The 40,620-nt window shown below is 55.5% G+C and carries 23 protein-coding genes and 9 tRNA genes (1 of these 32 running past the window's edge); 11 read left to right on the forward strand and 21 right to left on the reverse strand.

Features of this window, described 5'->3' with window-relative positions; genetic code table 11:
- On the reverse strand, positions 1–142 hold the 5' portion of the coding sequence (locus tag H5P30_RS05125; RefSeq protein ID WP_221774282.1) for a ThiF family adenylyltransferase. The gene continues 1,223 nt to the left of window position 1, outside the view; 142 of the gene's 1,365 nt are visible here — the first part of the coding sequence; it begins with the start codon at positions 140–142; the stop codon falls past the left edge of the window.
- A gap of 32 nt (positions 143–174) precedes the next feature.
- Positions 175–1,293 carry a multiubiquitin domain-containing protein gene (locus H5P30_RS05130; RefSeq protein WP_185691885.1) on the reverse strand — a complete coding sequence of 373 codons (1,119 nt, stop codon included), beginning with the start codon at positions 1,291–1,293 and terminating at the stop codon, positions 175–177.
- 136 nt (positions 1,294–1,429) lie between these two features.
- Here H5P30_RS05130 and H5P30_RS05135 point away from each other — a divergent pair, with 136 nt between their 5' ends.
- From H5P30_RS05135 to H5P30_RS05145, 3 genes are read left to right on the forward strand one after another with little or no spacing between them, the layout of a single operon-like run.
- Positions 1,430–2,053: a hypothetical protein gene (locus H5P30_RS05135; RefSeq protein ID WP_185691886.1), complete on the forward strand. Its 624-nt coding sequence runs from the start codon at positions 1,430–1,432 to the stop codon at positions 2,051–2,053.
- Positions 2,050–2,445, forward strand: a complete 396-nt coding sequence (locus tag H5P30_RS05140; protein WP_185691887.1) for a hypothetical protein — start codon at positions 2,050–2,052, stop codon at positions 2,443–2,445. The genes H5P30_RS05135 and H5P30_RS05140 overlap by 4 nt, the downstream gene beginning before the upstream one ends.
- A 15-nt stretch (positions 2,446–2,460) precedes the next feature.
- Positions 2,461–3,237: an ImmA/IrrE family metallo-endopeptidase gene (locus tag H5P30_RS05145; protein WP_185691888.1), complete on the forward strand. Its 777-nt coding sequence runs from the start codon at positions 2,461–2,463 to the stop codon at positions 3,235–3,237.
- Positions 3,238–3,329: 92 nt separating this feature from the next.
- Here the strand turns inward: H5P30_RS05145 and H5P30_RS05150 are convergent, their stop codons facing one another.
- Positions 3,330–4,031, reverse strand: coding sequence for a hypothetical protein (locus tag H5P30_RS05150; protein WP_185691889.1), 702 nt, complete (start codon positions 4,029–4,031; stop codon positions 3,330–3,332).
- A 304-nt stretch (positions 4,032–4,335) separates the two neighbouring features.
- Between H5P30_RS05150 and H5P30_RS05155 the strand changes: the two genes are divergently transcribed.
- A complete protein-coding gene (locus tag H5P30_RS05155) occupies positions 4,336–4,506 on the forward strand; it encodes a hypothetical protein (protein WP_185691890.1) in 171 nt (56 codons plus the stop codon).
- Positions 4,503–5,090, forward strand: a complete 588-nt coding sequence (locus tag H5P30_RS05160; RefSeq protein WP_185691891.1) for a hypothetical protein — start codon at positions 4,503–4,505, stop codon at positions 5,088–5,090. Before H5P30_RS05155 ends, H5P30_RS05160 begins: the two co-directional genes overlap by 4 nt.
- A gap of 641 nt (positions 5,091–5,731) precedes the next feature.
- On the opposite strand, the gene H5P30_RS05165 is transcribed toward H5P30_RS05160, so the two are convergent.
- A complete protein-coding gene (locus tag H5P30_RS05165; RefSeq protein ID WP_185691892.1) occupies positions 5,732–7,255 on the reverse strand; it encodes a hypothetical protein in 1,524 nt (507 codons plus the stop codon).
- A 357-nt stretch (positions 7,256–7,612) separates the two neighbouring features.
- Positions 7,613–8,509: a hypothetical protein gene (locus H5P30_RS05170; protein WP_185691893.1), complete on the reverse strand. Its 897-nt coding sequence runs from the start codon at positions 8,507–8,509 to the stop codon at positions 7,613–7,615.
- A gap of 348 nt (positions 8,510–8,857) precedes the next feature.
- Between H5P30_RS05170 and H5P30_RS05175 the strand changes: the two genes are divergently transcribed.
- The gene (locus H5P30_RS05175) at positions 8,858–14,896 is read left to right on the forward strand and encodes a DUF3857 domain-containing protein (protein ID WP_185691894.1); all 6,039 of its coding nucleotides are present in this window, start codon (positions 8,858–8,860) and stop codon (positions 14,894–14,896) included.
- Between the two features lie 590 nt (positions 14,897–15,486).
- Here the strand turns inward: H5P30_RS05175 and H5P30_RS05180 are convergent.
- The 15 genes from H5P30_RS05180 to H5P30_RS05245 form a co-directional block, all read right to left on the reverse strand.
- Positions 15,487–16,602 carry a slipin family protein gene (locus tag H5P30_RS05180; RefSeq protein WP_185691895.1) on the reverse strand — a complete coding sequence of 372 codons (1,116 nt, stop codon included), beginning with the start codon at positions 16,600–16,602 and terminating at the stop codon, positions 15,487–15,489.
- A gap of 399 nt (positions 16,603–17,001) precedes the next feature.
- Positions 17,002–17,084: transfer RNA gene (locus H5P30_RS05185), tRNA-Leu, on the reverse strand.
- A 1-nt stretch (position 17,085) separates the two neighbouring features.
- Positions 17,086–17,156 (reverse strand) — tRNA-Arg (locus tag H5P30_RS05190).
- A gap of 3 nt (positions 17,157–17,159) precedes the next feature.
- Positions 17,160–17,228 (reverse strand) — tRNA-Leu (locus H5P30_RS05195).
- Between the two features lie 88 nt (positions 17,229–17,316).
- Positions 17,317–17,387 (reverse strand) — tRNA-Arg (locus tag H5P30_RS05200).
- Between the two features lie 8 nt (positions 17,388–17,395).
- Positions 17,396–17,466: transfer RNA gene (locus tag H5P30_RS05205), tRNA-Gln, on the reverse strand.
- A 4-nt stretch (positions 17,467–17,470) separates the two neighbouring features.
- Positions 17,471–17,547 (reverse strand) — tRNA-Met (locus H5P30_RS05210).
- A gap of 6 nt (positions 17,548–17,553) precedes the next feature.
- A tRNA-Leu gene (locus tag H5P30_RS05215) sits at positions 17,554–17,630 on the reverse strand.
- Between the two features lie 12 nt (positions 17,631–17,642).
- A tRNA-Phe gene (locus H5P30_RS05220) sits at positions 17,643–17,715 on the reverse strand.
- Positions 17,716–17,721: 6 nt separating this feature from the next.
- Positions 17,722–17,797, reverse strand: a tRNA-Asn gene (locus H5P30_RS05225).
- Positions 17,798–19,028: 1,231 nt separating this feature from the next.
- Positions 19,029–19,151 carry a hypothetical protein gene (locus tag H5P30_RS22220; RefSeq protein WP_281388002.1) on the reverse strand — a complete coding sequence of 41 codons (123 nt, stop codon included), beginning with the start codon at positions 19,149–19,151 and terminating at the stop codon, positions 19,029–19,031.
- Between the two features lie 197 nt (positions 19,152–19,348).
- Complete coding sequence (locus tag H5P30_RS05230) at positions 19,349–26,095, reverse strand: MFS transporter (RefSeq protein WP_185691896.1); 6,747 nt, start codon at positions 26,093–26,095, stop codon at positions 19,349–19,351.
- Entirely contained in the window at positions 26,092–29,364 is a 3,273-nt protein-coding gene (locus tag H5P30_RS05235) for a vWA domain-containing protein (protein ID WP_185691897.1), read from the reverse strand. The genes H5P30_RS05230 and H5P30_RS05235 overlap by 4 nt, the downstream gene beginning before the upstream one ends.
- Positions 29,361–29,891, reverse strand: a complete 531-nt coding sequence (locus H5P30_RS05240) for an RNA polymerase sigma factor (protein WP_185691898.1) — start codon at positions 29,889–29,891, stop codon at positions 29,361–29,363. Before H5P30_RS05240 ends, H5P30_RS05235 begins: the two co-directional genes overlap by 4 nt.
- Before the next feature lie 462 nt (positions 29,892–30,353).
- A complete protein-coding gene (locus H5P30_RS05245) occupies positions 30,354–31,451 on the reverse strand; it encodes a hypothetical protein (protein WP_185691899.1) in 1,098 nt (365 codons plus the stop codon).
- Between the two features lie 185 nt (positions 31,452–31,636).
- Here H5P30_RS05245 and H5P30_RS05250 point away from each other — a divergent pair, with 185 nt between their 5' ends.
- The 5 genes from H5P30_RS05250 (at position 31,637) to H5P30_RS21990 (ending at position 39,334) form a co-directional block, all read left to right on the forward strand.
- Complete coding sequence (locus H5P30_RS05250) at positions 31,637–32,545, forward strand: LytTR family transcriptional regulator DNA-binding domain-containing protein (protein WP_185691900.1); 909 nt, start codon at positions 31,637–31,639, stop codon at positions 32,543–32,545.
- Positions 32,546–33,276: 731 nt separating this feature from the next.
- Positions 33,277–34,230 (forward strand): S1C family serine protease, encoded by a 954-nt coding sequence (locus H5P30_RS05255; RefSeq protein WP_185691901.1) that lies wholly within the window; start codon positions 33,277–33,279, stop codon positions 34,228–34,230.
- Between the two features lie 51 nt (positions 34,231–34,281).
- Complete coding sequence (locus tag H5P30_RS05260) at positions 34,282–36,126, forward strand: hypothetical protein (RefSeq protein WP_185691902.1); 1,845 nt, start codon at positions 34,282–34,284, stop codon at positions 36,124–36,126.
- Positions 36,123–38,474, forward strand: coding sequence for an FG-GAP repeat domain-containing protein (locus H5P30_RS05265; protein ID WP_185691903.1), 2,352 nt, complete (start codon positions 36,123–36,125; stop codon positions 38,472–38,474). Before H5P30_RS05260 ends, H5P30_RS05265 begins: the two co-directional genes overlap by 4 nt.
- Entirely contained in the window at positions 38,471–39,334 is an 864-nt protein-coding gene (locus tag H5P30_RS21990) for a lipase family protein (RefSeq protein ID WP_185691904.1), read from the forward strand. Before H5P30_RS05265 ends, H5P30_RS21990 begins: the two co-directional genes overlap by 4 nt.
- 458 nt (positions 39,335–39,792) lie before the next feature.
- On the opposite strand, the gene H5P30_RS05275 is transcribed toward H5P30_RS21990, so the two are convergent.
- On the reverse strand, positions 39,793–40,620 hold an 828-nt coding region (locus H5P30_RS05275), incomplete at its 5' end, for an ISL3 family transposase (protein WP_185691362.1).

Consider the following 40,620-nt stretch of genomic DNA (forward strand, 5'->3'; position numbering starts at 1 on the left):
ACTGATCCTGAGGGACTAATATCAGCTCGCGAGCGAGATACCGCTCGCCTTCCGGACAGCTCTCCACTCGCTTACACAATAACACTGCAGCGGATTCGTATCCATCACCAGGCAAAAGGTGCTGTTTTAAGCGAGCATGCATTTCACCCGCGATTAGTAGTCGAGATCCTAGATTCATGATCCTTCGACCTCCTTGAGAATCGCTCCCTCTACAAGAGCTAGGTGAGTCACGACTGAGTCTGTATTGGGATTCCACTTTGAGGCAGGTCCACGATGACGTGACCAACGACTAAATGTTGTCCCATCAATTTGTTCATGGACCTGAGTCGCTGCAATCGCACGCCCAGAAGTCAGGGCGAGAGGAGGATTAGTGTAGAACATGTCCATTTGAGCCTTCGGGTAAGTCGGAGGAACATCCATCGCTAGCACTATAGACGATACTGTATATCCCTCAGGCAACTGATAGTCTGGGATTAGTATCCATCGCCGCCGTCCATCTAGGACCGTCTCCCATAGGGCATGGTTCTCATCGAGATAAGCCTCATCCCCTGGGAGCAGATCAAACTCACGGCGGAGTTCCGTCGATACCGAACCATTATCCACCGCCTTAGGCGTCAGACGGATTTTCTCGATACCGCGCCGAGTCAGATCCACAATCGTGTCCATAGTAATAGGCATTTTCGGCTCACCTTTAATCTTAAGGAAGATCTGCCACTCAGCCGTAGTATCAAACCCTGCTTGCTCTAGAGCATCTTTAGTCAGGATGGTTGGTGTTATAGATTCAACCTTCACGCCTTGGACATTCAGCAGCCAAACTTGATGCTCAGTATAGAAGTCTTCAACGCCTGAGGCATCTAGATCGACAATCTCATGATCCTTAATCTCGCGATCTGCCTCTTTGCGCAGCTTGAGATACAGTATATGATCACTTGGAACGTCCGCTAGCTTACGAATTTGACCGCCAGTGATCACTGCGCATGGCCACTCGAAGCGCTGGCCGTTCAAAACGTAGCGGTATGTTCGATCACTCTCCACGATAATGAACTTTCTCACACTCTCATCTAGGTTTACCACCTCCTGAGGCGATATATCCTCAAGCGATCCGTCATCTAGAACAGACAGCACGATTGCGGCATTTGTATTGGTAATTCCGGCAGTAGAAGCGAGTTGCGCCCCCGTAGGTGTGCCGTCTTCGATTGAAATTGGCCGAAAGGCCAATGATTTGTCAGCTACCTCAATATTGTAGCCAGAGGATGGGCGCTCTCGCGCCTCGGATGTGTTTTTATTTGGCATCACCTTCACTTAGGACTGGCTCATCACGCTTCGCCGAAAAATCCTCGAAAGATTTGGCAAACATACGATTTGTAGTCCTAAGTGAGGCTATAATCATTTTTGACACTCGCTAACCTCTTATCTACACCTCGAATAAATGAATGTAGGAAAACCGCCCGACTTCGATAAGCTCTTCGCACATAGAGGAGGTTTCGCGATGGCATATGCAAAGCTCACTGCGTACGCGATCACAGTAATTAATAAGCGAAAAGGGCCGTCTAAGAACGGTCGTATTATTGAAAAGCTGGATGCGCAGGAATTGGTCAAGCATGCCTTATCTCGACTGGTTGAATGCGAAGACATAAACGATGGAGAAGCGGTCTACTGTTTGTTGCGTCGTCATATTGATAACTACGTCAGAACAATTCAGAAACAGAAGACTAATCCTACCCTGGTTCAGATTGCGACATCTGGATACGAAGAAGGGTCTGCGCGAATTTCAGAGCCAAAGGTTGAAAATACGAAGAATCCAGCAGAGACAAGTGAACAGAAAGACGAAAACGAATTCTACAAGGAGCTCCTCGCCCAAACTAAACTTAAATTCAAATCTGAGGGCGTAGAATTCGCGCTACTCGAATTAGTGATCGAAGGCTGGAGTGATAGAAGTGAGTTGGCAGCTCTGCTTGAAATCACTCCTCAACAGTATGACGTAATTCTCAAGAGAGTCAGTCGGGCAGCTATTTCTCTAAAAGATCAATTGTTAAGAAATGTAAAAAAATGAAATCAAACCACAAACATATGAAGGCCGGGCACTTTCTCATTGATCATGCACAGCCAACAGAAGACGAAATTGATGCAATGAACCCAGCTGAACTCGCTGACTTTCTCAGTGAAAATGGAGTAGACTTGGCAAAGATGGATTCTGAGATTCCTCAAATACAACAAGACCTAACGAGCCAAATAATTTTCTCGCAGGCAGACCACGTGCTCAGAAATAAAACACAAAGCACTATCGTCGATTTGTCCGAATTCAGCGAGGAACAGATTATCGCAGAGCTTACCCAGAAATACGGGGGAACTGAAAACATACCACTAGCTGCACGTAATTTCAAATCGCTGAGTCGAGAGGAATGGGAGAGCTTATATAAAGACCTAATTCTTCGGGGGAAGTGAAACGTTCATCATTATATGCGTGATCCAAATTACATAGGTGCTGAAGCTTGTTCTTTCGGACTTTTGCAACGATTTACAATCGATGATCCTACATTCCCCATCGAGAATCTAGCCTATGCACTCGGAGTCGACATCGAATATGGCGGCATTACCAATGCTGATGCGTGGCTGCTCAAGTGTGATAATGGCAGAGGTGTGATACGATTAAATAAAACAATCACGTCGCCGTCTCGCCAGAGGTTTTCAATAGCGCACGAGTTAGGCCATTGGGTTATGCATACAAATGTGACTCAAGGCTATCTTTGCACCGCAAAAGACCTGCAAGACTATGGACGATCTCCAGAAGAGGCTGAAGCAAATTGGTTTGCAGCAACGTTACTGATGCCAAAGTCACTGATACCTTCTAATTTCCACAAACGTGACCCGAGTTTTGAATACATAATGGAGCTAGCTTCACACTTCCAGACGAGTTTCACTTCCACTGCGAGACGCTTTGTCGAATTAAGTAGGCAGCCAGTAGTTCTGATCTCCTCATCGAGCGGAGTCATCAATTGGAGTGCTCGGAGTCAAAATGCTAAATACTATTTTCTACCAAATGGTAGTTCTGTCCCAAGACACTCACTGACCGAAGAGGTTACAACAAAAGGGCGAACGAAAGGTGCACCAGAAAGCGTAGAGCCGGAAATATGGTTCCCCGAACGCACTTTCTCTGAAGATGAAGAACTATTCGAAGAGGTGAAATGTTTAGTAAATTACGACATTTCACTAACTCTTCTCTGGTTTCCTCAATAAGGTTGGGTATGACAGAGGGTGCAAACGCAAAATATAAAGATAGTCCGAAATGAATCCGGACACAGCTGGAAATCTAAGATCTTTCACTTTTCTCACAACTCCCCTCCAACTTCCCCAACAATCACCTCCTGCAACTCGTCCTCGGATGGATACACCATAGGCCCTTCGGAAGGGTCCATCTCTTCCGGCAAGAAGTCGACGACGAGGAGGGCGAGAAAATCCATATCCCGCAAAAGATTTTCAACCGGACCGCTGGCGACGTTTTCCTTTGACCCGTAGATGGCCGCGAGGGCCTGAAAGTCGCCAAACTTCTCGAACTGCATTTGATTGTTCCAACCGCGGGTGCGGAGGTCGGCGCTTTCGAACTTTTGCCAGAAGTCTGCGTTCGCCTTGTGGTTTGCGGTGATGAAGCTGGGGGTGACGTGGAGGCGTTCCTTCCACTCGCCGTTGACTTTTCCGGCCATGAATTCGGCGAGGAGGGTATTGGCGTATTCGCGTTTCCCGTCGGCGTGGATGGTGTGGAGTCCGTTGTCGGAAAGCCATTCGCTGGCCGTGACCTGGCCGTCTTCGATGTAGATTAGGCCGACCCGGAAGGTTTTCATATTCCCAGGCATTTCAAACTCCGCGCGGAGGGTCTGGATACCGAGAAGCTGGCGAAGGGCGTAGTCCGGGCGGGGTGGTTTCTCGTAATCGTCGTTGCGGACCTCCTGCGGGCCGCTCGGTCCGCAGCCAGCGAGAAAAAGGAAAGCCAGAAGCGCGAAACTGCGGGTGAAAATGGGGAGCGGGTAATGCACGAGCGCAGTTCTAATTGCGGTGCAGGGCGGGGTCGAGGGGAATTTGCGGTTTTTTTACCATCCCTGGCGGGCTGGGGTAGGGAGGCCCTGTTGGGGTGGCTGGAGGTTTTGACGTTTGGAGGTTTTGAAGTTGGTGGATGAGAACGTTGAACTTTTAGGCATTGAGCGAGCCCATGGGCCCTGTCGGAATTCTGGATGAGAACGGCAATCCTAACGGTCGCGCAGCTAAAGCTGAGTGACTACTGGGAGCCGCTGACAAAAGGAATGTCCTTGAACGCCTGAGGAGATCGAGTAGGTTTTTGGTATGACCGTCGTAGTTCCGAGGACATCCGACAAAGAGGTTCGCCAAGAGGCAAAATCTCTCGAATCGGTGGGTAAGAAGCTGGTTGCGAGTAAAAAAGTAGCGCGCTCGTACCTCCATAAGAATGGATTCATCCGCAAGGATGGGAAGCTGACGAAAAAGTATGGTGGATGAAGCTGGGTGCTTTTGTTATCGGATTTCATGGATGTGACCGTGAGGTCGGAGAATCTCTGATTGCAGGGAAATCGGATTTTAGGGCTAGTCGGAATGCTCACGATTGGCTGGGCGAGGGGATTTATTTTTGGGAGAACAATCCCGAACGAGCCCTCGAGTGGGCCCGATTTATGGCCAGACATCCGAAGTTTAAGAAACACGTTAAAGATCCTTTTGTCGTGGGTGCGGTGATTGATCTTGGAAATTGCCTTGATCTGACCGAGGCAACTTCACTCCGTCTCGTGAGGGTGGCCTACAACAGTCTTGTGGAGATCTTTGGAAAGGCGGATGCGGAAATGCCCGAGAACCGTAAAGGTCACGATTCCGATTCCGATCTTGTGCAGCGATATCTGGACTGCGCGGTGATTAATCATCTACACGAACTGCGCAAAAAGGATAGAGTTGAGACATTCACCACCGTTCGCGGGGCGTTTACTGAAGGAACCGAACTTTATCCCGGTGCGCAGATCCAAGCGAAAACCCACATTCAACTCTGCGTCCGAGATGCATCTGCAATACGGGGTGTCTTTCTTCCGAGGGAGTGAGCCTGTCCCTTAGGCTACGGCGTTGCTGAGATTTGCTCTCCGCAGTTGATCGGATTCCGCGAAAAGGACTTCTTCTCTGTGATTCAATGGGTTCAGTCTCCTTTTGGCCTCCGCCTCAGTAGGCGAGAGTGAGGGCCCCGTCCTGGATTCCCACGTTCAAACCGTATCCCATCGGATAGGAGGTGCTGGATTGTTGGCTGTTAGTTCGGAACCAAAGAGACCGGCGAAGCCGGAGACCGCTTATTTTCGCTTATCTCCGCTGATCAGATAGCGAACAACCCCAATTTCAGACAAGCCATCCAATCATTCTCCCATAAGCGTTCATGAGCGAATATAAGCGGTTGCCAGCTTTGCTGGCTCTTCTCCTTTTCCTCTGGATAAGGATGAACGATTGAAGTCGGAAAACCGAGAAGCTCAGCAACGGCTCCCCAACAAGGACCGGCGACTTCAGTCGCCGCGCTTAGGTTCTGTAGATCTCGCTGAGGCCAGGAGCGATTTCGTGGTTGTGGGGTTTGGGGCTGCTGAAGGCGGAGGATTTTCTACGGGCCGCTCGAACTTTCATCTAGAACGAACTGCTGGTTGGCGTCCTTGATTAGGCGCCAACGGTGGATTCCCGCAGATCGATGATAGGCGTATTCGAGCTATCGGGCGTAGTATGGATTCTTGAATATTGATTTAGCTGGATATGGGTTATCGGAGGATGCTTCGGGTGGATTGTCTCTGAACTCCACAACAATCGGTTCGAAATGGGGATCGGCGATTAAGCCTATCCCGGCGAGCGCAGCGGATTGGCGATGATGGTCGTCGCTCTGCATTAACTCATCCACCAGAAACTCACGGGTGCGTGCCGGGTCCAATTGCATCAAGGCCTTCGCCATTACGGCACCATAACTCTGGTTCACTCCATCCATAACCCTACTGAGGTAGATCGATTGAAGAAATTCCCAGTCCTCTTCGCTTCCTTTGATTGCAAGTGTTTTGACGGCATTTAAAAATTTCCACTTTCGAGGATCTTTCTGCCTGGAGCTTGTGCCGAGATCGATAATCTCCATGATCTCGTCCATTGGCAGTTCCAAGACCTCGATACGCGCCCATGCGTCAACGCCTCCGTTGAGAGGGGTAGGGCCCTGGAGTAGGGTTTCGATTGCGGCTCTTCCTTGAGGCGAATCCTGTTCGTTCAATCGTCGGAGGGTTTGGGGTAGCATCTCCATTTGGAGGTTTTCGGAGACGACCTGGTAGGCAAAAGCATCCACCACGGGGTCTTTTTGCGAAAACAGCGGTTCCAAATCTTCTTGGTCGAAGTCGGTATACCGACGATCCGGCAATGGCCTGGATTGAGCGCGTAGCATTTCGCCGAACAGATCAAAGCGTTTGTTTGCCAAGATATGAGTAGTTGCCTGCTCGACTACCTCGGGATCGTTATTTCCGAGCATGAGGGCTAGCACATCTTCGGTCGGTTTCTGGGGTAGAGTCGATAGCAAGTATGAACCTGTCTGACGGATAATCGGATCTGAAGATTCAAGAGTCTGGAGAAGAAATTCCGTATCGTGGACAAAGGGAAAAATCTCCTGATCGGAGCCGGATTCGAAAAACCTCAGGGTTTCTTCCCATTGTTCGGGGCTGTCGATTATATTGAGTGCTGCAGAGAATTGGTTTCTTTGAAGAAAGCTCTCTTCGTAATAAGCATCCTTGATAGGGGTATCGGCCGGATAGAGATCATTGATAATGGTGTAGGTTTCTCGCGCCAACCGGAGGTCGGGGACTCTCTGATAGAGATGGTCCAATGCTGACATCGCATACAGTCGTGGCTCGGCCCATTGTCCCTCACCATAGACCCCGCACGCGACCCCACCGGATAGAATGCCGCTACGGCCGAACCCTCTTCGTTTAAAGAGGTGCTGGCACGGTTGTTCGAGAATGAGGTTAAAGGTTTCTGTTCTGCCCATGGGGATTGGCGGCAAACTCAACGTGTTAATCTGACTGGAATTCCCTTCCACCTTCTTTTGCTTATCCGAAATACGTATACCAAAGATACGAATCTCCTTCCCTCGTCGTTCCTCTAAACAGCGCACGCAGATCGAAGAATAGCCAATCAGGGTGCCCGTAAAGAGGCCAATGGCAGCGACTACAAGAGCTAGGATTAGGAGACGTTTTGCGAGCTTCATCGAATGAGTTCAAAAGGATTTAAAACTCTTACCGATCTGGCTAGCTATCGTTGTTCGCGAAATTCAAAGGAGTGCGATTTAAGAGGGGATAGCGGGATTGAGGTGGGGAAGGGAGCGAAAGAATGGCGAGGGTGCCGAGAAGTGGTTGGGGGCTTGGTATGAAGCAAGTTCTAATTGCGGTGCAGGCGGGAGGCGAGAGAAATTTAGCCTCACGGAGAGACTCGGCGTTCCCAAGTTTGTGCAGTGACTTGGGAACCTTGACGGTCGCGCAGCTAAAGCTGAGCGACTACTTGGTGAAAAGCACCTTCGATGTTGTCGTGATTTGGGCCGAATCTGGCGCCCTAGCGCGCCTCCGCCTCAGTAGGCGAGAGTGAGTGCCCCGTCCTGAATTCCGACGTTCAAACCGTATCTCATCGGATAGGAGGTGCCGGATTGTTGGATGACGAGGTCGAGGGTGTAGACCGGTTCGATGGTGAAGTCGTAGGCTTGGCCGTCGTAGGAGGTGAAGATTTCCTGATTGTCGGGGTGCTCTCGATCAATCCGGGCGAATTCGTAGTGGGAATAGTCAAAGGGGGCGAAGTTCTTCAGTCCGTCGATCATGTATTGGGCGATTTCGGGTTCGTCTGTCGGTCCGATTGCGGCCAAGTCTTCGTAGTTCCCCGATTCCATGGCGGCGGCGACTTGATTGAGAAAATCGGCTTCGCCTTCCGAGAGTTCGGGAGGACGGAGGTTTCCATTCTCGTCCTCGATCCATTCGCTTTTGTAGCGATCTTCTCGGACGATGGTCGTGCTTTCCTGATTGACGGGATTTTCGATGGAGCGAGCCTCGGCGATGACAGCGGCGAAGCGCTCGTCAAAATCCATTGGGCTGCTCAGCGAATTACCGGAGAGTCCGGTGACGACGCCGTCTTCGATATCCGCAGAGACGTAGCCGATCATTTGTTCCTGCTGGCTGGAGCTTACGAGCATTTGGGCTAAACCGAATCCCTCCATGACGTTGCTGCCGCTGGCAATGATTAAGATCGGGTCGCCGTTCTCCGGGGCCGCAAATTCGATACGCTCGATTCGGTCTCCGGGGACAACGCGGACAAAATCGACCAGATTGTCTTCCTGATCGAGGGCGATGACGAGTGCGTCGTCAGTTGGATCCGTCGTCGGGACCTCCGAATCAGCAGTCGGTCCGGACCCGGAATCCGGGGAGCAGGCGGTGAAGAAAAGGGCAAGAATCGCGAGGGCAGGGGAGAGACGCTTCATGAATTTCCAATGATTGGAGAGGACGGTTCCGGGGCAAGAGCAAAGGTCGGGGTTGGGAGGGGAGTTTCCTTGCTGTTGCTGGTCTTTGTTGGAGTCCCGGAGGCATTTACTGGAGCGCGGATTTCAATCCGCCCCGTTGGAACGGCAGCGACGGTTTCGTAGGGTGGTGGTGCTGGGTTCGCTGGGGTGGGATTGATCTTCTGGGTTTAGCCGTAGGCGTAGTAAACCAACGAGGTGGAGCGGATTCTTCGTTTTCCGGCTTTTGAAAGATCCGTTTTTAGAGTAGGTTTTTTTATTGTGATTACCCGTTTTCGATCTGTCTTTTTTCTTATTCTAGTTCTTTGCGGAGTGTATTCCGCCCATGCCTCTGCCGACGACATCATACTTGGGTGGCCGCCTGAGGTGCGCGAGCGGATCGAGCCTCTGCTACTTCCATTCGATCTGTCCACCGTGGATCTGACGAAGTATGACCCCGCCATCTCGGATAATGTGATCTTGCTCAATGATTCCGTCGTCTACGTAGCTGAGGACGGGACGATTTATGAAGTTTTTCAACGGGTCTACTCTGCATTAACGGACGGAAACCTGCGCTATCTAGGGGAGGATACGTATCGGTTTCGTCCCGATACACAGAAGATCTACGTCGTTACTGCCGAAACCATTCAGAAAGACGGGCGGCAACTGCCTGTGCAGGAGGAGGGGATGATCCATCAGACGCCGCAGCGTGACGCCGACCGGGGGATTTACAGTGGTAGGGAAGAACTGCTGCTCATCTTTCCCGGTTTGGAACAAGGGGCGATCGTGCGTTCGATCATCATTCGGGAAAGCCGGGAGGGGCGTATCCCCGGTGAGTTTTCGGATTATTGGATCTGGACGAGTTCTTGGCAGACGGATCGGAAGAGGGTTCTGCTGGACGTTCCCCAGTCTTTGGCTCAGCGGTTGGAGTTCTATACGTTGGGAGCCCCGGTTCCGCCCCGAGAGGACCTGGACGGGGAGGATGGGCGCAAGCGTTTTGTCTGGGAGGCTTCTCCGCTGACAAACCGGAATTGGGAGGCCCGCGATGCGCCTCTGATTCAGACGGGCCCTTTGAACTATGTCACCACTCTGGAGAGTTGGGATGCGTTCGCGGCTTGGTATGGTGAACTGCTTGAGGAACGTTCTGAGCTGCCGGAAAGCTTGTTGGCGGAGTCCCGCGAATGGGTCTCTGATGCGGAGAGCCCTCAGGAGGTGCTGGAGGTGCTTTTCGAGAAAGTGGCGAGAGACGTTCGGTATACGAGTATCGATTTTGGCTATGCAGGGTTTCAGCCGCAATCGGCGGAAAGCGTTTGGAACAACAAGTTTGGAGATTGTAAGGATAAATCGAATCTTCTCCGCCTCCTTTTGAAGGCCAATGGAATCGACGCCTACCTGACTCTGATCAATACCGATCATGCGGGGCGAGTCGATCGACGGGCGCCGGATTATCGCTACTTTGACCACGCGATTGTTACGGCGATCCTTCCCGATGGCACCCGGATCTTTTGCGATCCGACCTTGTCCTATGGTTGGCCGGGCTTGATTACTCTGGGCAACTCAGACCGTCCGGCTTTGATGATCGAGCCGGAGACCTCTTCCGGAATATGGGTCCAGACTCCGCAGGTGGATCCGGAGATCCTGAACTATGAATTTGACCTGGATTTAGACGACGCGGGTATGCTCTCCGGATGGTTTTCGTTGTCCGCGGAAAACAGTTACTCCGCGTATTTTCGCAAGAGATTCGAGGGCGAGGATCATGAGTATGTCCGTCGGGAGGTTCGCAAGTATGTCCGCTATTTCTTCCCTCAGGCGGACGTGATCGATTTTGAGATCGAATCTTCGGATGACGTTCACGAGCCGTTTAAAATGCGAGCCTATCTCGTAACTTCGCTGGTGCAAGCCGGGGAACAGGGAGAGGTCAATCTGGGCTGGCCGGATATCGACTGGTTGTTGCCGGATATGGGATCGGATAACTCGGTGACGCGGTCGGCGTTTTTGGATGCGGATCATGTTGACGTTACCTTCCGAGTCGACCTGCCGGATCGTTACTGGCCGGTTTCGATTCCAGGTAGTTTCTCCGTGAGCGCGCCCCCTTTCTCGTCGAGGGGTGAATGGTCATTCGATGCGGAAGCCGCCTCCGTTTCGGGTGAAGTCTCATTTGCGACCAGCGATCCCCTCGTGAATCCGGGGCAGTTTACCTCATTCTTTAACGCGGTAGATGCGACGGATGCATGGATTGACCAGCAGATTCGACTTGGCGAAGGGGCGGATCGCCCGATGGTCATGCGCCAAAGTCCGGATGACGGTCGGACTTTGGAAATGGAGATGATGCCGACGGGGCGGGGGCAAATCGATTTGGTGGATCAGCTGTATCCGGAGGGTCCTGACAATGAGATACGGAAGCGAGCGTTGGAGCTTGCGGGGCAATGGTTCCCTAAGGATCCCCAGGTTCAGTTTGAGGTCGGGATCCGGCTTGCATGGATCCTCGTGAACGAGGACAAGCCAGCGGAAGCCTTGGAGAGCGCACGGAAATTGATTCGGGATGGAGAGGGGTGGCTCGACTCGTTAAGTCTCGGATGGGTCTACTATTTGGAAGGGGTAGCCCTGCTGGACTTGGGCGAGAATGCGGAGGCGCTCGGAGTCTTTCAGAGTTTGGCGGACGATTCGCGGTTTAGTGATTATCGACGCGCGTGGGCGAACTATCAAGTAGGCCAGTTGCTGGAGGATCAGAATCCGACAGAGGCGCTGGAACGATACTGGGCTGCATTCGAACTCCTTGAGCGGGAGAGAGAATACTACCTGAGAGCCATGTCCGAGTTGGCGATGGAGGGGGATCTTGGGAATGAATTTTCCGGATACTTGCAGCGGGTCGTCGACGAGAATCCGGATTTTGTAGAAAATATGATCGGCGCTCTCCAAGCTCAGTCCGTCGAGTGGATGGAAAGGGGGCAGGGTTCACTGCGATCCGTGCGCTTGCTGGGTGCCTTGGAGCAGGTCCAGTACGGAGACGATGTTCTGGCGAGTCGGTCGGAATTCGATTCGATTCGGGAATTTCAGGACCTTACGGCCACCTATCAAGGAATACAAAGCGACCTTCATGATTATCTTCGCGAGAATCGTCCGGAGTTTTGGGATGAGGAGAGCTTTGAGGAAGACGCTAGAACGCAAGAGGAGTTGACCGAGGACATGGATGAGGCTGAGGAGGAATGGAGAAAGAATGATGCCGCTCGGTTGGCGTTGACGAAGGTTCTGAAGAACCCCGGTGATGCTTCGTTTCCGCAGGCGTATTGGAAAGCGTTGCTTTATTTGGATTGGAGGGAGATGGGTGATGAGCTGCCGGAAGACGATACCCTGGATTACGTCTTGAACCTCGGAGAGAGATTTCCCGAAGAGTCGGACGAATTTGTCGAGCTGCGTTTCCTTAGGGCGAAATTTCATAACCGTCGAAATGAAGTGGATGAGGAGTATGCGGTTTTTCTTGGTTTGATGGGGGCAGATCTCGGGGCCAATTGGCAGGACAGTTTGACGGGCCGAGCGGGTCTGAATCGAGAACAGGCCGGCGAATTTGATGAGGCCTTGGAGATTTATTTATCCGTGGAAGATCTTTTGGCGGAAGATCTTGATATGGCCGTCCAGTTGGTCCGGGCCGTCTACATCTATTTGGAGAATGGCGACCTCAATGAGGCGGAGGCACTGATAGCACGGATCTATCCGATCATCGCCGACGTGGAGGAAACGAACCCCGCGATCGATCAACTCCGTCGGTGGAATGATCATCGGGAAGCGGGGACTCTCCGCGATCTCTGGAGCCGCCAGAAGGTTTGGTGGCCGGAGTGGGAAGCTCTGGCCTTGGCATGGGAGGGAGAAGCGATTCCCGAGTCCGGTCATGTCGTCCCTATAATCGAAGATCTCAGTGTGCTCGGTGGGGAATTGGGCACCGCTCTTCAGGCTCATGACCGCGAGGAGATTTTCCGAATTTATCAGACGCTAATCAACTCCGCCCGATGGGATAGCTACTTTGTCCCCGAGGTGCAGGCAACGATACGATTGGGCGATGACGAGTTCCCCGATGCGGTGGAGGAAGCGAACGATCTCGTTGTGGCCATGTTCGAGTCACTTCCCATCGCAAACGACTCTGTGTGGAGAAACAGTTTGTATTTTACGATCCTTTCTCTTGACGAAGCAGGGGACCAGAAGACCGCAATGGAATTGGTCGAAGAGTATTTCGAGGTGGATCCACCAGAAGACTCAATTTATCGAACGATCGAACGGTTGGGGGCTCTCTTCGCCACTAGGCTGAACCTCGAGCTCGATGAATGGATCGCTCGGCTTAAGGGGCAGTTGGATACGGTCGAAAGAGAAAATTACGTCTACACGGTTAATGTGTTGGCTAGAGTATTACGGGCAGACGGTCAGTTTGATGAAGAGGAAGAATTGCTCGCCGATTATATCTCGCAGTTTCCTTATGACAGTTCGGCGATAGCCAATACCCTTAAGGTTCGATTGCAGGAGATTGAAGAGTTTCAGCGGTCTGTCGCCGTCTTCGAAGCCACGTATTCCGACTGGCTTGAGCAGGATGCTCCCGATTGGCTGTCGTGGATGCCTGGCATGGATTTGGCGAGTTATAGTCCGGATCGTGTCGCTTTCATGCTAGAAGACGGGTCCTATCCGGGGGAGAGTATCTTCGAGCAAACCTATTTCCTTGCTATTGCTGCGAAAGACCCGCGTCTGGACCTTGAGGAGAGGGAGTGGGCTTTTTCGGCACTGATCCAGATGATCCCACAAACCACAGCGACGGTCGAGGAGGCTCATGTGTATTTGCAGTCGATCTATGAAAAAGAGGCATTCTCTGAGGAGATTCGAGCTCTTGGATTCTGGGTCGATTTTGTGTCGTTGGCCTTCTCGCAGAATCTGGATTTGGTGAACGAGTTGAAGACCACCCGTTTCTACACAGAGCCCACGGCTGTCTACGGCCGGGATGTGAAGGAGGATCTACTGCAGATCTGCGAATTGAATCTTACATCAGAGGAAGAGGTTCTTGGGTTTCTGGACGAGATAATCGTGGAGGCTCGGTTCCATCAGGTGATCCCGGGCCTTTTGATGGTTTCTTTTGATGCACTGCTGCAACAAGGAAACTTCGAGGTTGCGGAGGAGTATATGGCGAAAGTGGCAGCTTCGAGCCTAGGGAGGAACCGGGACCTGCAATATCGCAATATTCGTTTGGGAATCATTCGTTCGATTGAGGCTGCTCGCGAATTGGAACCTATGGATAGGATTTTGGGTGAAGCCTTTGGTGAAGTAATCGAGGCTTTTCCCGAAGAGGCTGCGTTGCCGGAAGAAAGTTATCTGGGGCAGGACGTGGCTGAATACTGGGCGGGTCCGGATCTGAAGGCGTTCATCAAATATCATTGGGTCAATCGGTTTTATGACCGTGAGTCACTTTTGTTGTGGAGTAGTTTATTCCGTTATTCGTCGCGGGATTTGGACCTTTCGGCGAAGGTTTGGGAAAGGCTGCCTGAAATGGCACCTGCACTTCTGAAAAATGTAGATGATGACGAGTCAGCGTTTTTTGCAGCCTTTCTTTTAACTCTTGCTTCGGATTTGGATAATCCTGAGCAGAGGGATTTCATTCTGGCTCAGTTTATGGCGATTCGGGAGCTTGGGTCCTTTCCCTCTTGTGAGGAGTTCATGAATTCGGTCGAGTTGGACGTACGCCTTAGAACGGGTGAAGCGTTTGATATTGAGGCGATTGCCGATGCAAACAAAAAGGTGGCTTCATTTAACGTATACGAAGGTGACGTGATCGAATACTATTTGTCACGCGATGAAGTCGCACCTCTTGAGAGATATTTGAAGACGGTTTCCGTGGAAACCGCCTTCAGCGAAGCGGTCGTTTCGAAATATATTAGAGCGCTGAGGCGTTGCGGACTAGAGGGGGAGTATCGGTTCGCCGCCGAGGAGGCAGTGGAGATCCTTCAGAGAGAAATGGCTCTGAGCCTAATCAATCAGGAGCCGAGTCATTTCCGATTTGTCTTCAATTTGGCGGCTGTGATGCCGGATGACTTTGTTCTCGATCCCGAGTGGATCCGGGCGATGCGGGAACGGGTAAGACCCCCGGAGAAATTGTACTTCGAGACAAGAGCTTCCTTTTATGAAGAGGATTGGGAGAAGACGGTGGTGAATGCTGGGCAACTCGTGGAAGAGCTCCCCAAATATTATGACAATTACTATTATCTCGGGATGGCGAATTTTCAGCTAGGGAATTACTCGCAGGCGAGCGAAGCCTTTGCGGTGTTCTGTAAATTTACGAAGGATTCTCCATACTGGCCCGAGGCGACGCGGTTCCTGCAGCTCATCGAGGAGAAAAAGTAAATTTCGAAGCGGGAGAGGTTCTTTGTCAGACTGCGGGCCATTGTTGGAGGACCGGATTTATCCGGAATCATGCAGCCTCTCGGAGGGGCCCTTCCAACGCATTCCGGCTAAAGCCGGTACTCCAACGGATTCGGCTGCGTTTCGCTGGACCGCGGATTTTAATCCGCTCCGTTGGAGCCGTCGTTCGTGGGATCCAAAGCGATACGGCTGACGGGCATGCGGGGCGGAATGAATTCCGCGCTCGATTTGTGGGCGTTTTTCAGACGGTCTCGCTCGCTCGACTTTTGTACAAGGTAGTGCCGTGAAATCAGGGAAGGACACTGGACTCTTCTCCTGCAAGTATATTCTTATGCAGTGGTCTTTGTTGGAGTACCAGATTTATCCGGAATTATGCTGCCTCTCGGCGGACCGACCGCTCCTTCGCATTCCGGATAAATCCGGTACTCCAACGGTTATGTCTGCGTTTCGCTAACTCTACGCTCCAGATGATGCTTTCTCCTCTTTATGGCTTCGCTCGCCGAAGCTCAGCGGTCATCTGGCTTTATTCTTAAACCAAAAAAAGCCCCGGAGCGGGTGGCTCCGGGGCTTGATTAGATGAGCTTGACGATTCGCTTACTCAGCTCCTGCCCATCTCCAACGAAGATTTGCAGGTTGGCCTTTTCGGTGATCTTTTCGACAGACTCGAGTTCTCTCAGGCGCATCAGGGTCGGGTTTTGCTCAATCAGCTTGGCCGAGTTGAGCTGGCTACGCATGGCAGCGGTTTCTTCGCGACGCTTGATGTTGTTCGCCTGGGCGGCCTTTTCGGCCTCGATGACTTGGTTCAGGAGTTCCTTCATATCACCCGGTAGGATGACGTCACGGATCCCCAGTCCCTTGACTTCGACACCGTAATCGGCGGCCTTGGCGCGAATTGCGTTGAGGGCCTCGTTGGCCACGGTGGACTTATCGGCCAGCAGCTGGTCGAGGGTTCGCCCACCGACTTCGGCGCGGATAATCAGTTGGATCTCGCGGTAGAGCGCTTGTCCGATGTTTTCCGAGGACTCTGCGACCTTTCGGACGTCCTTCAGGAAGTAGCTGAGAACGGCGTTGAGGCGCAGGGTGACCTTGTCGGCAGTCATGATTTCCTGTCCGGTCACATCGAGGATCTTTTCGCGCAGGTCGTATGCGTAGATACGGACCTTGCGAGTGTTCTTCCAGAATGCGTAGCGCCCCGGGTTGAGGATTTCTTCGAATTCACCGTCAACGTAGAGCACGCCGACTCCACCGTCTTCAATCTCGTGGATGTTGAGGTGGACGGCGACGTCCTTGTCCTTGGTGATGATATCGAACTGCGGGTGTTGAAAACGGACGCTCTCAACATCGACAACTTCGACCTTAGTCTTTACCGGAGTTTTCCAGTATCCGTAGAGGCCGGGTCCGAGAATTCCGTAGAAACGACCGTCGAGCCAGACGAGAGCCCGTTGGTTGTCCTTCAGGTCGATGAAATCAGCGTGGTCGCTGATCACGCTTTCGTCGCGAAGCTGCCGTAGCTGTGAGCTGGAGACTTCGATCCACGGATTCCCTTGCCAAACAATGTCGACAGTGGTGCGTCCGAAGGGATCGAAGATCCACTTGCGCCCCGGCATGAGCAGCTCGACGAATCGACCATCACGGAACTTCAAACCTACATACTCGTACGGGATGTAGATGCGTTTGATGATTTGCATGATGTATGGTTCGTTTTGGTTTTCGGTTGGTGCGTCGACTACGAGCCGACGCGTGAGAATGAAATAGAGGTGCCCGCAGGAAGCTCGGACGAGTCGATCGGCCACACAATCAGCCACGGGGAAATGCTTGAGGAGACAGGCGGATGAGATGGTTCAGTTGGCGAGCAACACCGTAGCGAGTGCATCCGAGACACACATCGCAAGGGAGCCGATCGGTTCCTGACTTCTCTCATCGTTCCGTAACCGGTATCCGCATTTCCGCGGGTGGTGATTGTGCTGAAGCGCTCGGATTGACGTAAATCGATCCGGCGCTTCCGGCTTGCACGAGTCGCCCTCGCTTTCTTTGGGCGGTTTGAGTCTAGCTTAGGAGGCTAGGGAGGCCAGTGTGGCGGGCCATGCCATGATCAGTGGGATTTGAACCCACACGTCCTTGCGGACAACGGTTCCTTAGACCGGTGCGTATACCATTTCGCCATGATCGCTACTGTCCGGGAGTTGAACCCGGGACTAGTTGATTCGTAGTCAACTGCTCTACCCATCTGAGCTAACAGTATCGGGACAATCAGCCGGATTCGAACCGACGTTTTCCTGTCTTGCAGGATGCTTTACCTCTTAGCTATGATTGCGTGGTTTCCGTTTAGAACGTCGATGCGGAACACAATGACCTGACGGGAAGCCCGAGGTTCTTGTGCCGCCGACCGGAAAGTGAGTCTGTGGGCGTGGGAGGACTCGAACCTCCATCCTGTCCTTCGTAGAGACAGATGTTTCCTTTACACCACACGCCCTCATAAAGTTGCGGAAGAAGGATTCGAACCTTCTCTTGCGGAGTCAAAGTCCACCGTGCAGCCTATACACTATCCCGCAGGAATGGTTGCAGAGGCGGGATTTGCACCCACGACCCCGAGCGTATGAGACTCGTGCTCTAACGAACTGAGCTACTCTACATGGAATTGGTGACCAAGAGGGGATTTGAACCCCTACTGTGCTGCTTCTGAGACAGCTGCCTCTTCCGGTTGGGCTACTCGGTCTTGTAAGTTCGGTGGGAGCACATGGAATCGCACCATGACCTTCTGGTCTTCAGTCAGACGTGCAGACTGTCTACACCATACTCCCGGAAATTGGCTCGGCGGGCAGGCTCCGACCCTGCAACATCGGCCTTAACAGTGCCGCGTTCTACCGATTGAACTACCGCCGAAGAAAATTGAATCGGAGGATGAGAAGATTCGAATCCCCTGATCCGTAGTCAGGTGCTCTCATCAAGAGGCACTGACTTAAAATAATTTTGTTTCCACCCTTCGGTTGGTTTCGCCCCTCTCATGAAATGGTCTTCATGGTTTGGACGCCGATTACTTGACGTTTGACCTTCTCGTGCGGCGGAAGGGAGGCCGGTGAACTGTAGTTGGGTGGAAACAAAAAACCCAGGTGCTTGAATGGCGGCCTGGGCTTGGTGAAAGAGTGTCTGGTTTCTCATCTAGGTCGGTCGGATTCGACAGGTGTATAGATTAGGAAACTTTGGCTGATTCAAAGCCCGTGCTGGATTCTCAAAGGAATACAGGCGATCGCATGTCATGAGATTCGGAGTGTCCAATAAGCCCCAAAGCATTGGTACTTTTTGTCTCCGAATCTGAGACGATGGATGAATGGATTTTATGCGTGTGTGCATGACGTGAATGGATGAATGGTGTTTGGTTTTGTGAAATAAAACTTATTTGTCAAATAAAAAATATATAAATTATTGAATAGCAATAAGATGGGAGGCAGGAGAAGCTATCCAAGGCTCCGCCCGGACACGGGATGCGATCTTCGATTGCAAGCCAGTGTCTCTGGGAAGAAGGAAATAAAAAAGCCCGGGTGTTTTCACAGTCCGGGCTCATTCCTAAAGTGTAGTTTGTTTTCTTTCTAATCGTCGAATTGAGTGATTAAAACGGTTAGCGCTACACGGGTGTGGCCGGACAAATGGGCACAACACGTTCCCATTGGATTTTCATTTTGAAAACCCAACATGAGTCGTTCTCTGATCTGTCGGAGGTGTAGCATTACGAAATAAGGAAGGATGTTTGATCGCGGATGGGATGATTTCTGTCAACGGGTAAATCGGATTGCGGAAATATTATTGTATCACTATACGTTGATGGAATCGAAGGAGGATCGCGCGAGTCGGAACGGATTCAGATCCAGTGCCTTTGTTGGAGTCCCGGATTTATCCGGAATCATGCTGCCTCTCGGAGGGCCGCAGACCGATCCAACGCACTCCGGCTAAAGCCGGTGCTCCAACCTCGCCCAATGCGGCATCCCGCTTGAGTACCGAATTTATCCGGGATCATCCTGCCTCTCAGAGAGCCCTTGCATTCCCGAGGATTAAAGTAGCCGGGTTGGTTCCCCGCCCGGCTCCGCACCGCTATGCTGAATGATTGACCGGATTTGATCTAATCGAGATTTCCGAAATGGCGTAGGAGCTGGAAGCTCCCGCTACGGTTTGGATCAACGGAGCCCATATCGTAGTTCGGAGCTTCCAGCTCCCGAACAAAGGTCCGAGATGTCGGGGACATCCTGCGATATCATAGAAATCGGATTCTCCTCCTGCGATTGTATCGTTATTCGCGGGCCTTTGTTGGAGTACCGGATTTATCCGGAATTATGCTGCCTCTCAGAGGGCCTTTCCAGCGCATTCCGGATAAAGCCGGTACTCCAACCCTTTCATAGGCGCTCTATTTGTGGGCCTTTTCGGGACGGTCTTTCCCAGTTCCTATTCCTTCTTCCGGGAGATCCCGCAGCCCAGTGCTCCCAGGAGGATAAAGGCAACCAGCGCGATCCACCAACTGCCTTCGTCTGCGGGTTGGCGGGTGGGTTCGGTTTGGAAGCTTACGTATAGTTCGGCCCAGGGATCTACGGCGACTACGCGCTGGAGGCGGATGAACTGGGTGGCTGCGGGCACGGTGAGGTCGAACTGGGCGGGCGAGGGAAGGGCCGCGTTCTGTTGTTCGATCAATTGTTGGACAACAGCGGCGAGGCCTTCTGCCGATTGGGCGGACTGGACGGGGATGGCTCCGCTTTGGTTCTCCATTTGGGCCATGGCGTTGACGTTGCCAGAGACGTTGGCGACTTTGGAACGCCGTTGGTTGAGGCCGGAGAGGGCTTGCTGTTTGCGCACCTCGTTCCACTGGACGAGGGCATCGGCGTTGAAGCTGGCGTCGTTGAGCGAGAGGTTGTAGGCGGACTCGAAGGCCCGGTTGGCGTCTTGGGTCTTCCCTTGCTGAAGTAGCGAGTTCCCGAGACCGTAGAGTTCCCGGGCCGAATCGATGTTGTTGTCCGTAATTGTCTGGTTTGGCATTACCCCCGGGTGGTCGGGATGCTGGGTCACGATACCGGCGAGGTTCAGGGTGGTCTCAAGCGTGTCCATGGGCACCCGCCACTCCTGGGGCGCGTGAACCAGCCACTCGATGTTTTCGAGGGGGAGGCCTAGATCCGGAAGAGATAGGTTTTGGGTCTCGGTGGAAGTCCGCGAGAGCGGGTGGTCACGCGTGGCGGTGATTAGGCGAACCTCTGTTTCCGCGCCGGGGACTGAGCTCTTCGCCAGTGGAATGAGGATCTCATCGCCATCTTCCCAGAGGCGCACGTTCTGCCCGTTGACGAAGGCGGACCAGAGAGTCGTCTCCTCCTGAATACGGATCGGGAGATAGCGCTGACTCTGGGTTTGCAGGCGAACGACAGTCTCCGTGAGGGTGATCCCCGTCTCGGCGAGGATGCTGCGGGCGTTGACGGCGAGGACGCGGGCTTTGAGAAGAGACTCCGATTCGCCGAGATTGCGGACGGTGAAGTGGATGGGCTGTCCGGGTTCGGTGAGGCGGAAGACCAGCCCGGAGGCGGGGGCCTGGGTCCGGCCGCGAAGACGCTCGGGAATGTTGGTCCAGAGCGCACGGTTGTTCTCGGCCGACGGATCCGGGGTGAGGTCGAGTCTTGGGTTCGTGAATACGGAGGCGTAAGCGGTGGATCGGTCGGAGTTCTGGAGGTAGGGGAGGTCTAGGGCCCAGTCCTCGTTTTCCGGAACCGCTTCCGTGAAGTAATGAACCGTGAGGGAAGAGGTGCCGATAATGCGGCGGTCAAAAACAACTTTCCAGATCGACGGATCGTCGGGGCTCTCTTGGCGGAAGTGCGAAAGGTGGGGATGCTCGACGACGAGGGAGCTGTGGTCTTTCGGGACGGTGAGCAGGAGTTCTTTGACCCCGGCATTCTCAATGTCGAGGGCGAAGACGGTTCGGTGTTCGACGCGGCTCGAGTCGACGGTGACGCGGGCAAGACTTTGGGTTTCGATCCACGGACTGAGTTTCTCGATCGAATAAGACGCTTGCCAATCTTTAGAGAGGAGCCGGATCAGGTGTCCGCCCGGTTTGCGGATGCCCTGACTCTGGGGGTCAACCTGAAGGGCGGCGCTCTGCAGGTCGACCGTGACCTTGAGCCCCAGCTCGGGGGAGATCTGGTAAAGGCCGGACTCGCGGGCAACCCGGTCGAACCGAATGGCGGGGAGCGGTCCGTCTTTGAGTCGGTCGGCCCCCGGGCCGCTGAAGGTGAGCGCGAGCTGGAGTTTGCCGAGGACTTTTTGCTGGAAATGGAGAATGATCTCGAGACCGTCCTCCGTGGCGTCCTTGGTCCAGTAGGCGAGGTTTGTCGCGGAAATGTTTTCGACATCGAAGGGTGCCGGGACCGCAAAGCGCATGGAGAAGAGTCCGGCCTTCTCAACGGTCGCGGTTCCCTGGAAGCTGAGGAGGGTCCGGTCCTCGCCGAGCGAGAGGTTTTGGCGGGATTCGATGTGGATCTCCGTCTCGACTCCGCGGGCGGTGAAGGTGAGCGAGGGCTCGTCCTTCCCGAACCGGAAGCGTTCGCGGACGCTGAGAGTCTCCCCCACAATTTGCACGAGGGATGGATCAATTGCGCTGTCATTGCCGCCCGGCGACATCGCCGTCGGCGTCACTCCCGTCACTTCGACCTCGGAGGGCGTGGCGAGGAGAACGGAGCCGAGAGACGATTCCACGTCGGCGACGCGAGGGATTTCAAGAATGGTCTCGTAGGGGAGGTTGGATTTCACCATCTCGGTCACGACCCGGATGGTAAACGGTGCCGACACCGGTTCGGAGGTGAGGATTTGCAGCATTCCTGTCTCGGGATTGAATTGCCATGTGTGGCCGCGGTTCGCCTCGACGTGGGTGACGATTTGCGATTCGGGGATGTTGATGGAGAAGGCCGAGGACTGTCCTTGGGCGAAGGAGAGATTGAAGCGATGCTCTCCGATGACGACGCCACTGATCGGGACGTAGACGTGTTTCGATTCGCTGAAGAAACGTAGGGGCTCTTTGGCCGGATCGCGCTTCGCGGGGGCCCAAGAGAGATCGGGGAGGGTGCCGACCCGGAAACTCAGTTCGAGGCTTTGGCCGTCGTCGCTTTCTCGGATATCGACTGCCTCTTTCGACTCGAGGGTGATGCGTTCCAATTGCTTGCCGTGGAGGATGGCTTTCTGGATCAAGGCGGGTCCGACGGCGAGGGTTACGGTGCGGGAGTTGCCGTCGACCTGAGGTTCCCAGAGCGCTTCCATCCGGATTGAATGGGTGCCGTCACTCTTGGCCCGGGCGAGCAGAGCGCCCTCCGTTGTGCGGACCAGTTCAATGGCGTCCGCTTCATAATCAATGGCAGTTACCCGGGTTCCGGCCGGGGCGAGCGCCAGGGTTTCTCCGGTGGTGGCCTTCCACTCGATCCGGGTCTCTCCGGACAGGCGGTTCGCCTGCAGCGTCAGGTCGTGGGTGATGCTCTCGGCTTGAGCGGCCGATAGGTCGGGCGGGTTTCCGACTCCGAGTGCGATTAGGGCGAGCAGGACGGAAGCCTTTCCTCTGCCAGCCCAACGGAAACGTCCGGCAACGAGAATTTGGGCCACCACCGCAATGACTCCGATCCAGAGGAGGGGCCAGCTTGCCGGGAAGGAGGTGGCGGAGGCGAAAAAGATGAGGGCGAGCCCGGCGGAGGAGAGGGCGAGGGCCGCAGGGCGGTTGCGACGAAGCGCAAAGGCTCCGGCGAGAAGGACGACGCCTGCAACGAGCCATGGGATGCTCGGGTGGAATCCCCGGGAACCGTCTGGTTCGGTCAAGACCACGGTGGCGTGGATCGACTCGGCGGCGGGGAGAACTTTTCCGCTGAACTCAAGCTGCTCGGGGAGAGGGGTCGGGTGACCCTGAACCAGATTCGTCTCGAGGGCGAGGATGGCCCCGAGGAAGGCAATGAAGGCACAGGTGCAGATCGCGATGCCGATGAGGAACCGCTTCCACCAGAAGGGGACTCGGATGGCGAGCCGCACCAGGAGGACCATTCCCATGATGCCGATCCCGAAGAGGAGGAGTCCGATGGCGAAGACGAAGCCCTGCAGGGAAAGAGGTTGCGGCAAGTTGATCGGGTCGAGGAGGCCGTCTTGGAAGGCGGGCACTACGGATCCGTCGGCCCGGACCGTCCAGGTGAAGTCCTGAACCGGGGCGGGAAAGACGGGGAGGGAGATTTGCATCTTCGAGGAGGGATCGCCGGGGTTGGCGGTGGTCAGCGATACGAGAAGGGTTCCATCGGGTCCGGTCGTGGCGGGCAGGGGGATCAAAGTGCGGCTGCCGTCGGTCACCGGAGTGACGGCTTGACCGGCCACGCGGGTTTCCCAGATCCGGGATCCTTCCGGGGTTTCGAGGGCGAGGTAAGGTCGCTGAATGCTGCGCAGGGTCAGGTCCAGCTCGGTGATGAGTTCGCCGTTGGGGTTGATTCGGGTCTGGGCCTGAAGGCTTTCGATGTTCTGCTGGATCGATTCGATACCGGGAAGGGATCGGAGTGCCACCGAGAGCTCCGGATTCTCGTTCTCGTAGCGGAAGGCGGCGATCAGTGGAGAGGAATATAAAAGACGCCATTCCTCGGGAAGATCCCGTGCTTCGATCCGGGTGAGGGTTCCGGATTTTTCCTGCCGTGCGATTTCGAACGGGAAGTGGGAGACGAAGGCCAGGAATCCCTGCTCGTCAGCCTTGAGAAGAGGAGTGGGTCCGGTCGTGGGAAAGAGGGTGTCGCGAGTGATCGGGGATTCGTACGTGGCGAGGATGGTAAACGCTCCGGAAAGCGGGGATTGGAACCGTAGGGTCGCCGTCCGGTCTTTGAGGGTCCAGCTGCGGAGGCCTTCTCCCTGGAAGTCCGGATTATCGTAGCCCGCGGGCAATTCGAATTGAAGTTCGGTCAATGGGGCTCCGGTCACCGCGAAGTTGAAGATCGCACTGCCATAGAGCGTTTCTTCGGCCAGAGTCAGGAGGCGGAAGGTGTCGAGGCGGATGGATTGCTCGACTGCGGAGAGTGAGGCGGAAAGAGTCCAATCCTCTTGTTGCATGCGCCAGGCGAAGGAGGCGCGGTCCTGAAACCGGGGAAGGAAAGCGGAAGCGATCTCGGTGAGGTTCTCGGTTTGGTCGATCTGGATGCGGATGCCTTCCACCGTGCCGAGTCCGACGAACCCGCGCACCAGGTTTGCATCCGGGATGGTCACGGGATGGACGGCGAGTGGGCGCGGTTCGAAGGAGCCGGGGCGTTCCATCTCGATCCCGAAGGCGGTGCGTCCTTTGATTTCGCCGTTCAGGTAGATCTGGATGAGGTTTTTCCCGTTTTCCTCGATCAGCTGGTAATCCTTCACGTCTCCGCCGGAAACGGAGAGAACCATGAAATCCTCGGGGATCTCGATGGGAATCGTAGAAACCGCGGCCTCGCGGATCTCCACGTCGAAGTCCGCGGAGAGGTGGATTCCGGAAAAGTCGGTTTCATAGAGAATTACGACGGATTGGAAAAGTTCCGGAGTGACCGCTTCGGCCCGAAGGGAAAGGCTGTAGTCGGCGGATCCGTGGCGGAAGGCGATCGCGGGACGATTGCCGGGCGAATTGCTGAAATCGAAGCGGGCCGAGGGAAAGAGGTTGGGCGCGACCTGGAGAAGGCCGTTGGTTCCGGCGATATCGATCTTGGTTTCAGCGTCGAAGTCGATCCGAAGGAAACCGCTGAAGCGCTGAGCTCCCACGGGCGAAAGGCGGGTGGGCTCGACCTCGACGGGAAAGGCGCTGAGGATCTCCATCATCTTTGCCCGGAGGAGAAATTGTCCGCTTTGCGCCTCGGAGAACTGAACGAGGATCTCGCGGGTGCCATCTCCGGTATCGCGAACCGACCAGTCACGAATGGAGGGTCCGGTTAGGTCGAGAATGTCGGCGGGGCCGTCCACGTTGAGGCGAACGTCCTGCATTGCCCCTTGCGTGAGGGAGTAGGCGAAGCGGGTATCCTGCTCGAGCGCACCCTTGGCTACGGTGATGGTAGTCGCGCCATCGACGGTGAAAAACTTTTTCGCGCTGGTGTTGCCGGCGCCGCGGGTCCAGTTCATCCGAACCGTGCCTTCGCGGTCGAGGGGGAAACTTTCGGTGGATTCCGATTCCGTAAGGAGGCGCGTCACTCCGGCGACCGTCAACACCAGTCGCTCATCCGACTGGTTGACCGCTTCGAAATGGCGGACCGTTCCCTCGGCTGGGGTAAAGGCGAGCGAGCCGCCATCGACGCTTTCCTGGACCTTGACGGTGAATGGAAGCTCGACCGCATAGCTTCCGGCGCGGGGAAACTTGAGCCGGACATTACCCGGAGAGGCCTGGATCGTGTAGTCGTCCGTATCCGGGGCTTCGGAGAGGGCGATGGCACCGCGGAGAAGGGGCAGCTCGACTCCATCGTCGGAATGGACGGTGATCGTTCCGCTCCAGAGATGACGGGGGCCGGACGGAGTGAATTCCGTGCGGAGGGTATAGTTCTCGATGGTGAAAGGATTGATGGGAACCTGTCGGGCGGATGCCGAGAGTTCGTAGGGAAACCCGTCGAGAGCGAATGATGCGTAATGGACGGTCGGGTTCTCTAGGGAGCGGACGTTGTTGCCTGCTTGAAATTGAAGGCCGATTCCGGGTGGAGTGTGGAACTCGACCGAAGCTCTAGAGAGCCCTTCGAAAAGTGGGGAGATCTGGAGAAACTTCGCCGATTCCCAGGGGAGCGACTGCTCGTGGGAGGTGAGGATCTCGATGGTTCTACCTTCGGGAGTTTGTGAGGGGGAGAAGGCGAGTCCGAGAGTTGCACCATCCTCCTTTTGCTGGAGACCCCAACCGCGCAAGTCCGCCCCGCGCACCTCGCGGATGGACTCGGTGTTTTTAAGTTGGAGGTAAACGAGGGTCAGCGGAGTCGCGATGGGCTCCAGAGTCACCTTCCAGTTGCCGGTGGTCTTTTCGGCTCCGACGGTGATGGTGCCGTGGATACGAGTCGCGATCTTTCCGTTGTGGGGAGTCTCGGCGGGGTCGAACTCTCCGTGGATGACGAAGCTTCCCGAACGGCCTTCGGGTTGCTGGATCGGCGTCGCCGTCTCGGCGGAGTGAGCCAGATGCGAAAGAAGGAGGAGCGGGAGGAGGAGGGCTTTAGTCATGTTCATGGGAGGAAATTCGCGTTGCGGATCATATTGGCCAGAGTTTCGATCTCGGCAGGGTAGTTGAAAAAGGATTGGGCCTGTTGGGTCCACGCGAGGAGTTGGGCCCTGTCGATTGCAGAAAACCGATTGGTATTCTGCAGCTTGTCCGCGAAAATGGCGGCGGCCGTGCTCAGTTGGAGGCGGGCCGAGGCGGAATCGATCTCCGGCCAGACCGGTGGATTGGGGATGATCCAGGAGCGCTCTTCGACGGTGATTTGTTCGGACTGATCTTCGTTTGTTGAGGATCGACCTCCCGGAGGGGAGAACGAAATGTTGTTGTCGGTCACATTCCAGTGGTAACCGGTTTGTTGTGACATGATGTCGAGAATACGGATTGCAGGAAGGTTTCGAACGGAGAAGTTTACCTGACGATCTTCCGGTGCCGCACTGACCACAATGCTGACGCCCATGGAATTGTCGGAGTTGTTCTCCGCTATTAGGTCCGTGAGAGCTTGGGCGGCTGTCGGCAGGCTTGTCCCCAGAAAAGTGGCGCGGGGGATGACGACGGATTCGAGTTGTTCCAGAATGCGTTCGGTTTCCGCACTGGGAGGGGCGGGAGGCTCCTCCATTTTGAATCGCACACGGGCGGTTCCCAATGGGCCGGATCCATTCGGTTTCAGCTCGACCAAATAGAGGGCGTTGCCGGTTTCTTCGGCGGCCATCTCGGCGGCGTCGACGGCATCGTTGCGGAAGTCCTCTTTGTTCAGAAGATGGGTGTCGTAGCCGATGAGGCGGAAACGCTGGACCCGGTCCGGATTCCACTCGACCTGGACTTTGACATCCCGGGCAACCGATTGGAGAGAGCTCGAAAGGGCCTGAGCGAAGAGGGCTCCGGCATCCTCCGGCGAGTTGAGGAAGGCGTATTGGCCGTCGCCGTTGCGGGCGAGTTCGGAGAGGAGGGGGTCGTTGAGGTTTTCCCAGCCGATCCCGAACCCATCGAAGGCGATCCCCTGATTGCGGAACTTTTCGATCATCGCGACGAGCTGATCGGCTTCGGTCTGGCCGAGGTTGGCGATGCCGTCGGAGAGGAGAATGACCCGGTTTTCGTAGGCGGGCTGGTAATACCGTGCTGCCATCTCATAGGCGGTTGTCAGTCCGTTTTCCAGATTCGTCCCTCCCTCGGGGGCCGAGTTCAGGGCCGCCTGGATCTGGCCCGAGTTCGACGGGGAAGACTGGAGAAGGTCGACGCGGGAGTCGGTGGCAAAGGTGACGATATTGATGCGATCCTGGGGGCGGAGGCCATCCGTGAGCTTTTCAAAAGCGGCCTCAATGGTGCGCTTGCGGTCGGATCGCTGCATCGATCCGGAGTTGTCGATGGCGAAGGTGATCTGCGCGGGCTTTCCGGCCCGACTTTGGGCGGCGGTTTTCACGGCGAGACGCACCACTTTGAGATTGTGGCTGGCGGGCAGAGTCGCGGACTCGACCTCGAAGCGAACGGGTTCTCCGGAGGCGGGGGAGGGATCCCGGTAGTCAAAGGCGTTGTAGAATTCCTCCTGCCGAATCGAGACTGGATCGGGCGCGATACCCTGTTCGAGCTGGCGGGCGGCGAGCTGAAAGGAAACGTCGGCTACGTTCAGGGAGAAGGTGGAGAAATTATCCTCTTCGGTGTCGGTGAAGGTGGCTGCCGGGGGAGGCGCGGGACGTTTTACTGGCTTTGGTGCAGGCTTGGGTTTAGGCGCGACTTCGCGCTTCTTTAATTCGTCCGTTTCGCTGGCGAAGCTATTTTCGAAGCCATCGTATTCGTCTCCGTATATCTCTCTCCTCAAATTCGGCTCGATCCTGAGACCGTCCATTTTGGCTGTTTCTTCGGTGCTTGGATATGCGGATTCACCCCTGAAACGGTACATTTGATTGCCCCTTGAGCTCGAGTTGTCGAAGTCTCGAGCTACGTCGCTGCTAGCCATTTCGTAGTCTGCGGTTAACGATCCGGATTGCTTTGAATCGGTTTCCGAGAGGGAGGAACTACGGGAATGGGTGACTTGGCCGGGAGTTTCGTCGGCGAACAATTGGCCCATCAGGGGCAAGTCGCCCCCGAGACGGTCTACTTTGGCCTTTTCTCCGGCGAAGGAGGTTTGGCTGCGGGCGGGTTGAGGCGAAGTTTGTGGGCGGTGTGGAGCCGCGAACGGATCGTCCATGGGGGCGCTCGGTTGTACATATCCACTGGCAGCACCTAAGCTGAAGCCGCCGAAGTCCCGGGCTCTGTCGCTTTTGGCCATATCGAATTCTGCGGTCAACGATCCGGATGACAGTGAATCGGCTTCCGATCGGGAGGAACCCCAAGAACGGGTGACTTGGCCGAGAGCTTCGTTGCGGGTGGATTCGCGTTGAAGATCTCCGTACGTTTTCACGAATTCCTCGTAGCTGATGGAGCCGGTCGGAGAGGCAGCTGGAGGTTGTGGGGACTGAGGGGCAGCGGGGGGCGCTGAAGCACCCCCCCTACGGTCACTTCGGGTGGGAGCGGTGGTGACGGTGGGGGCGGATCCTGAACCGGCGATTGGGCCTCGGGTTTCGGCGGGGGGTTCGGACTCCGGGGAAGCGTTGAGAATATTATAGCTAGCGTCCCGAACCTCTAATCCAGGGGCTAAATCTTCCTCGAAAAGAGTGGACGAGTCTGCGATCACGGGAGAGGCATTGGGACTCTCGGGGGAAGGGCCGGACTGGGGGCGCATGAAGGAGGAGCCGGGAGCTTGGCGATTGCCTGTAGTTTCACCTTCAAAGCTTCCCGTTACGTTGAATTCCTCGAATTCGAATTGGGGGGACTCAGGGGCAGGGGGTGGCGCTGAAGCAACCCCCTTACGGAGATCTTCCTCTCTGGGTTCGGGAGGCTGAGAGACCGTGGAGGACGTCGTAGTAATCCCCGAGCTGAGGTCGTGGTCAGTGTCCTCAAAAAGGGCTGGTTTGGGTTTGATCGGATTGCTTTCCTGGACTCGGTCGAGTGAGGGAAAGAGGAGAAAGAGGAGGATGAGTCCGGCGGCGATCCCGCTTCCGACCGAGGAAATGCCGCGGAGGGAACGCAGCCAGATCGGGACCGGACTGGATCGGGGTGCCTCCGTATTGGAGGGAACGCCATGGACCTCGGCGAGGAGGTGGGCGGTTTCGACCAGCTTCTTGCGTCGTTCGAGAAGTGTCGGGTCCTGGGCAAAGGCCTCGCGGAGTTCTTTTTCCTCCTGTCGGGTGGTTTCTCCCAGAATGGAACGGAGGATGAGATCGTCGATGGGTTCCGGATCGTTCATTGTGAGCCTCCTTCGTTTTGAGCCTCGGCATGGAGTTGCTGGAGGGTGCGGCAGAGGATGAAGCCAACATTGGAAGCGGAGAGTTTCATGCGCTTGCCCATTTCCTTGTAGGACGCCCCTTCCTCGAATTTGAGCCGGAGGAGTTCCCGTTCCCGGTCGCCGAGGCCGGCGAGGAGGGATTCCAGGCGTTCCAATCGTTCCAGATGCTCCAGCCGTTGGTCGGGTCGCGTCGAGGGGTCGTCGTTGTCCGCCCGGACGGATTCGTCGAACGGGACGGTATGGCGATGCCTCCGAATTTCGTTGAGAGCGAGATTGCGGGCCGTGCGGTGAAGCCAGGCGAGAGGATGGCGGACGGGATTTTTCTCCTTTTCGAGCCGGATGGCGGATTCCTGAACCACATCTTCGGCCCCGGCATCGTCGAGATATTGGCAGACATAGCGATGAAGGCGCGGACGCCAGTCCTCGGGAAGAGCGGGAGAGCTCTTCGGGTCCTGAGGTTTTTCTTCAACATCGGCGGAAGAGTTCATGCGGATTCCCGATCGATTTCTCGACCGCAGTTCGGATAGGGCTCGGGGATCATGCTCACAATAATCTGGTCGTTACGCCGCGTGAGACACACGAACTTCTCTTTTATTAGAAAAAATCTGAAATTCGAGACGGAATTTCGGAATTCGGAGCGCAAATGACCAAGCCGAAAGCACTGAGATTTCTCCTGCTTCGTTGGCAGCTTCGCAGAACACGTCTAGCTCTCCTCTGGCACGGAATCACAAAAAAAGCCCCGGAGCGGGCGGCTCCGGGGCTTGATTAGATGAGTTTGACGATTCGCGTATTAGCGTCTGTCGAAGTCGTTCTCCGTCTTGTCAGTGTGGTTCATCCTGAGCGGTTCGAGTCGGCTCGATGCGATGAGGTTGCTGCTGCCTCGGTGTTTCGATTACTCCGGTTGGGCCGAATCGGTTGAATGAGATGGGAGATCTCTTTTAAGAACGGGCTTAGTTGGAGATCGGAATCGTGAGGAGAGGGGTTTGGCTCATAGCGTCCCCGGTTTCCAAAGCAAACATCTGGCTGAGAATCGTGAAGCTGGCTTTGGTATCGAGGTCTGAGTTCGGGATGGAATACCAGTTGCCGCGATAGTGGGTGCTGACATAGGCATCCGATGGGCGGGAGGAATCGACCTGGACTTTGAAGAGGTCGAGGAGAACCTGATTCCAGTCGAAAGCGGATCCGTCCGCATTCAATGTGCGGGTTACCCATCCGTCTTTGACGTGCTCTGCGGGGGCCTCCACCCCTTGGGAGAGGTAATAGAAAACTCCGAGAAGCGACCGAGTGTTGATGATGATCTCACCGGTGTTCTCCTGCCGAATCGAAGCCGTGCCCGCGAAAACGGGGTACTCGTTCAGCGCGGGATCGAGGCCGAGCAGTTCCCGGATCTCGTCCGCCTCAGCTGAGGCGCCGCTTTGGGGTAGGTAAAGAGCGGGGCCGCCTTCATTCTCCCCGGATGACCCCTTCCCTAATTGCATCATGCTTGTCTTTTGAAGTTCAAACATGAGGGCGGAAACTCGATTGAATTCGACATAGGTAGCCGCTTCCTTGGGGGTGGGGCCGGAAGCTCCGGGGGCATTGTCGACCCCGTTGACTCGCTGCACGACCATTCGACCGACAGCATCGATACTCCATCCCGAGTTGAAGAGGAGGGATATGGTCTGGAAGGATACCGGTTGGAGTAGTCTTGAGACGAAATCTTCGCCCTGTAGCGGCGTAAAGGCGATGGTGGGACGTTCGCTGAAACTCACGCCAGCGCCGGCGTTTAGAACGTCCGTGCCGTCTCCGCTCAGAGGGAACGCTCCTCCGATGGAGGCGTTGGTGTTGAAATCGAACTGGGCGGTGAAGGAGGAGGCCTCCATGAAGTAGGGCGTGTCCCGATACTTGAGCCGGACCAGATTGAGGAGCAATTGCTCATCGGCAGTCTTCTGAAGGGCCGTATTGTATCCGTTCGCGGAGCCCTGATACGTCGAGGGAGGCATGGTCATGCAGCCGCTGAGCGCAGCGGCGCATAATGCGGAAAGTGCGATCTGGAGTGCGTTTCTCATTTTGTTGTCTCAGTTGATTTTCTTGTTGAAGTTTCCCCTCAATTGCTCGTCTTTGAGGACATCACTGTGGGGTGGTTCTTCAGTTGCCCGCCAGATCTCAAAGTTATGGAGGTTTCCGGCAATGATTTTTCGATGAGCGACATCATAAGTTGACAAGTGACATCGGAAGGGCTGAAAGGACTCCTGTGAATCAACGAGAAGAGCGGCGAGCCTCTGCCGGGCAGATTGTGGAGGAAGGGGAATTCCTGCGTCGATGCGGGAGCCTGCTTCTGGGGTTGCCAGCCGACAAAGCGATTAACCGCATCCTCGCTTTGCTGGGCAGGGCGCATCGCTCGGATCGCGCCTGGTTAATTCGATACAATCAAGATTTTACCCATTTCTGGAACACTCACGAGTGGGCCCGATCGGGATCGAGCGAGCATGTGGTGGAGCTCCAGGGGATTCCGGTGGAGATGGGAGCTTGGATGCATGAGACTTTGCTCAAGAATAAGGCGGTTTACATTCAAGACTCGAAGCGGATGCCGCGCCGTGCCAAGGCCCTGCAGTCTGAGTTCATGAGGCAGAGCATTCGGTCTCTGCTCTCGGTGCCAGTTTTTTACAGGGGCAAGTTGATGCTTCAGATCGGCTATGACACCACGACCCACGAAGGCGATTGGTCGGAGGAGGAGATTTGGCTACTGCGGGAGGTGGGGAGGTTGTTTGCTTTGCGGCTTTTTGCGGATTCGGCTCCGCCAGCTTTTCAGCCGGATGTAGAGGAGAAGGAGGACGCTTCGATTCATTTGCAGGAGAGCTCGGTTCATCGGAGGATCATGCTGGATCAGGTCACCCATATCACGGCAGATGGTGACTACAGTCGGATGAATTTTCTGAATGCTCCCAGTGCATCCGATAACCGAAGTCTGCGGTATTGGGAGAGCGCGCTTTCGCCAAGGCGCTTCGTTCGCATCAGTCGTTCGGTCATCGTTAACTGCAGTCGGATTCAGAGCTTGGATCGACGTGGCGGAATCTGGAGGCTTCAGCTCCGCGGCCTTGCCGAGCCGCTCACCGTCGGCAGAAGCTACCGCGCTGATCTCAAGCACCGGCTGGAGTCATAAACGTTCGGGCGGGGCGGCTCGCCTGTGGACTGGGACGGGGTTTCGCCGCAAAAAGGCGCAGAAGCTCGCAGAAAAGAGGAAGGCCAACTGATTCGTGAGGATCCACTGTCATAGGTGCGTGAGTCCTGAGTAGGTAGATCCAAAGTAGTGAGAGCTTCCAGCTCTCTCTTCCTGCGCAAATCGAGAGCAAGGATGCTCTCGCTACTTTCTCCTCTCCACTGCAAAAGACCTTCCGGGCAATCCACCAAGGTAGTGAGAGCTTCCAGCTCTCTCACCGCGTAAGATAGGCCGATGCGGAGCTCCGTCTCTACCATGCGATGAGTCGTCCTCGCAAAGGGGCGGCTAATGTCTTCAGACGCCGAAAGTTCATCGAAACTGCGGAGCCTCAACGGGTCGCGCAGCTGAAGCTGAGCGACTACTTGGGGGAAATCTCCCCAACAATGTTGTCCGGTTTCGGACCGTTTCCGTCTTGAGGAGTCCCTTGGCGTTGGGCGCGATCAAAGCTGAAGTCATGGCACACTGGAAACGGGTAGGTTTTTTAGTGTCGCGCCGTAGTATGGCCCGATGCCGGAGAAATTTTTGCCAAATCGTGGACAGGAGGGATCCCATGCTTTGGGCTTTCGATTCAGGAGACCTCGAGCCTTCCGCGTAATGACGGGACTCCCGAAATGTAAAAGAGTTTCCTGAATCGTCTTGTGAATTCAGAGCACTCTCTTTTTCATCGGGATTCCATGGTTGTAAGTTCTCATGTTCTCCTCCGTCTGTTATTGATTTTGGCTTTGCCTCTGATGGCGGTAGGGATGGTAAGGGTCGAAACCGGAGGTGGTGCGACGATGACCGGCGAGATTCTCGCGGAGAAGGAAGATCGGGTGGTCCTCGACCTCGGCTTTGAGGTGATCAGCATTCCACGGGAGGTCATTGTCCGGATCGTGGAGGAAGAAACGGAGGAGCCGGTGCTGCGAAGTTCGGGGGACCTTTATCGGGTGGCCGAGGGGGCGCAGACATTGCCTTTGCGGACCTTGGTCGATCGTCTCGGGCCGGCGGTGGTCATGGTGCGGACGCCGACGGGGCTCGGGTCGGGATTTTTTATCAACCCGGAGGGGTATGTCGTGACCAATGACCATGTCATCGCGGGGGAGCACGAGATCACCATTACCGTTTTCGAACAATCGGGATCGGGCTTGCGGAAGGAAACTTTTGAAAACGTGGCGATCGTCGCCTCGAGCCCGGAGATGGACATAGCTTTACTCTCGGTCGCCGGGGAGCCGGGGCGGGTCTTCGAAACCGTGCCTCTGGGAGATTCGGCGGATTTGCGCGCCGGTCAGTCTGTCTTCGCGATTGGGAGCCCCCTGGGCCTCGAGCGGTCGGTTTCGGAGGGGATTATTTCGATTGCCAATCGGCCGATCAATGGTCGGTTGCATATCCAGACGACGACCCAGATCAGTCCGGGGAATTCCGGGGGGCCGCTCTTTAATCTGCAGGGAGAGGTCGTCGGCGTGAACAATATGAAGGTCGTGGCCATGGGGGCGGAAGGTCTGGGCTTTGCGATCCCGGCCAACGTTTTGAAATTCTTCCTCAAGAACCGTGACGCCTTTGCCTTCGACCCGACCAACCCGAATGCCGGCTTCCGTTATCCATCTCCGCCCTCTGCCTCCGACGAATCTCCCGAAGAAGAAGGATCCTGAGGGAGGAGGAATCTTCGCGCTTACTGTCTGTTTATCCGTATTTTTTAGCTTATGAAAACCTTCCGTCTCTCAAAACTTTTTCCGTCTCTTCTGTTGGGGAGTGTTCTGCTCACGGCTGCAGAGGGGGCCGCTTCCGATCGGGTTGATCTCGCTGAGTTCTTGGATGAAGATTCCACGTTCCTGTTTCTGGTCCGCGATATGCCGGAATTGGAAAGCGGATTCAGCGAGAGTGCTTTTGGCGAGCTCATGGAAAATGAAGATCTGCGCCAATTTCTCTCCTCCATAGTCGACCGCGACGTGGACGCGGAGATGGACGAGTCCGCAGATGGAGGAAAGCCGGAGGGTCTCTTCGGAGATGTGGCGAAGGAGCAGTGGGAACAGTATGGGCATCTCTTCGACGGAGCTCTTGCCTTCGGATTGACCGCTCCTTCTTTTGATGGGAAGAATTTCGAGGAATGGAGTCCAGATAAGGGCGGCCATTTTTTCATCCTCGGGGAGTTCGCGGGGACGGAGGAAGACTTTTCGGAATTTCTCGATCCGTGGAGCGATGAGCGCCCCGAGAACCTTCTGCCGGGTCAGGAGCCGTATCTCTATGATGAAGATTTCATGGGATACACCCTGCATGTGGAGGAGGTGCTGAACGAGGAGGGAGCTTTGGTTCGGCGCAATGGCTGGGCATTGGTTGATGGGATCCTCGTATTGGCCGAGCCGATGGAGAGCCTTCGCGATGTGGTGGCCCGCATCGCCGATCCGTCCGAGGGGGGCGGGATCGGGCAGTCGGACCGTTTCCTCGATGTGAAAGACCGAGCCGGTGACGGTGATGTTTTGCTGTATCTCGACCTTGAAGAGCTGGCACGGATCATGGGGAAGGGAATGGAGATCGGTATGAATCGGAGTTTGGCCGAGGGCGGTAACCCCTTGGGCATTGAGCCGGCGAAAGTGGTCGAAGCGATCGGTTTGGGGGCTCTCGATTCCCTCCATCTCTCGGTGAACTTCGGGGCGGAGGAATCCGTAGTCCGGGGAGGCTTGTCCTACAGCGAGAAGAAAGGGGTGCTCAATTTGCTGTCCTATGGCGAGGGCCCGATTCCCTATTCGTCCTTGCCTCCCGAGGATGCGGTTTCTTCCAGTGTGGGCCGAGTCCGTTGGAATGAGGTTTGGAGTGGGATTAAAGAGATGCTGGGAGAGATTAGCCCGAATCTTACGATCATGCTGGAGATGACCCGGAAAAATTTCGAAAGAACGACGGGTGTGGATTTTGAAAGGAGCCTGATCGGAGCCTTGGGGGAGGAGACGGTGACCTACGCCACTCTCCGCGAGACTTCCGATCCCGAGGGCGACGATCTGATGCTTCTGGATTCGGTCATTGCCATTCAATTACGGGACCCGAATGGATTTAATCTGGCGATTGAAGGGGTGAAGGGGATGTTTGGCCTCGACGCCTTTTTTGAAGAAACGAATTTCGGGGGCGCGACCATTTTTACTTCCGCGCAAGCGATGCCGGGAGATCCCGAGAGCTACGTGTCCTATGCACTGACGGGGGACTACTTTCTCTTTGCAACGGGGAAGGGTGGGCTTCTGCAGGATGCGGTCTCCCGGATGAATGGGCGGGATTCCGGTTTCTGGAATCGCCCCGACGTGCAGGAGGTCGTCGCCGAGTTACCTCCGGAAGCGGTGGGCGCCAGTTATTCGGACCTCGGTTTGTTGCTCGGCAATATGATTGATGTGGCGATCGCTGTTCGATCTCAGGATCCTGAGGCCGAAGAAATCCCTGAGGGAGTTCGTAATCTCTCGAAGGGAGATCTTTTTCCTCACTTTGTGATTACGGGACAAGTGCCGGATGAGGATGGGTTCTTTTTCGAGAGCCTTATTCTACCCATGGAAAGGCTGGAGCAATGAGTCCGCGCCTTGTTGTCACGGCTGTCGGGTTGGGTCTCGCGGGACTCACCCTGTGGGGCGGAGATTCTCCGGAGTTGTCCGGATTTGGCCCGCCGATCGTTACCAAGCTGGACTGGGATACCCGCTCGCTGCAGGTGGGTGATATCAACGGCGATGGGGAGAAGGACCTTTTCCTAGTCAACAATGATCGAGGCCGGATCGATTTCCTCCTCCGGCAGACTGAGGGCGAGGCACCACCGCCGATGGGGCGCACGGTCCGGAAAAACCGTTGGGAGCCGGAGTTGGAGGACGCATTTTTTCGCGAGGAGAATCTGTCGACCGGATTCCCGGTTTTCGCGGTTGTGGGGGGAGATTTTAATGGCGACGGGCTCGTCGATTTTGCCTACACAGGCAGAGAGGAGCCTCTCTCGATCCGCTATCAACGGGAGGAGGGCGGATTTGAGGATGCGGTGACCTATGACCAGTTTTCGTCCCGCCCTTGGACGAGCACCGTAAAAGCGGGCGACATTGACGGAGATGGGCGGACGGATCTGATCGTTCTCGGCGAGGAGGATATACTTCTCTTTCACCAAGGAGAGGAGGGTCTGGCCGATTCTCCGGACAAGCTGCGTTTGACCGCCGACACTGCCTATGGCATCGATTTAGCCGATATTAATGGAGATGGGCGGCCCGATATCTTTTACACGGCGGGCTCTGGTGCCCGGGCGTGGAGGGTTCGGCTGCAGGAAGAATCGGGAGCCTTCGGACCCGAGCAGGCCTTCGATCTGAAAATTGGATCGGCCTATGTCTACGCCCTGCGGTCCGAAAACCTGGAGGAGCCGACGTTTGCCTACATCGCCCAGAATTCCGGTGCCATCAATCTCTTTGCGATGCGCGAACGCTCCGCTGAGTCGGCCGGTTTTGAGGAGGCGCGGCCGCGGATCTATCCGGTTTCGTCGGGGGATGCCCCGGCCGCCTATGCCTATGGAGATTTTGACGGCGACGGGTTGGGCGAGCTGGCCGTCGCAGATCCCGAGGAGTCTTCGATTTTGCTCTATCGTCAGGAGGGCGGCTGGAACTTCCAGTCCCCGCAATCCTTTCCCTCCCTGCTGGGAATTTCTGAGTTGATCGCGGTCCCGCGGGAAGGGGGAAAGGGGGACGATCTCGCGGTTTTCAGCAGCCAGGAGAATTTTGCCGGACTGAGTCGAATGACCGAAGAGGGACGTTTTGCCTTCCCGGTGCCTTTTCCGGTTGAGGGAGAAATTCAAACCCTCGCTTATGGCCGATTCGCCGAGGGCGGGCCTCCCCAACTCATCGGAGTCACCAAGAACGGCCGGGATTACAACTTGGTCGTGCTGGAGAGAGGAGGGGACCACCCCTCGGGCTTTCGCTTGGTGCGGGAAGAGTCCGTTCCCAATGTGAAGAGGTCACCAGGAGGGTTGGTTGTATTCGATTTGAATGACGATGGTCAGAAGGAGATTCTTCTTCTGGCTCCGCGGGAAGCGGCGCGGATCTTTCGTCTCGCTCCCGAAAATGAGGAAGAGGCGGACGAGGATGAGAAGGACGTTTCCAAAGAATCCGCCTTGGTGGAGATCGCCGGGGAGTCTTCGGTCCGGAAGAGTCTGCTTAATGGGCTGGATCGCAACCAGCTCGGATATGGTGATGTTGACTGGGATGGGAAGGACGAGCTCATCGTTGCGGCTCAGGGTTTCGCCCGGGCTGTTGGCCTCGATGCGGACGATCGGTTCGTCATTCTGGATCAGTTTAATGCGCGTTCCTCCGGGGACGTCGTGCGGATCCCCGTCTTGGTGGATGTCGATGGGGATGGTGAATCGGAGTTGCTTTTCTATGACAGCGAGGCCGGTGTGATGCAGCGGCTCCAGCGCGATGAGAAAGGGGTTCTCCGCTACCGGGATTCGGCGGACGTTGGCTGGCTCGAGGCGCGAGGGGTTCTCGTGAATCAGGATGATTCTGGGTCGAGCCTTTTGGTGTTGGGGTCCGATCGTTTCTGGGTCCTCCCTCTACTTGCAGGGGAGTGGGAGACGGTTCCGGTCTCTTCCTATGAGACGGATCTGTTGGATGTCTCGCCAACCGAATTGGTTTTTTCCTCTTCCGAGACGGGCCCGCCCTTTCCGGTGGTCTCCGTGGATGGTCAAGAACACGTTATTGAGCTACTCGATTGGAGTCCACCGGACGAGTGGGCGAGTCGACTGCATTTCACCGTCTTCGAGCAGAACCTTCACTACCGTGGCCGGGTGGGGGCCCCCGAGGAGCCGCGGGAAGCGCTTCTGGATGATCTGACCGGGGATGGCATTCCCGATCTTGTCATCTTGGTTCATGACCGGATCCTGATCTATCCCGGGGAGTGAGCGCTTCGCGCAGCGGCTTCATTCCGATTGCCGATGTGCCGGATGCGCGGCGCACGCATCTGTTTCACCCGGAGCGGGTTTCGGTGACGGTGGAACCGGGAGTGGCCTGGCCCGGATTCGTTCTCGAAGATCTCCGAACCGCCTGGCACTTGGCGACGCTTTGCCACGCCGTCTACCATGAGAGGCAAGCGGTGGAGGAGACGTTGCAAACCTTCGGTTGGGAATGGATCGCCCGGGTCGAGCGAGACGGTGTCCGTGCGGATTTGTTTCGCCGTGGGGAAACGATTGTCCTCAGCGGTTGTGGGACGCGTCCCCGGGAAGTGCAAAATCTTCGTCATGACTTGGATGCAGCCTGGGTCGCTCACTCGGCCGGAGGGCGGGTGCATCGGGGCTTCGCGGACGCCTGGTCGACTCTGCGCGCGGAGTTGCAGGAATTGCCCCGACCGAATGTCGTCACCGGGCACAGTCTCGGAGGCGCTCTGGCAATCCTGGCTGCGGCCGAATATCCCGAGGTTGGGGCGATGATTTTTGGCAGTCCTCGGGTAGGGGATGTGGAGTTTTCGGAGAATTTTCGAGGCAGAGAATTGATCCGCTACCAAGGACCGGCGGATGTGGTCTGCCAGCTGCCCCCGAAGAGTTTGGGGTTTTCCCATGCCGGGCGTTTGGCCGTGCTCGCGGAGTCGCGACGCTGGCTCGATCCGGACCCATCGACGGCTTCCAAACTGCGCCGTCGTAGTCAGTGGAGCTTTGCATCTCGTTTGCCTTGGCTCCATCCAAGAGCCCTCTGGTTCCGCGAGTTAGCTGACCACGCGATTCATAATTATTGCCGGATTCTGGCGATGGCGGCAAAGGAGGGGTGAAGTCTGGATTTTTAGGTTGGGATCAGGATGCTTGATTCCCATGCCTTCGGTCGAAAGCCTCGCTATAGCCCCCTGATATTCTCGATTCATACTCTTCGTGTTGCAGCCCAAAGGCAGCAGGGTTCTACAGGCGGCCGCTGTCACGAAGTTTCGCCCGAGTGTGGAGAAGATATATATGCACGACTGGCTTACTCTGGGTATGCCCCTCGGAGCGGGAATCCTTCGCTGCGTTCGGAAATGTCTCCGGTGTTTCTTTCCAATCCACAAGAAACTGCCTGCGGTCGTCTCGAGGATACGCGTTTCGGAAAGAGGCTGTTTTTAAAGAGCGGTGGACAGCTTGAAGCTGCTCATCTGTCTCGGTTTGCCTATGCGAATATTCCTGAGGCGGTGGAGTTGCTGCGAGAGGTTGCCGATATGTGCTGGGTTCGGGGCTATTCGTGCTTTTTTGTGGTTCATCGTCATTTCCCGGGGAAAGCATGCTTAATCTTGAGGAAGAAGTATTCCGTATCCCTGAAGCCATAAGCGGTTCTTTTGATGACCTTGATCTTGTTGTTCATGCCCTCGAGCACGCTGGTGTTGAGTGGGTATTTGGCTGAGGCTATGATTCCACGGAGGTAGGGTCTGAGTTTATCAGCGAAGGCGAGCAGGGGTTTGATTTTGGACTCACGGCACATCCTCCACCATGTGCGCCAGCGTTTGAAGGCGCCCCAGATGCTTGAGCTTCGCCATAGTTCTTTGAGCTGTTCTTTCAGGACGTAGACTTGAGCCAAGGATTGGTTGGCATTCATCAGCTCTTCGAGCCTGACAAGTTCTTCTTCATTGAGGTTGTCCTTGTTCTTTAGAAGTAACCATCGGCTACGTTTGACCGCTCTGCGAGCCGACTTGTTCTGCCTTAGTTCATTGGCCTGATCCACGCGGACTCGGTCGATGACTTCACGGCCGTATTTGGCAACGACATGAAAAAGGTCGTAGACGACTTCCGCATTCGGGCAGTGCATCTTCACCTCCAGGTCAAAGGCGCTGTTCTGATCCATCGCGACCGCTTCGATTTGATCGCAGTGTTCGCCCAGTGATTCAAAGAAGGGGCGTATGGATTCGCGACTGCGCCCTTCACCGATCCAAAGCACTTGCCGAGTGTCCGCATCGGCTACGACGGAGGCGTAGCGGTGCCCCTTGTGCAATGCGAACTCATCCATGACCAGAGTTCTGAGCGAACCGTAATCGACTTCAGGCAACTCCCGAACCAACCTAGCTTTGTCAATGCGTTTGACGGTGTGCCAAGGCAA

It is taken from the genome of Puniceicoccus vermicola (genome assembly GCF_014230055.1).
In the GTDB taxonomy this organism is placed as follows: domain Bacteria; phylum Verrucomicrobiota; class Verrucomicrobiia; order Opitutales; family Puniceicoccaceae; genus Puniceicoccus; species Puniceicoccus vermicola.

Bases quoted from the DNA above. Each gene is read 5' to 3' on its own strand.
- H5P30_RS05130 (WP_185691885.1), bottom strand. From the start codon at position 1,293: ATGCCAAATAAAAACACATCCGAGGCGCGAGAGCGCCCATCCTCTGGC.
- H5P30_RS05135 (WP_185691886.1), top strand. From the start codon at position 1,430: ATGAATGTAGGAAAACCGCCCGACTTCGATAAGCTCTTCGCACATAGA.
- H5P30_RS05140 (WP_185691887.1), top strand. From the start codon at position 2,050: ATGAAATCAAACCACAAACATATGAAGGCCGGGCACTTTCTCATTGAT.
- H5P30_RS05145 (WP_185691888.1), top strand. From the start codon at position 2,461: ATGCGTGATCCAAATTACATAGGTGCTGAAGCTTGTTCTTTCGGACTT.
- H5P30_RS05155 (WP_185691890.1), top strand. From the start codon at position 4,336: ATGACCGTCGTAGTTCCGAGGACATCCGACAAAGAGGTTCGCCAAGAG.
- H5P30_RS05160 (WP_185691891.1), top strand. From the start codon at position 4,503: ATGAAGCTGGGTGCTTTTGTTATCGGATTTCATGGATGTGACCGTGAG.
- H5P30_RS05165 (WP_185691892.1), bottom strand. From the start codon at position 7,255: ATGAAGCTCGCAAAACGTCTCCTAATCCTAGCTCTTGTAGTCGCTGCC.
- H5P30_RS05170 (WP_185691893.1), bottom strand. From the start codon at position 8,509: ATGAAGCGTCTCTCCCCTGCCCTCGCGATTCTTGCCCTTTTCTTCACC.
- H5P30_RS05180 (WP_185691895.1), bottom strand. From the start codon at position 16,602: ATGCAAATCATCAAACGCATCTACATCCCGTACGAGTATGTAGGTTTG.
- H5P30_RS22220 (WP_281388002.1), bottom strand. From the start codon at position 19,151: ATGTCCCCGACATCTCGGACCTTTGTTCGGGAGCTGGAAGCTCCGAAC.
- H5P30_RS05230 (WP_185691896.1), bottom strand. From the start codon at position 26,095: ATGAACATGACTAAAGCCCTCCTCCTCCCGCTCCTCCTTCTTTCGCAT.
- H5P30_RS05235 (WP_185691897.1), bottom strand. From the start codon at position 29,364: ATGAACGATCCGGAACCCATCGACGATCTCATCCTCCGTTCCATTCTG.
- H5P30_RS05240 (WP_185691898.1), bottom strand. From the start codon at position 29,891: ATGAACTCTTCCGCCGATGTTGAAGAAAAACCTCAGGACCCGAAGAGC.
- H5P30_RS05245 (WP_185691899.1), bottom strand. From the start codon at position 31,451: ATGAGAAACGCACTCCAGATCGCACTTTCCGCATTATGCGCCGCTGCG.
- H5P30_RS05255 (WP_185691901.1), top strand. From the start codon at position 33,277: ATGGTTGTAAGTTCTCATGTTCTCCTCCGTCTGTTATTGATTTTGGCT.
- H5P30_RS05260 (WP_185691902.1), top strand. From the start codon at position 34,282: ATGAAAACCTTCCGTCTCTCAAAACTTTTTCCGTCTCTTCTGTTGGGG.
- H5P30_RS05265 (WP_185691903.1), top strand. From the start codon at position 36,123: ATGAGTCCGCGCCTTGTTGTCACGGCTGTCGGGTTGGGTCTCGCGGGA.